Origin of the sequence: Novosphingobium sp. fls2-241-R2A-195 (genome assembly GCF_030209485.1) — a bacterium.
In the GTDB taxonomy this organism is placed as follows: Bacteria; Pseudomonadota; Alphaproteobacteria; order Sphingomonadales; family Sphingomonadaceae; genus Novosphingobium; species Novosphingobium resinovorum.
Genome location: NZ_JARVRY010000015.1, coordinates 1 through 57671, shown reverse-complemented (window position 1 = coordinate 57671; position 57671 = coordinate 1). Strand labels below are relative to the sequence as shown.

At 66.2% G+C, this 57671-nt stretch carries 46 protein-coding genes and 2 pseudogenes; 25 read left to right on the top strand and 23 right to left on the bottom strand.

The annotated features are described in order from the left end of the window. Nucleotides 1–218: 218 nt before the first annotated feature. A complete protein-coding gene (locus QRN25_RS12685; RefSeq protein WP_271182524.1) occupies nt 219–2483 on the bottom strand; it encodes an NADP-dependent malic enzyme in 2265 nt (754 codons plus the stop codon). A 116-nt stretch (nt 2484–2599) separates the two neighbouring features. On the opposite strand from QRN25_RS12685, the gene mutS reads away from it, so the two are divergent. Both mutS and QRN25_RS12675 read left to right on the top strand, forming a co-directional pair. Continuing rightward, nucleotides 2600–5218 carry a DNA mismatch repair protein MutS gene (gene mutS, locus QRN25_RS12680; protein ID WP_271182523.1) on the top strand — a complete coding sequence of 873 codons (2619 nt, stop codon included), beginning with the start codon at nt 2600–2602 and terminating at the stop codon, nt 5216–5218. A gap of 127 nt (nt 5219–5345) precedes the next feature. Further along, entirely contained in the window at nt 5346–5561 is a 216-nt protein-coding gene (locus QRN25_RS12675) for a hypothetical protein (RefSeq protein WP_271182522.1), read from the top strand. 6 nt (nt 5562–5567) lie between these two features. Here QRN25_RS12675 and QRN25_RS12670 read toward each other — a convergent pair whose 3' ends face one another. From QRN25_RS12670 to gluQRS, 5 genes are all read right to left on the bottom strand, one after another. Beyond that, nucleotides 5568–5882, bottom strand: coding sequence for a hypothetical protein (locus tag QRN25_RS12670; RefSeq protein WP_008832465.1), 315 nt, complete (start codon nt 5880–5882; stop codon nt 5568–5570). Nucleotides 5883–6081: 199 nt separating this feature from the next. Beyond that, on the bottom strand, nt 6082–6951 hold the full coding sequence (locus QRN25_RS12665) for a 3-hydroxyacyl-CoA dehydrogenase family protein (RefSeq protein WP_271182521.1): 870 nt from the start codon (nt 6949–6951) through the stop codon (nt 6082–6084). A gap of 58 nt (nt 6952–7009) precedes the next feature. Continuing rightward, nucleotides 7010–7579 (bottom strand): cob(I)yrinic acid a,c-diamide adenosyltransferase, encoded by a 570-nt coding sequence (locus QRN25_RS12660; protein ID WP_271182520.1) that lies wholly within the window; start codon nt 7577–7579, stop codon nt 7010–7012. A 3-nt stretch (nt 7580–7582) separates the two neighbouring features. Further along, nucleotides 7583–7816, bottom strand: a complete 234-nt coding sequence (locus tag QRN25_RS12655; protein ID WP_271182519.1) for an HIG1 domain-containing protein — start codon at nt 7814–7816, stop codon at nt 7583–7585. Then, nucleotides 7813–8655, bottom strand: coding sequence for a tRNA glutamyl-Q(34) synthetase GluQRS (gene gluQRS / locus QRN25_RS12650; RefSeq protein WP_271182518.1), 843 nt, complete (start codon nt 8653–8655; stop codon nt 7813–7815). The genes QRN25_RS12655 and gluQRS overlap by 4 nt, the downstream gene beginning before the upstream one ends. A 155-nt stretch (nt 8656–8810) precedes the next feature. On the opposite strand from gluQRS, the gene QRN25_RS12645 reads away from it, so the two are divergent. After that, a complete protein-coding gene (locus QRN25_RS12645; protein ID WP_008832460.1) occupies nt 8811–9419 on the top strand; it encodes an HNH endonuclease in 609 nt (202 codons plus the stop codon). A 4-nt stretch (nt 9420–9423) separates the two neighbouring features. On the opposite strand, the gene QRN25_RS12640 is transcribed toward QRN25_RS12645, so the two are convergent. Further along, nucleotides 9424–9921 (bottom strand): flavin reductase family protein, encoded by a 498-nt coding sequence (locus tag QRN25_RS12640; RefSeq protein ID WP_271182517.1) that lies wholly within the window; start codon nt 9919–9921, stop codon nt 9424–9426. 165 nt (nt 9922–10086) lie between these two features. Next, nucleotides 10087–11367 carry a dicarboxylate/amino acid:cation symporter gene (locus tag QRN25_RS12635; RefSeq protein WP_271182516.1) on the bottom strand — a complete coding sequence of 427 codons (1281 nt, stop codon included), beginning with the start codon at nt 11365–11367 and terminating at the stop codon, nt 10087–10089. Between the two features lie 187 nt (nt 11368–11554). On the opposite strand from QRN25_RS12635, the gene glmM reads away from it, so the two are divergent. Genes glmM through thiD form a run of 3 tightly spaced genes read left to right on the top strand, consistent with a single transcriptional unit; the run spans nt 11555 to nt 13916 of the window. Beyond that, nucleotides 11555–12898 carry a phosphoglucosamine mutase gene (glmM, locus tag QRN25_RS12630; protein ID WP_271182515.1) on the top strand — a complete coding sequence of 448 codons (1344 nt, stop codon included), beginning with the start codon at nt 11555–11557 and terminating at the stop codon, nt 12896–12898. Continuing rightward, a complete protein-coding gene (locus QRN25_RS12625) occupies nt 12898–13125 on the top strand; it encodes a DUF1272 domain-containing protein (protein WP_271182514.1) in 228 nt (75 codons plus the stop codon). The genes glmM and QRN25_RS12625 overlap by 1 nt, the downstream gene beginning before the upstream one ends. Before the next feature lie 41 nt (nt 13126–13166). Next, on the top strand, nt 13167–13916 hold the full coding sequence (thiD, locus tag QRN25_RS12620; protein WP_271182513.1) for a bifunctional hydroxymethylpyrimidine kinase/phosphomethylpyrimidine kinase: 750 nt from the start codon (nt 13167–13169) through the stop codon (nt 13914–13916). A gap of 145 nt (nt 13917–14061) precedes the next feature. Here the strand turns inward: thiD and QRN25_RS12615 are convergent, their stop codons facing one another. Then, nucleotides 14062–14226, bottom strand: coding sequence for a hypothetical protein (locus tag QRN25_RS12615; protein ID WP_155986253.1), 165 nt, complete (start codon nt 14224–14226; stop codon nt 14062–14064). Nucleotides 14227–14334: 108 nt separating this feature from the next. Next, nucleotides 14335–15210: an LOG family protein gene (locus QRN25_RS12610; protein ID WP_271182512.1), complete on the bottom strand. Its 876-nt coding sequence runs from the start codon at nt 15208–15210 to the stop codon at nt 14335–14337. A gap of 92 nt (nt 15211–15302) precedes the next feature. On the opposite strand from QRN25_RS12610, the gene QRN25_RS12605 reads away from it, so the two are divergent. Continuing rightward, nucleotides 15303–16361, top strand: a complete 1059-nt coding sequence (locus QRN25_RS12605; protein ID WP_271182511.1) for a S66 peptidase family protein — start codon at nt 15303–15305, stop codon at nt 16359–16361. Here the strand turns inward: QRN25_RS12605 and QRN25_RS12600 are convergent, their stop codons facing one another. Then, the gene (locus QRN25_RS12600) at nt 16362–16751 is read right to left on the bottom strand and encodes a hypothetical protein (protein WP_271182510.1); all 390 of its coding nucleotides are present in this window, start codon (nt 16749–16751) and stop codon (nt 16362–16364) included. It lies immediately after the preceding gene. A 336-nt stretch (nt 16752–17087) separates the two neighbouring features. Between QRN25_RS12600 and QRN25_RS12595 the strand changes: the two genes are divergently transcribed. From QRN25_RS12595 to QRN25_RS12570, 6 genes are read left to right on the top strand one after another with little or no spacing between them, the layout of a single operon-like run. Next, nucleotides 17088–17444, top strand: coding sequence for a hypothetical protein (locus QRN25_RS12595; protein ID WP_008831194.1), 357 nt, complete (start codon nt 17088–17090; stop codon nt 17442–17444). Beyond that, a complete protein-coding gene (locus tag QRN25_RS12590) occupies nt 17444–18214 on the top strand; it encodes a cellulose synthase operon protein YhjQ/BcsQ (protein ID WP_271182509.1) in 771 nt (256 codons plus the stop codon). The genes QRN25_RS12595 and QRN25_RS12590 overlap by 1 nt, the downstream gene beginning before the upstream one ends. Then, the gene (bcsA, locus tag QRN25_RS12585; protein WP_271182508.1) at nt 18211–22680 is read left to right on the top strand and encodes a UDP-forming cellulose synthase catalytic subunit; all 4470 of its coding nucleotides are present in this window, start codon (nt 18211–18213) and stop codon (nt 22678–22680) included. Before QRN25_RS12590 ends, bcsA begins: the two co-directional genes overlap by 4 nt. Next, nucleotides 22677–26201 (top strand): cellulose biosynthesis protein BcsC, encoded by a 3525-nt coding sequence (locus tag QRN25_RS12580; protein WP_271182507.1) that lies wholly within the window; start codon nt 22677–22679, stop codon nt 26199–26201. The genes bcsA and QRN25_RS12580 overlap by 4 nt, the downstream gene beginning before the upstream one ends. Next, nucleotides 26198–26659 carry a cellulose biosynthesis protein BcsD gene (gene bcsD, locus QRN25_RS12575; protein ID WP_271182506.1) on the top strand — a complete coding sequence of 154 codons (462 nt, stop codon included), beginning with the start codon at nt 26198–26200 and terminating at the stop codon, nt 26657–26659. The genes QRN25_RS12580 and bcsD overlap by 4 nt, the downstream gene beginning before the upstream one ends. Then, the gene (locus tag QRN25_RS12570; protein ID WP_271182505.1) at nt 26649–27680 is read left to right on the top strand and encodes a family 8 glycosyl hydrolase; all 1032 of its coding nucleotides are present in this window, start codon (nt 26649–26651) and stop codon (nt 27678–27680) included. The genes bcsD and QRN25_RS12570 overlap by 11 nt, the downstream gene beginning before the upstream one ends. Before the next feature lie 94 nt (nt 27681–27774). On the opposite strand, the gene QRN25_RS12565 is transcribed toward QRN25_RS12570, so the two are convergent. The 4 genes and pseudogenes from QRN25_RS12565 to QRN25_RS12550 form a co-directional block, all read right to left on the bottom strand. Further along, entirely contained in the window at nt 27775–29028 is a 1254-nt protein-coding gene (locus QRN25_RS12565; protein WP_271182504.1) for an MFS transporter, read from the bottom strand. A gap of 119 nt (nt 29029–29147) precedes the next feature. Next, nucleotides 29148–30980: pseudogene (locus tag QRN25_RS12560) on the bottom strand (TonB-dependent receptor domain-containing protein). A gap of 243 nt (nt 30981–31223) precedes the next feature. Then, nucleotides 31224–32129, bottom strand: a complete 906-nt coding sequence (locus QRN25_RS12555) for a LysR family transcriptional regulator (RefSeq protein WP_271182502.1) — start codon at nt 32127–32129, stop codon at nt 31224–31226. Nucleotides 32130–32199: 70 nt separating this feature from the next. Next, entirely contained in the window at nt 32200–33312 is a 1113-nt protein-coding gene (locus QRN25_RS12550; protein WP_271182501.1) for an ROK family transcriptional regulator, read from the bottom strand. 119 nt (nt 33313–33431) lie between these two features. Between QRN25_RS12550 and QRN25_RS12545 the strand changes: the two genes are divergently transcribed. Genes QRN25_RS12545 through QRN25_RS12535 form a run of 3 tightly spaced genes read left to right on the top strand, consistent with a single transcriptional unit; the run spans nt 33432 to nt 38100 of the window. Continuing rightward, complete coding sequence (locus QRN25_RS12545) at nt 33432–35912, top strand: TonB-dependent receptor (RefSeq protein ID WP_271182500.1); 2481 nt, start codon at nt 33432–33434, stop codon at nt 35910–35912. Nucleotides 35913–35943: 31 nt separating this feature from the next. After that, nucleotides 35944–37101 (top strand): YdcF family protein, encoded by a 1158-nt coding sequence (locus tag QRN25_RS12540; RefSeq protein ID WP_285019777.1) that lies wholly within the window; start codon nt 35944–35946, stop codon nt 37099–37101. Between the two features lie 15 nt (nt 37102–37116). Further along, nucleotides 37117–38100: a phospholipase C/P1 nuclease family protein gene (locus QRN25_RS12535; RefSeq protein WP_285019776.1), complete on the top strand. Its 984-nt coding sequence runs from the start codon at nt 37117–37119 to the stop codon at nt 38098–38100. A 56-nt stretch (nt 38101–38156) separates the two neighbouring features. Here QRN25_RS12535 and QRN25_RS12530 read toward each other — a convergent pair. Together QRN25_RS12530 and QRN25_RS12525 are read right to left on the bottom strand one after the other, a co-directional pair. Next, nucleotides 38157–39440: pseudogene (locus tag QRN25_RS12530) on the bottom strand (MFS transporter); the annotation flags it as partial. Nucleotides 39441–40095: 655 nt separating this feature from the next. Beyond that, nucleotides 40096–40698, bottom strand: a complete 603-nt coding sequence (locus QRN25_RS12525) for a TetR/AcrR family transcriptional regulator (RefSeq protein WP_285019775.1) — start codon at nt 40696–40698, stop codon at nt 40096–40098. A gap of 105 nt (nt 40699–40803) precedes the next feature. Between QRN25_RS12525 and QRN25_RS12520 the strand changes: the two genes are divergently transcribed. The 3 genes from QRN25_RS12520 to QRN25_RS12510 all read left to right on the top strand — a co-directional run bounded on the left by QRN25_RS12520 (nt 40804) and on the right by QRN25_RS12510 (nt 44042). After that, complete coding sequence (locus tag QRN25_RS12520) at nt 40804–42369, top strand: ABC-F family ATP-binding cassette domain-containing protein (RefSeq protein WP_285019774.1); 1566 nt, start codon at nt 40804–40806, stop codon at nt 42367–42369. A gap of 108 nt (nt 42370–42477) precedes the next feature. After that, nucleotides 42478–43521 (top strand): alpha/beta fold hydrolase, encoded by a 1044-nt coding sequence (locus QRN25_RS12515; RefSeq protein WP_285019773.1) that lies wholly within the window; start codon nt 42478–42480, stop codon nt 43519–43521. Further along, nucleotides 43518–44042 (top strand): cytochrome P460 family protein, encoded by a 525-nt coding sequence (locus QRN25_RS12510; RefSeq protein ID WP_285019772.1) that lies wholly within the window; start codon nt 43518–43520, stop codon nt 44040–44042. Before QRN25_RS12515 ends, QRN25_RS12510 begins: the two co-directional genes overlap by 4 nt. 115 nt (nt 44043–44157) lie before the next feature. Here the strand turns inward: QRN25_RS12510 and QRN25_RS12505 are convergent, their stop codons facing one another. From QRN25_RS12505 to QRN25_RS12495, 3 genes are read right to left on the bottom strand one after another with little or no spacing between them, the layout of a single operon-like run. Beyond that, nucleotides 44158–44952, bottom strand: a complete 795-nt coding sequence (locus QRN25_RS12505) for an alpha/beta fold hydrolase (RefSeq protein ID WP_285019771.1) — start codon at nt 44950–44952, stop codon at nt 44158–44160. Nucleotides 44953–44969: 17 nt separating this feature from the next. Further along, nucleotides 44970–45383 carry an organic hydroperoxide resistance protein gene (locus QRN25_RS12500; protein WP_285019770.1) on the bottom strand — a complete coding sequence of 138 codons (414 nt, stop codon included), beginning with the start codon at nt 45381–45383 and terminating at the stop codon, nt 44970–44972. 25 nt (nt 45384–45408) lie between these two features. Continuing rightward, nucleotides 45409–46680 (bottom strand): epoxide hydrolase family protein, encoded by a 1272-nt coding sequence (locus QRN25_RS12495; RefSeq protein ID WP_285019769.1) that lies wholly within the window; start codon nt 46678–46680, stop codon nt 45409–45411. A gap of 215 nt (nt 46681–46895) precedes the next feature. On the opposite strand from QRN25_RS12495, the gene QRN25_RS12490 reads away from it, so the two are divergent. Together QRN25_RS12490 and QRN25_RS12485 are read left to right on the top strand one after the other, a co-directional pair. Continuing rightward, a complete protein-coding gene (locus QRN25_RS12490; RefSeq protein ID WP_285019768.1) occupies nt 46896–47987 on the top strand; it encodes a redoxin family protein in 1092 nt (363 codons plus the stop codon). A gap of 93 nt (nt 47988–48080) precedes the next feature. Next, the gene (locus QRN25_RS12485) at nt 48081–50909 is read left to right on the top strand and encodes an ATP-binding protein (RefSeq protein WP_285019767.1); all 2829 of its coding nucleotides are present in this window, start codon (nt 48081–48083) and stop codon (nt 50907–50909) included. Here QRN25_RS12485 and QRN25_RS12480 read toward each other — a convergent pair. Then, nucleotides 50878–51759 (bottom strand): SDR family NAD(P)-dependent oxidoreductase, encoded by an 882-nt coding sequence (locus tag QRN25_RS12480; protein ID WP_285019766.1) that lies wholly within the window; start codon nt 51757–51759, stop codon nt 50878–50880. The genes QRN25_RS12485 and QRN25_RS12480 overlap by 32 nt on opposite strands. A gap of 32 nt (nt 51760–51791) precedes the next feature. Then, nucleotides 51792–53216 carry an aldehyde dehydrogenase family protein gene (locus tag QRN25_RS12475; protein WP_285019765.1) on the bottom strand — a complete coding sequence of 475 codons (1425 nt, stop codon included), beginning with the start codon at nt 53214–53216 and terminating at the stop codon, nt 51792–51794. Between the two features lie 92 nt (nt 53217–53308). On the opposite strand from QRN25_RS12475, the gene QRN25_RS12470 reads away from it, so the two are divergent. The 4 genes from QRN25_RS12470 (at nt 53309) to QRN25_RS12455 (ending at nt 56132) form a co-directional block, all read left to right on the top strand. Then, nucleotides 53309–54217, top strand: a complete 909-nt coding sequence (locus QRN25_RS12470) for a LysR family transcriptional regulator (protein ID WP_285019764.1) — start codon at nt 53309–53311, stop codon at nt 54215–54217. A 115-nt stretch (nt 54218–54332) separates the two neighbouring features. Next, the gene (locus QRN25_RS12465) at nt 54333–54851 is read left to right on the top strand and encodes a TetR/AcrR family transcriptional regulator (protein WP_285019763.1); all 519 of its coding nucleotides are present in this window, start codon (nt 54333–54335) and stop codon (nt 54849–54851) included. Then, a complete protein-coding gene (locus tag QRN25_RS12460) occupies nt 54820–55884 on the top strand; it encodes a quinone oxidoreductase family protein (protein ID WP_350224252.1) in 1065 nt (354 codons plus the stop codon). Before QRN25_RS12465 ends, QRN25_RS12460 begins: the two co-directional genes overlap by 32 nt. 35 nt (nt 55885–55919) lie before the next feature. Next, on the top strand, nt 55920–56132 hold the full coding sequence (locus QRN25_RS12455; protein WP_285019762.1) for an SDR family NAD(P)-dependent oxidoreductase: 213 nt from the start codon (nt 55920–55922) through the stop codon (nt 56130–56132). A 226-nt stretch (nt 56133–56358) separates the two neighbouring features. Here QRN25_RS12455 and QRN25_RS12450 read toward each other — a convergent pair whose 3' ends face one another. After that, nucleotides 56359–57093, bottom strand: coding sequence for a GGDEF domain-containing protein (locus QRN25_RS12450; protein ID WP_285019761.1), 735 nt, complete (start codon nt 57091–57093; stop codon nt 56359–56361). Between the last annotated feature and the right edge of the window lie 578 nt (nt 57094–57671).

Here is a 57671-nt window from a genome sequence, read left to right as displayed (position 1 = left end):
CATTGCGAGCGCAGCGAAGCAACCCAGGGCAGTGTTACTCCGCGCTGGATTGCTTCGCTGCGCTCGCAATGACGAGGGTGGGGATATGCCAGCGGAATTGCGCCGCAGGCTTTATAAGTCTCCCGACGAAGCCTTGGTGGAACGACATCGCTTCGCGCACGGCCTCGACGGTATACGGGGTGCAGGGGTGGTAAACCCCTGCATTTCCCCCTTCAAACTCAGCCCGTAATCCCCGCAGCCGCCAATGCCGCCAACGTCAGCACATCCGGCGCGATCGCGGTCATCGGCACGATCTGCACCGGTTTTTCCATGCCCAGCAGCATCGGCCCGATCGAGGTCGTTCCGCCGATCTCCTTGAGCAGCTTGGCTGAGATGTTGGCCGACTGCAGGCCCGGCATGACCAGCACGTTCGCCGGAGCGGACAGGCGGCAGAACGGGTAGAGTTCCATGATCTTGGGGTTAAGCGCCGCGTCGGGGGCCATCTCGCCCTCGTACTCGAAGTCGACCTGCTGCTCGTCGAGCATGCGGATCGCCTCGCGGGTGGCGTCGAGCCACTTGCCCGCCGGATTGCCGAAGGTCGAGTAGCTGAGGAAGGCGACGCGCGGTTCGTGGCCCAGTTTGCGGGCGACGGCGGCGGTTTCCTTGGCGATGACCACCAGTTCCTCGGCGGTGGGGCGCTCGTTGATGGTGGTGTCGGCCATGAACACGGTGTGGTTCTTGCCGACCATCATGTGGATGCCGCAGGGCAGTTCGCCCTCGGCCGGGTCGAGCACGCGGCGCACTTCCTTCATCGACTGCGCGAAGGGCCGGGTCATGCCCGTCACCATCGCATCGCCGACGCCCAGCTTAAGCAGGCCGGAGGCGAAGATGTTGCGGTCGGTGTTGCACATGCGCTGCACGTCGCGCTTCAGGAAGCCGCGGCGCTGCAGGCGGTCGTAGAGCATCTCCACCATCGGCTGGACGTGCTCGGACACCATCGAGTTCTCGATGTGGAAGCTCTCGGGGTTGGGCACGCCGAGGTCCGCCATCCGGTCGAGGATGGTCTGGGTGCGGCCGACGAGGATCGGTTCGCCATAGCCGAAGTCGCGGTACTGGATCGCGGCGCGCAGGACGACTTCGTTGTCGGCCTCGGCGAAGATCACGCGCTTGGGGTTGGCCTTCAGCTGCTCGTAGACGCGGGTGAGCACCGAGGTGGTCGGGTTGAGGCGGGCTTTCAGCTGGTCGCGGTAGGCCTCGAAGTCCTCGATCGGCTTCTGGGCGACGCCCGAATCCATCGCCGCCTTGGCCACGGCCATCGGCACCACTTCCATCAGGCGCGGGTCGAAAGGCGCAGGGATGATGTAGTCGCGGCCGAACTGCTGCGTCTCGCCGCCGTAGGCCGCCGCGACGTCCTCGTGGACCTGCTCGCGCGCCAGTTCGGCGATGGCAGTGGCGGCGGCGATCTTCATCTCCTCGTTGATCGCGGTCGCCCGCACGTCGAGCGCGCCGCGGAAGATGAAGGGGAAGCCGAGCACGTTGTTGACCTGGTTCGGATAGTCCGAACGGCCGGTGGCGACGATCGCGTCGGGGCGCACTGCCTTGGCGTCGGGCGGGGTGATCTCCGGGTCCGGGTTGGCCATCGCGAAGATGATCGGCTCGGGCGCCATCGACTTGACCATCTCGGGCGTGATCGCGCCCTTGGCCGAGAGGCCGAGGACGACGTCGGCGCCTTCGAGCGCTTCGGTCAGGGTGCGCTTGTCGGTCATCACCGCGTGGGTGGACTTGAACTGGTCCACGCGCTCGCGGCCCGGATAGATGACGCCGCGCGTGTCGCACACCAGCACGTTCTCATGCTTCACGCCCATCGACTTGATGAGCGAGGTGCAGGCCAGCGCCGAGGCGCCCGCGCCGTTCACCACGACCTTGATCTCGTCCAGCTTGCGGCCGGTGATGAGGCAGGCGTTGATGAGGCCGGCCGCCGCGATGATCGCGGTGCCGTGCTGGTCGTCGTGCATGACCGGGATGTTCATGCGTTCGCGCAAGGTCTGCTCAATGATGAAGCATTCCGGCGCCTTGATGTCTTCAAGGTTGATGCCGCCGAAGCTGGGTTCCATCATCGCGATGGCCTCGATCAGCGCGTCGGTGTCCTCGCTGGCGAGCTCGATGTCGATCGAATCGACGTCGGCGAAGCGCTTGAACAGCACCGCCTTGCCTTCCATCACCGGCTTCGATGCCAGCGCGCCGAGGTTGCCCATGCCCAGGATCGCGGTGCCGTTCGAGATCACGGCCACGAGGTTGCCCTTGGCGGTGTAGTCGTAGGCGGTGGCGGGATCGTCGGCTATGGCCTGCACCGGCACGGCGACGCCCGGCGAATACGCGAGGCTGAGGTCGCGCTGGGTGGCCATCGGCTTGGAGGCGATGATCTCGATCTTACCCGGGCGCTGGGTCTGGTGGTAGAACAGCGCCTCGCGATCGGTGAACTGGACCTTGGACTTATCGGACAAAGCTTGATCTCCCCAGATTTGCCAGAGGCCCTAACGGATGAAATCGCGACGCGATAGGGGAAAGGATGTCCCACCCCGCTTCCCAAAATGACAGGTGCGCCGCTAACGCTGCTGGCATGACTTCCGGCGCGACTCCGATGATGGCGCAGTACCTTGCGCTGCGCGAAGAGGCAGGTGACTGCCTGCTGTTCTATCGCATGGGCGACTTCTTCGAACTGTTCTTCGAGGACGCGAAGACGGCGAGCCAGGTGCTCGACATCGCACTGACCACGCGCGGCGAGCATCTGGGCCAGCCGATTCCGATGTGCGGGGTGCCGGTGCACGCGGCCGAGGGCTACCTCGCGCGGCTCATCAAGGCAGGCTGCCGCGTCGCCATCGCCGAGCAGACCGAGACCCCCGCCGAAGCCAAGGAACGCGCCCGCAGGGAAGGTCGCGCCTCCAAGTCGCTGGTCGCGCGCGGCATCGTGCGCTTCGTCACGGCGGGCACGCTGACCGAGGAATCGCTGCTCGAGCCGCGCCGCGCCAATGTGCTGGCGGCCGCGTGCGAGGTTCGCGGGATCGTCGGCATCGCGGCCTGCGACATCTCCACCGGCCGCATGGAACTGGAAGAGTGCGCGCCCGAGCGGCTGGCGGCGGCGATGGCCCGGCTGGGCGCGAGCGAGCTGGTGGTGCCTGAGGGCTGGGATCAGGCTCCCGATGGTGCCATCGGGCGCGGCGGCCACGAATTCTCCTCCGACGGCGGCGAGGAGCGGCTGAAGCTGGTTCACGGCGTAGCCACGCTCGACGGCTTCGGGGCCTTCACGCGGGCGATGCTCGCGGCTGCGGGGGGGCTCATCGCCTATCTCGACCATGTCGGGCGGGGCAAGCTGCCGCTGCTGCTCCCGCCCGAGGCGCGCGCGAGTGACGCCGCGCTGGCGATGGACGAAGCCACGCGCGCCAGCCTCGAAATCCTCGAAGCCTCAAGCGGCGGACGCAAGGGCAGCCTGATCGACGCGATCGACCGCTGCGTCACCGGCGCGGGCGCGCGCCAGCTGGCCGACGACCTCTCGGCCCCGCTGACCGACCGCATGGCGATCGCCGAGCGGCTGGAACTGGTCGAATGGCTCCACGGCGATGCGCTGCTGCGCGAGGACATGCGCGCCGCGCTGCGGGCACTGCCCGACGTGGGCCGCGCGCTGGGCCGCGTGGTGGCGGGGCGCGGTTCTCCGCGCGATCTCGGCCAGCTGCGGGATGGCCTGAGCGGCGCGCGTCGGATCGCCGACCGGCTGGGGCAGATGGATGACGTGCCGGTGCTGCTGGACCGGGTGCTGCCCGATCTTGGCGGGCATGGCGCACTGGTCGATCACTTCTCGCGCGCGCTGGTGGAGACGCCTCCGACCGAACGCGGGCAGGGCGGCTACATCGCCAGCGGCTACGACGCCTCGCTCGATGAACTGCGCTTGATGTCGGGCAATGCCCGCCGTGCCATCGCTGCGCTGGAGGCGAAGTACCGCGAGGAAACCGGCGTCGCCTCGCTCAAGATCAAGCACAATAACGTGCTCGGCTACTTCATCGAGGTTGCACAGCGCCACGCCGACAAGCTGATGGAGCCGGACAGCGGCTTCTCGCACCGCCAGACGATGGCGGGCGCGATGCGCTTCAACGCGCTGGCGCTGCATGAGGAAGCCGCGCGCATCACCGAGGCAGGCGGCCATGCCCTCGTGGCGGAGGACGCACATTTCGAGACGCTGGTGGCCGAGGCCGTCGCCGCGCGGCGGGAGATCGCCCGCACCGCCGCCGCGCTGGCCCGCATCGATGTTGCCGCCGGTCAGGCCGAACGCGCCGCCGAGGGCAACTGGACGCGCCCGCAAGTGGTCGATGGCCTTGCGCTGGAGATCGAGGGCGGGCGGCATCCGGTGGTCGAGGCAGCTCTTAAGGCGCAGGGCGAGCGCTTCGTGGCGAACGACTGCCGCCTCGCCAGCCATGACCGGCTGTGGCTGATCGGCGGCCCGAACATGGGCGGTAAATCCACCTTCCTGCGCCAGAACGCGCTGATCGTGCTGCTCGCGCAGGCAGGCGGCTTCGTGCCCGCCAAGGCGGCGCGGATCGGCATGGTCGACCGCCTGTTCAGCCGCGTCGGCGCTTCGGACAACCTCGCGCGGGGGCGTTCGACCTTCATGGTCGAGATGGTGGAGACCGCCGCCATCCTCGCGCAGGCAAGCGAGCGCAGCTTCGTGATCCTCGACGAAGTCGGGCGCGGCACGTCAACCTATGACGGCCTCGCGCTGGCGTGGGCGGTCGCCGAGGCGGTGCACGAAACCAACCGCTGTCGCTGCCTATTCGCCACGCACTATCACGAGATGGCGCGGCTGGCGGAGACCTGCGAGGCGCTCTCACTCCACCACGTCCGCGCGCGCGAGTGGAAGGGCGATCTCGTCCTCCTCCACGAACTGGCCGAGGGTCCGGCGGACCGCAGCTACGGTCTTGCCGTAGCACGGCTGGCGGGCGTTCCGCCCAAGGTGATCAGCCGGGCGAAGTCGGTGCTGGAGAAGCTGGAAAAGGGCCGAGCCGAAACCGGCGGCCTTGCCGCGGGCCTCGGCGACCTGCCGCTGTTCGCTGCCGCCGAGGCGACCCGCGAGGAAGAGTGCGACACCTTGCGCGACAAGCTGCGTGACATGGACGTGGATGCGCTGTCTCCGCGCGATGCGCTAGAAATCCTCTACGACCTCAAGCGCGAGGCAGGCACCGAGGGCTGAGGCTCTCATTCGTCATTGCGAGCGCAGCGAAGCAATCCAGGGCGGTTCAAGACTGCCCTGGATTGCTTCGCTGCGCTCGCAATGACGGAGGTAGGGTATCTTAACCTGTAGACGCTAATGCAGGCTCATGTTCGGCACCAAGATCACGCATGTTTTCCGGAGTCGCTGGCACGCGTTGATGTGGTCGGCCGGGGTGCTGGCGACGGCCTATTGCTCGATCCCGACGCCTGACAATGGCAATACGAACACCGACCAGGCCCAGCAGGCGAAAGCCGATGCCGAGCAGGCGGCTCAGGCACACCAGATTGTCGCGGCGTGGTCGAACGCTACGGGCGGGAAATAGCCGCGCTCACGAATCGTCGTCGCTGAATTCCGGATCGGCCGCATTGTCCTTGCCGTAGCGGCTTTCGAGATCGTCCATCGTTTCCTCGCCGTCATAGGCGGACATGTCGATGGTGCCGCTGGTGTCCATCTGGTTCATGTGATCGACGATGTCTTGAACGTCGTCCTCACCCTGAATACCGCCCTTGGCCTTGTCGCTGTAGCCGAGGCCCTTGGCACCGCGCGCCTGCGCCTGTTCGGCGATGGTCTGTGCCTGCGCGGCTTCGTCTTCCTGCTCGTCGTTCACCGTTTCCGGGGCGAGGTCGTCGGGGCGGTCGGTCATTTTGGGATTCTCCTTCGTCTGGTGAAACGGGTAGGAGAACGGGGAGGTTCCAAAGAGGAATCTGGGGTCATCGCCCCAGACCCCCGAACTGTCGTCGTTGCGCGCGCGGCCGCGTCAGTGAGTGACGCAGCTACGCGCGTGATCTCGACAGTTTACGGGGTGCAGGGGTGGTAAACCCCTGCGTTATCCCTTTTGCAGATTACCGCGAAGGAACCGGCGTCTCACCGGAATAATCGTAGAACCCCTTACCCGACTTGCGGCCGTACCAGCCTGCTTCGACGTACTTCTGCAGCAGCGGCGCGGGGCGGTATTTCGGGTCGCCGGTGGTCGAGTGGAAGACCTTCATGATCTCGAGCAGGGTGTCGAGGCCGACGAAGTCCGCCAGCGTCAGCGGTCCCATCGGGTGATTGAGGCCGATCTTGCAGCCTGCGTCGATATCCTCGACCGAGCCGATGCCGGCGCCGAGCACGAAGATCGCTTCGTTCAGCATTGGGCACAGGATGCGGTTGACAACGAAGCCGGGTTCGTCGCCCGCGAGCACCACGGTCTTGCCGAGTTTTTCGCCGAACGCCTTCATGCGGTCGATGGTGTCCTGCGAGGTGGCGAGGCCGGGGATCACTTCGACCAGGCCCATCAGCGGGACCGGGTTGAAGAAGTGCAGGCCGCAGAAGCGCGCGGCGTCGGGCGAGCTGGCGGCCATGCGGGTGATCGGGATCGAGCTGGTGTTGGACGCCATGATGGCGCCCGCGCCGAGCACCTTGCCGGCGGCTTCGAAGATCTTGTGCTTGATGTCCTCGCGCTCGGTGGCGGCTTCGATGATGAGGTCGCAGCCCGACATTGCGGAGTAGTCGGCAGCGGGGGTGATGCGGGCGAGCAGCGCGTCGGCGTCAGCCTGGCTGATCTTTTCCTTGGCGACCAGCTTGGCCAGGCCCTTGGCGATGCCGGCCTTGCCCTTTTCGGCGTTCTCGAGGCTGACGTCCGTGAGGATCACGTCCATGCCCTTGCTCGCCACGGTCTGGGCGATGCCCGACCCCATGATGCCTGCGCCGATGATGCCGACTGACTGCACTGCCAAACTCCTCTGTCGTTTAACCGGGCGCTTAACACCTCGGGATCGCGGAGGGAACCTAGCGGTTTTGTCCCGGCACCCAAAGCACGTCATCGGCGCCGTCGCGATTGACCGCACGGGCGAGGACGAAGAGGTAGTCGCTCAGCCGGTTGAGATAGCCGAGCGCGGCGGGGTTGACGGCATCGGTCGCGGCGAGCGCGGTGGCGCGGCGTTCGGCGGCGCGGGCGGAGGCGCGGGCGACGTGCACGCGCGCGGCGGCCTCGCTCCCGCCGGGCAGGATGAAGCTGCGCAAGGGGGAAAGGTTTTCGTTGATCGCGTCGATGGCATTTTCGAGCCAGACGACTTGTGCGGGGACGATGCGCAGGGTCATCTCGCCGGGGGTGAAGTCCTCCCCCGGTGTGGCGAGGTCGGCGCCCAGATCGAACATGTCGTTCTGGATGTGCGTGAGCGTGTGGGCATGTTGAGTGCCGCTGAGTGCCGCTATGGCCACCCCTATCGCGCAGTTCGTCTCATCCACGGCACCGATCGCCTCCATGCGCGCGGCGTGCTTGGGCAGGCGCGAGCCATCGACGAGGCCGGTGGTGCCGTCGTCGCCGGTGCGGGTGTAGATCTTGTTGAGCCGGACCATGGATCAGCGCGCCATCGCCAAGAGCAGCGCACAGACCACCACGGCGGCGGCCTGATACTTGATGCGGTTGAACATCATCTTGTTCTGCAGCAACTGGTTAGCCGTCGGTCCGGTGCCGTTAGGGTCGCTGTTCAGATCATCGCGGGTGCTGTTCATGAAGGCCACGATGCCGCGCACGAGGCTGACGACGACCATGATCACCAGCACGATGATGACGGGGACGAGAATGTAGCTCATGGCGCCTGATGTACGCCCTGTGACAGCGAAAGGCCAGCGGGGAAGCGCCCTTCGCGCAGTGCCATGGCGATGGCGCGGCCGTCCTCTCCGGCGCGGCGGCGGTCGCCGAGCGAGGGGGAGCCGCGCCGTTTGGCGAGCTTGCGGCCATCGGGCTCGATCAGCAGCGGATGGTGGAGCCAGGTCGGCACGGGAAGGCCAAGCAGGGCCTGCAGCAGCCGGTGGACGTGGCTGGCCGGGAACAGGTCCATGCCGCGGGTAACGAGGGTTACGCCATCCGTCGCATCATCCAGCGTGGCGGCGAGATGGTAGCTGGCGGGAAGGTCCTTGCGCAGCAGTACGACATCGCCGAAAATCTGCGGGGTGGCGGCCTGCGATCCGGCGCCTTCGTCCCGCCATTCGAGCGGGCCGGTGAGTGTCATCGCCTTGGTTACGTCGAGGCGCCATGCGGCATTCTCGGGATCGACTTCCCGGCGTCGGCAGGTTCCCGGATACACCGGGCCGTCTGGTCCGACCTGCGTGGCGGCGGCGGCGATTTCGGCGCGGGTGCAGGTGCAGCGGTAGAGCAGGTCCATCGCCTTCAACTGCTCTCCGGCGGAGGCATGACTGGCCAGCCGGTGGGACTGGAACACCGCCTCGCCGTCCCATTCGAGGCCCAGCCATGCGAGATCGCGGAAGAATTCCTCCACGAACTCCGGGCGACTGCGTTCGCCATCGATGTCCTCGATGCGCAGGATGAATTCGCCGCCGCGCGCCTTTGCCGTGTCGTGCGCGACGATCGCGGCATAGGCATGGCCGAGGTGCAGCGGGCCGTTGGGGCTGGGGGCGAAGCGGGTGCGCATCGGCTTTGTCCTAGCGTTCGCCGTGCCATCCGCAAACATCCCTGTGATTGCGGAAGGCCCTCGCGAATCCGCCATCTTGACGCGGACTCCGTCAAGTGCTGGAACTAACGCATGGACTGCCATCAAACCGCAATCCCGGCCTGCGACAGGAGGCCATGCTCAAGTCGGAGCTGATCGAGCGCGCGGCCCGGTTCCGCAGCGCGGAGGGTGATCCCTCCCGAAGTCTTTCCGACTGTCCTGCTCTCGTGCTGAATGCGGATTACACGCCGCTTTCCTACTATCCGCTCAGCCTCTGGCCCTGGCAGACCGCGATCAAGGCGGTGGTGCTGGAGCGGGTCGATATCGTCTCCAGCTACGAACGCGCGGTGCATTCGCCCAACTGGACGATGCAGATTCCCTCGGTCATCGCGCTGCGCCAGTATGTGAAACCGAGCGAATTTCCCGCTTTCACCCGCTTCAACCTGTTCCTGCGTGACCGGTTCTCCTGTCAGTACTGCGGCAGCCCGCATAATCTCACTTTCGACCATGTCGTTCCGCGTCGTCTGGGCGGGCGGACGAGCTGGGAGAACATCCTGACCGCTTGTGCCCCCTGCAATCTCAAGAAGGGTGGGCGCACGCCCAAGCAGGCGAACATGCCGCCGCTGGTGCCACCGATCCGCCCGACCAGCTGGCAGTTGCAGGAGCGCGGGCGCGGGTTCCCTCCCAACTATCTGCACGAAACCTGGCGCGACTGGCTCTACTGGGATATCGAACTGGAAGAATAAGGCTTCAGAAGCCGAGCATTTCCGGTCGGAACAGCCGCCGCCGCGATACGCGTTTGCCTGAAAGCATGAACACTCCGTCGCCGACGTAGTGCAGGTATTCCGGCTGTTTTGGCGCAGGACGCGCGCTGATGTGCGTTACTTCCAGAATGAACAGGTTGTAGCGCTCTATCGCGCGGTCGTCCCGCAACCGACATTCCAGCTGCGCGTGGCATTGCGGCAGTACCGGGGCATTGACGTCCTGCGCTTCAGCCTTTTCGAGGCCGAATGCGGCGAATTTGTCGATTTCCTCGCCGGAGGAATTGCCGACGCGCACTACGGCATCGAGCATGTCGCCGGTGGGAACGTTGAGAACGCACTGGCCTGAGGCGCAAAGCATGTCGAAGCTTCGGCATCCGCGTGAAACGATGCAGCTGATCATCGACGGCGTGCGTTCGAGGACCTGGTGCCAACCCACCGTCATGACATTGTCGTTCCCCGCGTGGCGGGTGGTCAGCAGGACCACCGGCCCGGGTTCGAGGAACTGGCGGGCACGAGAGGCGGGGATGCTTTCGAAGCGCTCTGCTGCAAGCAAGGGCGATGTGGCCAAGATCGGGGGCTCCTGTCGCTGGAGTGGCCCTTGCTCAGCGAATTACATCCATTTCGGTTTCTTTTTACTGCGATGAACCGTTCAGTGGATGGTTTCAGCTGTTGCAGGCTGCTCGTCGATCCCGGCATCGACGGCCGCGGCGACCGCCACGTCCATGGTGACATTGCCGATCGTCCGCATCAGGTCGGGCAGGACTTCCACTGCGACCAGGACGCCCAGCGGCCAGAGCGGCACGCCCATGGCTGCCGCGATCGGTCCGATCGATGACACGAAGCTGATCGTGCCAGGCAGCGAGACGGCGCCGAAGGTGGTCGCGAAGGCCACGAAGGCGCCGGCAGCGAGTGCTCCGGTCGTGAGTTCCAGTCCTGCTAGCTTTGCCGCATAGACCGCCACGGCCATATTCATCGCCGGGCCGGTGGCGCGAAAAAGCGTGACGGCGAGCGGCAGCACGAACTCCGCAGTCGTCGACGAGACACCCAGCTTACGGCTCGACGCCAGCATGGCTGGCACGGTCGCGATCGAGGACTGGGTGGAAATGGCGACGACCTGTGCAGGCAGCATCGCGGCCGCGAAGGCGGGCAGGCTGCGCTTGCCGCCGATCACCGCGATCACGTAGCCCGCGATCATCACGACCGTTCCCACCGCGACGACAAGCAGGATGTAGTGCGCCAGTGCGCCCAAGGCCGCGCCGCCGCTGCGTACGCCCAGTGTCAGGCCAAGCGCGAAGACGCCGATCGGGGCAAGCATCAGCACCCACCCGATCACGACCATCATCGCACCCGCCAGCGCCTCGAACAGCACGGCAAGCGCGCGTCGGGGCTCGTCGGCGAGGCGCGTGGAGGCCAGTGCGAAGAGGCCGACGAAGACGATTACCGGCAGCATGGCGCTTGCCGCTGCCGCCGAGATCACGTTGTCGGGCAGCAGGGATGCGAGGAATTCCGAGATTCCCGGCACTTTGCCCGGATCTGCGCCGTGCGGGAAGCTGACCCCGGCGGGCACCGGAAACAGTTCGAGCAGCAGCGGCATCGCCACCGCGCCCAGGATCGCGCTGAACGCCAGGAAGCCGACGATGATACCCAGCGTGCGGCGCGCCATGGCGCCTGCGCGGGCGGCGGCGACGGTCTCGACGATGCCGGAGAACAACAGCCCGGCGACCAGCGGCAGGATCGTCATCTGCAGGCCCTGCAGCCACAGTGAGCCGATCGGACCTGTCACTTTCAGCGCGGTATCCGCAATCGGCTTTCCTGCGATCAACAGCCCGATGACCAGTCCGGCCACGAGGCCGATCAGGGTCAGCGCGCCGGGCACGCGGATTTCGGGGATGCGCGAGGCGCCGGAGGGAGCGGGATCGGGGGACGTCATGCGGCTCGACAAATAGGCGGGGGCGATGCGGTTGGCAATTTGGCGTTGCTCAACTCCGCAGTGAGGGCAAGAATCGCCATTCGACGGAATTCTAAACTGGCTGTAAGGCAGCGTTCAGAGGGCGGTAACGCCTCCGGTTGCACAGCGCAGGCGAGAGATTCGAATCTTGCGCGCAAGAGGACAGGTAATGGGTAAGCAGTTCTTCGGCACCGACGGCATCCGCGGCCGCACTAATCAGGGGGCGATGACCGCTGCCATGGCCATGAAGGTCGGGCAGGCCGCCGGCGCGCGCTTCCTGCGCGGCACGCACCGCCACCGGGTGGTGATCGGCAAGGATACCCGTCTGTCGGGCTACATGCTGGAGAACGCGATGGTCGCGGGCTTCACCAGCGTCGGCATGGACGTCGTGCTGCTCGGCCCGATGCCGACCCCTGCCGTCGCCCTGCTGACTCGTGAACTGCGCGCGGACGTGGGCGTGATGATCTCGGCCAGCCATAATCCCTACGAGGACAACGGTATCAAGCTGTTCGGTCCCGACGGCTTCAAGCTCTCCGACGAGGACGAGCTGGCGATCGAGGCGATGCTGGTGGGCGAGGACCTTGCCCTTGCCGCCTCGCCCGAGATCGGCCGTGCCCGCCGCGTGGAGGACGCGCGTGGGCGTTATATCCACGCGGTGAAGGCCTCGCTGCCGAGCACTGTTCGGCTCGACGGGCTCAAGATCGCGGTCGATTGCGCCAATGGCGCGGCCTATCAGGTCGCTCCATCCGCCTTCTGGGAACTGGGCGCCGAGATCGTCGCGGTTGGCGTCACGCCCAACGGCAAGAACATCAACGAGCGCTGCGGCTCCACGCATGTGGAGCTGCTGCAGGAAACCGTGGTGTCTTCCGGCGCCGACATCGGCATTGCGCTGGACGGGGATGCGGATCGGTTGATCGTCGTGGACGAGAAGGGCCAGACGGTCGACGGCGACCAGATAATGGCGCTGATCGGCAGTCAGCTGGCCGCGCGCGGGGAACTGCGCGGCGGCGGCGTGGTGGCGACGGTCATGTCCAACCTCGGCCTCGAGCGTTACCTGAGCGGTCAGGGCCTTTCGCTGGAGCGTACCGCCGTCGGCGATCGCCATGTGCTGGAGCGTATGCGCTCGGGTGGTTTCAACGTGGGCGGTGAACAATCCGGCCACATGATCCTGCTCGACCATGCCACTACCGGCGATGGCACCGTCGCGGCGCTGCAGGTCCTTTCCGCGCTCGTCCAGTCGGGCAAGCGGGCGAGCGAACTGCTGCACCTCTTCGACCCTGTGCCCCAACTGTTGCGCAACGTGCGCTTCGGAGGCGGCAAGCCTCTGGAGGCCGCCAGCGTCAAGGCGGCGATCGCCGATGCCGAGGCCTCGCTCGATGGGCGCGGCCGCCTCGTGATCCGTCCGTCCGGCACCGAGCCGGTGATCCGCGTCATGGCCGAGGGCGATGATGCGGGCGAAGTGGAGGCCGCAGTCGCTTCGATCTGCCACGCCGTAGAGAAGGCTGCCGCCTGATGCCCCTGGAAATGCGCCCCGACTGCGAACGCTGCGGCACCGACCTCCCGGCCGAGGCGCCCGGCGCGTTCATCTGCTCGTTCGAGTGCACCTATTGCGCCGAATGTGCCGATGCGCTGGACGACATGTGCCCCAACTGCGGCGGGGAACTCGTGGACCGTCCGACGCGGGCGAAGCGACACCACGATTCCGCCCCGCCGTCGAAAGTGCGGCACTATCAGGGCTGATACTCGACTCGGGGTGCGTTGAGCGGGTAAGGAGCGCGGTCATGAACCAGGCTCCTCGCATTCTTTCCATCGCCGGGTCGGACAGTTCCGGCGGTGCCGGCATCCAGGCCGACATCAAGACGATCACCCTGCTCGGCGGTTATGCCATGACCGCGATCACCGCGATCACCGCGCAGAACACCAAGGGCGTCACCGATGTTACGACTCTGTCGGCGCAGATGGTCGCCGCGCAGATCGATGCCTGCGTCAGTGATATCGGCGTCGATGCGGTGAAGATCGGCATGCTTGGCAGCGCCGAGATCGCCGGTGTCGTCGCCGATCGGCTGGACGGGCTGGGCGTGCCGGTGATCTTCGATCCGGTCATGGTCTCGACCGCCGGTTCGGTGCTGGCGGATGCGGCGACGATCGCGGCGTTCGAGCGGCTCATGGGCCTAGCCTGCCTCACCACGCCCAACTTCGACGAACTCGCCGCGCTGGGCGGGGACGCGGCTCTGGCGGCCAAGGGCATCGCCTATATTGCCAAGGGCGGCGACGCGCCGGGCGAGGTGGTGGAGGATCGGCTGGTCCTGCCGGGCCAAAAGCCGGTGGTCTGGACGGCATCGCGTGTCGATACCCGCCATACCCACGGCACCGGCTGCACCCTGTCGAGCGCCATCGCGACGTTCCTGGGGCAGGGCGCTCCGCTGGTCGAGGCGATCGAGGATGCACGGGACTTCGTGCGCGCGGCGCTGCTGGCGGCGCCGGGCTTCGGCGAAGGGCATGGGCCGATGGGGCACCACGCGGTTCGGTGATCTTGGCTTGGGGGGGCAAGGCCCACCCCGTCCGGCTAGTTCGCTGCGCTCTCAAGCCTTCCGGCCCTCCCGCAAGCGGGAGGGCGATGGCATCTCCTTCTCCCCTCCCGCTTGCGCGGAGGGGGCGGGGGTGGGCTCTTCTTCTTCAATTCAGCCGCGAACGACGGCGCAGCGCGGTATCCGCCAGCAGGCCAACCGCCGCCATCGCACCGCCGGTAAGACCGGCGGTGCTGAGCGCCACGATCACGGGCTGGGCATAGTCCGCGAAAGCACGGGCGCGGTCGTTCAGGGGTTCGATGATCTGGCTCATGGCGGGTGTCCTGCGGGGGGCTCGGTGTGAACACGCAGATGCACCGAATCGCCCGTTCAAGGCACTCGGATAAGTTCGCTTATTGTGTTCGGATTTTTCGAACGACCATCATCCGCAGTCGAGATCGTAGAACTGCTGGACGTGGCCCCAGCCTTCCTCGGCGGTCTCGCACCAGCGGAACAGCGAGAGATCCTTGGCGTTGATGACGCCCTCCTCGGCCAGCGCCTCGAAGTTGACGACCCGTTCCCAGAACTCGCGGCCGTAGAGCAGGATCGGGATCGGCTTCATCTTGCCGGTCTGGATCAGCGTCAGCAGTTCGAAGAATTCGTCGAAAGTGCCGAAACCGCCGGGGAACACGGCCACCGCGCGGGCGCGCAGCAGGAAGTGCATCTTGCGCAGCGCGAAGTAGTGGAACTGGAACGAGAGGCGCGGCGTCACGTAGCGGTTGGGCGCCTGCTCGTGCGGCAGGACGATGTTGAGGCCCAGCGATTCCGCGCCGACTTCCGCGGCGCCGCGGTTGGCCGCTTCCATGATCGACGGACCGCCGCCCGAGCAGACCACGAACTGGCGCATGCCCTTCTCGACGATGGCGCACTGGCTGGCGAGGCGGGCGAGCTTGCGGGCTTCCTCGTAATACTTGGCCTTGTCGGCAAGGCGGTCGGCGACCTTCTTCTGCTCGTCGGTGACGGCAGCGGCGCGCACCGCATCGGCCTTGTCAGGCGAGGGGATGCGGGCGGAGCCGTACATCACCAGCGTCGAGCCGATGTTGGCTTCCTCAAGCAGCATCTCGGGCTTGAGCAGTTCGAGCTGGAAGCGCACCGGGCGCAGTTCGTCGCGCAAAAGGAAGTCGGTGTCGCGGAAGGCCAGCCGATATGCGGGGTGGCCGGTCTGGATGGTGTCGGCCTGCTGCTCAGCGAAACCGGCTTCCTGCTCGGCCTTGTAGAAACGGCGTTCGGTGAGGTCTTTGTCTTCTTTTTCAGTCATTGGCTCATCTTAGGCATGACGCGGGGCGCGCGTCGAGAACGGATATGTGTGCGCACTGTTGCACGCATTCGTACAGGAACTAGGCTGCGGGCATGATGAACGGATCGGCCTTCACGCGGCGCGCAGCCCTCATGGGAATCGGAGGCGGGGCTCTCGCTCTTCCTGCATTACGGGCGCTGGCGGCTCCCCCTGCTCAGGCCAGGGATATGGTGCGCCCGCCGTGCCTGCGCAACGGCGACGTGCTCGGGCTGGTCGCTCCGGCAGGGTTCGTGGCCGACCGCTTCGGCCTCGACGAGATCGGCGCGACTGTCCGGGCCATGGGGCTGGAGCCGCGCTTCGCCCCGCACCTGACCGCGCGCGAGGGCTATCTGGCGGGCTCCGACGCGGCGCGCGCGGGCGATCTCAAGGTGATGTTCGCGGACGAGGGTGTGCGCGCGATCATGGCGGTGCGGGGCGGTTGGGGCTCGGCGCGGCTGCTGCCGCTGCTGGACTTCGCGGCGATCCGCAAGAGCCCCAAGCTGTTCACCGGTTTCAGCGACAATACCGCGCTGTGCCTCGCTCTGGCGCGGGCCGGAGTGGTCTCGATCCATGGCCCCACCGCCGCGACTTCGTGGTCGCCCGCGTCGTGGGAGTCGTTCCGCCAGTTGGCTTTCGAGGGGGCGATGCCGACTTATGCGGTGCCAAGCTACGCCGGGCCGAACCTCGGCGGACGGGGACCGGCAGTGAGGACCTTCCGGGGCGGCAAGGCGCGGGGGAGGCTGATCGGCGGCAATCTCGCGGTACTCAGCGCTCTGGTGGGGACGCCCTACCTGCCCGACTTCGACGGCGCGATCCTGTTTCTGGAAGAGACCAACGAGGCAGAATATCGCATCGACCGGATGCTCACCCAACTCGCGCTGGCCGGGCTGCTGGAGCGGCTGGCGGGCGTGGTCTTCGGACAATGCACCCATTGCGAGAACCCTGACGGCGGGTTCTCCAACTTCACCGTATATGAGGTGCTCGACCAGCGATTCGCGTCGCTCGGCGTGCCCGCGTTCCAGGGGCTGATGATCGGTCACGTCGGCGGCCAGATCAGCGTGCCCGAAGGCGCCATGGCCGAGATCGACGCCGATGCGGGAACCCTGCGGCTGCTGGAGCCGGCGGTCAGCTGATCAGGCCCGCGCGGGGTCTTCGCTGGTGAGACCGTATTGCGAGACTAGTTCAGCGAAAAGATCGTCCGGCAGTGGGTGGACGAATTCCAGCCCTGCGCCATTGCCGTTGGCCCAGGCGACGAAGGCGATCATCGGCCGGCATTCGGGCAGGGTGAGGGTGATCACCTCGTCCATCTCCAGTGGCCCGACGCTCTCGATTCGCGCGCCGAGCGGGGTCAGGTCCTTGAGGACGATGGTATGGCTGGCAAGGTCGCGGCGGAAACGGGCAAGCATTTCGACCCGTTCGCGGGCGAAGCGCCGGTCGCCATCAGGCGAATCGGGAACGGGCAGGGCATCGACGCCCATGATCGCGGGCGCCGGGGCTTCGGTCGCGGGACTTGGCTCCGGCATCGTCGAGTGGTCCTTCCGGGATAGTTAACCGGAGCAATCGTCCGGCCGTGACGCTGCTGCTATAACCCTGAAATCCTTGCGGCAGTGCCCTCCAGAGCAATGCGTATTTTCCCCGAATCATGTGTTGGCGCGGGCAATTCAGCGGTTATAAGACATGGTTAATCTGCAAAGGATTGCACCACCTGAACCCCTCTCTCGCCTGTTTTGCGCAACACTGTTGCCGGAATGGCACCTTTCCCCGCCTTAGAGCCGGGGGAATCGATGATCCGTTAGCTGCGACATACGGTTTCTTAACCATTCTTTGTGCAGAATTTACGTGTTCATACAGGGGTTCTTATGCGCATCGATGCCAGAAATCTGCTCGACCGGCTTGGCAAGAACGACTTCGCCTACAAGGAATTCGAAGATCGTTTCAGCGAACTGGAACTGTGGCCGATCCTCGAAGCACTGCTGCGCGATCCGCGCCTGCAGGCGATCGATCAGTCCGAGGCGACGGTGGCGGCAAAGCCCGAACCCGCTCCCGCCGAAGTGGTCGAGACTTATTCCGGCGAAAGTCTGAGTTCCCTGTTCAGCCGCTATGGCAACGGCCCCGCCGCGAGCATCCCCGCCGATCGGCGCGGGGGTGCGCAGCAGCAGGACGTACGCGCCATGCTCCGCCACTTGTCCGATCTCGGCTCGCAGGGGAAGATCTGATGCCCGTCATCGTAACCCACGGCCTCAAGGGCGGTGCTGGAACCACCTTCATCGCCGCGCATATCGCGATGGCGCTGTCCGAGGCGGGCGCCGACGTCACCGTGCTGACGACCACCCAGCGTGACACCATGCCGCTGCACTTCGGCCTCCAGCCCGCGATGTCGTTGCCCTCGCTGTTCGCGCCGGCAGAGGATGCCGTGCTCGCCGCAGGTATCGACCTGCGCAGCCTGACCACCGCGCCCGAGGACAACGACTTTGTCCCCGCCCTGCGCGACCTCGGCTTCCTCGAAACCGGGCAGGACAAGGTGATGGTCATCGACGTGCCCGCCAGCGAGTTCGCTTTCGCGCGCCGCGTCGTGCCGCACGCCAGCGCCAACGTTTGCGTGATCAACGCCGCGCCCGATACCCTCGCGCTGATGCCGCAGGTGCTGGACGAGGCGAGCCCCGAGAACATCGCTTCGACCAGCTTCGTGATCAACGCTCTGGACGAGACGCGCCGCCTTTCGCGCCACTCTTCGGCGTTCATCCGCGAACTGGTGGGCGCGCGCCTGCTCGGCCGCGTCCGCCTCGACGAATCGGTGCCCGAGGCGATCGCGATGCTCCAGCCGCTCGGCAAGTATGCGCCCTCCAGCGCGGCGCTGGCCGACGTGAAGATGATCGGCACTGCGCTGGTTCCGGCGCTCGAGACTCCCGGGCGCCCGTGGGTGGCGCGTGGTTCCAATCCCGCCGCTTCGTCCCATTCCTCGTCATCTCCGAGCCGCGCCGCATGATCGAGAAACTGGCCGCCCGCGTGCTGGACAACCGGCTCGCCCGCTATGCCTCCGTCGCCGTGATCATCGGGATCGCCGCAGTCGTTATCGGCGTGCCGCTGGACGGCACTGCCCAGTGGGTCTGCGCCGGTGTCACGATGGCGGGCGCTCTGGTGATGCGCCGGATCAAGGGCCGCATGGGCGCGGTCGCGCTCGGCATCCTGGCGGTGCTGGTCTCGACCCGCTACCTGTTCTGGCGCACGACGCAGACGATCGCGTTCAACACCCCGCTCGAATTCCTGTTTGGCGGCGTGCTCTACCTCGCCGAGCTGTATGCCTGGGTCATCCTGCTGCTGGGCTTCCTGCAGACTACCTGGCCGCTCGACCGCCCGGTTATCGAACCCGAGGGCGAGCCCGACACCTGGCCGACCGTCGACATCTACATCCCGACCTATAACGAGAGCCTGGAGATCGTGCGCAATACGGTCTTCGCGGCAATGGACCTCGACTATCCGGTCGACCGCTACCGCGTCTTCATCCTCGACGACGGCAAGCGTCCCGAATTCCGCGCCTTCGCCAAGGAAGCGGGCTGCGGCTACATCACCCGCGACAACAACCTGCACGCCAAGGCGGGCAACCTGAACGCGGCGATGAAGAAGACCGACGGCGAACTGATCGCGATCTTCGACTGCGACCACGTCCCCACTCGCGCCTTCCTGCAGCTGACCGTGGGCTGGTTCCAGCAGGACCCGCGCCTGGCGCTGATCCAGACCCCGCACCACATGTATTCGCCCGATCCGGTCCAGCGCAACCTCGCGCAGACGATGGGCGACATGCCGGGCGAGGGCGACCTCTTCTACGGCCCGGTGCAGGGCGGCAACGACTTGTGGAACGCCACCTTCTTCTGCGGTTCGTGCGCGATCATCCGCCGCGAGGCGCTGATGGAGACCAACGGTTTCGCGGGCGAGACCGTGACCGAGGACGCGCACACCGCGCTCAAGCTGCAGCGCACCGGCTGGAACACCGCGTACATCTCGGCGCGTCTCTCGGCCGGTCTCGCCACCGAGCGCCTCGTCCTCCACGTCGGCCAGCGCATCCGCTGGGCGCGCGGCATGACGCAGATACTGCGCATCGACAATCCGCTGCTCGGCCGCGGCCTCACCTGGCAGCAGCGCCTCTGCTACCTCAACGCGATGATGCACTTCCAGTATCCGGTACCGCGCATCGTGTTCCTGACCAGCCCGCTTGCCTACCTGATCTTCGGCCAGAACATCATCCAGGCGTCCGCCGGGCTGATCTTCGCCTATGCGCTGCCGCACCTGTTCTGCTCGTCGGTTGCCAACGAGAAGACGCAGGGCGGCTGGCGCCGTCCGTACTGGGGCGAAGTCTACGAGACGATCCTGGCCTTCCATCTCGTCAAGCCCACGGTCATGACCTGGTTCCAGCCGCGCAAGGGCAAGTTCAACGTGACCGACAAGGGCTCGCTGCTCGACCAGACGTACTTCGACTGGGCGATCGTCAAGCCGCACCTCATCTGCATCGGCTTCGTGATCCTGGGGATCACCATGGCTGTCGTGAAATGGGCGTTCTTCCCGTACATGTTCAACATCCAGACCGATACGCTGGTGCTGAACGTGGCCTGGGCGCTGTTCTCCCTCGCGATCTTGCTCGCTGCCGTCTCGGTGGCGCGCGAGACCCGGCAGGAGCGCGTGGACATCCGCATCCCGGTGCAGTTGCCGGTCACCGCCTACCTCGCCTCGGGTCACACGGTTCCGGCCGAAACCATCGACATCTCGATGGGCGGCGCGGCGCTGTGTCTGCCGGAAGAGCTGCCGACCAAGGATCGCACCGTCAGCCACATCACCATGGCCATGGGCGACGAGGTGCTCTCGATCCCGGTCACGACGATGCGTACGAACCAGCGCAATTCCTACGTGCGCTTCGAAAAGCTCGACATTCTCGCCGGCCGCCATCTGGTGCGCGCGGTGATGGGCCGCGCCGATGCGTGGCAGCCGTGGGGACCGCCGGCCATGGTCGGCACGGCCCGTTCGTTCGGCGACATTCTCAGGGTGGATATGGTAACGTTGAAGCGCATGCTGCGTCTGAATTTCGCCGAACGCCGCCAGATGAAGGCCGCCAACGGCGCCAAGCGCGCAGCGATGGCCAAGGCGGCGAAGGAAGCCGAGAAGAACGACCCCAAGAATAAGGGCCTGCCGCTCGCCAAGGCGGCGATGCTGGCCGGTGCCGTCGCCCTGGGGGCTGCCGGGCTGCTGTTCGGCACTTCCGAAGTCCACGCCCAGCCGACGGCCAAGGCGCCCGAGACGGCGGCTTCCGCCGCCACTCCGGCTGCCGCCACCAACACCGGCGGCATGAGCGAGCGCCTGACCCTCAAGGACCTGCGCGTCTCCCAGCCGATCCGCCTGCGCGGGACGCAGGGCGAAATGGGCATCCCCTTCGGCATGCGCCAGGACCGCATCGCCACCGGCGCCGTGCTGCGCCTGCAGATGGCCTGGTCGCCCTCGATGCTCGACGACCTCAGCCAGCTGGTGGTCATCGTCAACGGCGAAGTCGCGCAGACGGTGCCGCTGACCCGCGCCAATGCCGCCGGGCAGGTGCTGGAGGTCCCGGTAAACCCTGCGCTGCTGCTGCCGGGTGACAACCAGCTCAACCTGCGCCTGATCGGCCACTATGCGCGCGACTGCGAGGACCCGTTCCATTCCTCGCTGTGGGCGAACATCTCGAACACCCGTTCGTGGTTCGATTTCAGCTACCAGCCGCTGACCTTCGGCCCGGACCTGTCGCGCCTGCCGCTGCCGTTCTTCGACAAGGGCCAGAACGTGCCGCTGCGCATGCCCTTCGTCTTCGCCACGCAGCCGCGCGCCGGTGAACTGCAGGCCGCCGCTGCGACCGCCAGCTGGCTCGGCTCGCTCGCCAGCTATCGCGGCTTCAGCTTCCAGCCGGTCGTCGGCTCGATCCCGCGCGGCAATGCCATCGTGTTCCTCAAGGGCACGCAGGGCATCCCCGGCCTCGACATCGCGCCCGCAGGTGGCCCCGTCGCCGCCGCGTTACGCAACCCCAACGATCCCAACGGCACGCTGCTGGTCATCATGGGCCGCAACGACGAGGACCTGCGCCTCGCCGCCGCTGCCGTCGCGCTCGGTCGCGGCGTGTTCGGCGGCCAGCGCATGAGCTTCGACGGCGTGCGCATCCCGGCATGGCCGCGTTACGGCGCGGTGCGCTGGCTGACCACCGACAAGCCGGTCGAACTCGGCTCGATCATGGAGCCTTACGCGCTGCAGGGTATGGGCATCCCGCCCGGCCCGCTGACCACCCGCTTCCGCGTCGCGCCCGACCTGTTCTTCTGGCCGCGCGAAGGCGGCAAGCTGAACCTCGGCTACCGCTATCCGGTTGCGCAGTGGCTGGACAAGCGTGCCTCGCGCCTCGACGTCTCGATCAACGGCCAGTACCTCAAGACGCTGCCGCTCGGCGCCGCCTGGTGGAGCCAGCTGTTCGGCCCGGCCGGCGCCAAGAGCGCGGATTCCAACGCCACCGTCACGCTGCCGCGCTACAACCTGTTCGGCCAGAACGAGCTGACTTACGACTACAACCTGCTCATCGCCGACAAGAAGAAGTGCACCGGCACCCTGCCGGACAACGTGCGCGTCTCGGTCGACCCGAAGAGCACCATCGACCTCACCAGCGCCTATCACGCGATCATGATGCCTGACCTCGCGACGTTCGCGGGCGCCGGCTTCCCCTTCACCGCCAGCCCCGACCTGGCGCAGACCACCGTGGTCGTCGCGCCGAACCCGTCGATGGCCTCGGTGCAGGCGTTCCTTACCTTGATGGGCCGCTTCGGCGATTCGACGGGCGTTCCGGTGACGGCGGTGACGGTGACCTCCTCGATCGACGGTGACGCGCTGGCCAGCCAGGACGTGCTGGTCATCGGCGGCACCGCTCTGGCCGAGGCGGACATGTTCGCCGATGCGCCGGTGCGCTACGAGAACGGCCGCCTGCGCGTGTCCGAACGCTCCCCGCTGCAGTACGTGACGGCGCTGTTCGGCGGTTCGCAGGAGAACGACCCGATGGCCGCCGCCCCGGTGGTCTACAACGCGCAAGGGTTCTCCGGCATCGTCAGCTTCCAGTCGCCCTACGCCTCGGACCGCACCGTCGTCGCGCTGCTGTCGGACGATGGCGCCGCGCTGCCCGCACTGGTGGACGGCATGGCCGACGTGAAGATCAACGCCGCGATCCAGGGTGACCTTGCCGTCACGCGCGGTGACGGCATGACCAGCTTTGCGCTCTCGAACCGCTACTGGGTCGGCTCGCTGCCGATCTGGATGAAGCTTGCCTACTACGTCAGCCAACGCCCGATGATGCTGGGTGTGTTCACGCTGCTGCTGGCGCTGGCCCTTGCCGGACCTGCCTACATCTTCTTCCGCCGACAGGCCCAGAAGCGCCTCGCGCGCCAGGACGATCACGCATGACGATTTCGCGTACCTCCAAGTTCGGTGTCGCCCTGCTGCTCTCGACCGCGCCTTTGACTCTTGGGGCGCTGCCCGCAGTGGCCGAGGCGCAGAGCGCGGGCGTCGAGGCGCTGGTGAAGCAGGCCCAGTACTGGCGCTCGAAGGGGCGCGAGGATCTCGCCCAGCAGGCGCTGAAGCGCGCCCGCGCGCTTGATCCGAACAACCCGGCGCTCAAGGCTCCAGCACAGGCGCCCAAGCCGGCCGCTCCCAAGCCCGCGCCGAAACCTGTGGCCAAACCCGCTGCGGCGAAGCCTGCACCCGCGCCCAAGGCCGCCCCGGCTCCTGCGCGCGCCGCTGCGCCCAAGCCGACGCCTGCGCCGACCCCGACGCCCGCTCCCGTCTCGGCCGCCGACCGCGCCGGTCGTGCACGTGTCTCGGGCTTCGATGCGCTGAACGACGGCAACCTCGGCTCGGCGGCCTCGCAGTTCCAGCGCGCGCTTGGCGTCAACCGCCGCGATCCCGATGCGCTCGGCGGTCTCGGCCTCGTGCGGCTGCGTGAAGGGCAGTTCGCCGAAGCGGCCAGCCTGCTCGAACAGGCCTCCGCCAACGGCAAGGCCAGCCAGTGGGCTGAGGGCCTGTCCGCTGCGCGCTTCTTCGCCGGGGTGGACGAGACCAAGGGCCTCATCGCCCAGAACCGCCTCGCCGAAGCGCAGAGCCGCGCCGAACAGCTGGCGCGCTCGGGCTACAAGGAACCCGGCCCGGCGCTCGAACTGCTGGCCGACATCTACGAGCGTCAGGGCCGCTATGCCGACGCTGCCGACCTCTACCGTCAGGCCGCGCAGGGCGGCACCGCTGCCGACGACAAGCGCCTGCAATTGCGCGCCGCGCGTGGCCGTGCGCTCGCCGCTGCCGAGCGCGGTGACGACTTCGGCGCCGTGCGCGAATTCCAGCAGGGCCTCGTCATCGACCCCAGCGATCCGTGGATTCGCTACGAATTCGCCCAGTTCCAGATCGAGCGCGGCCGCGTGCCCGAAGCGGAATCGCTGATCCGTTCACTGGCGACCAGCGGCAATGCCGACTCGCTCTATGCCGCCGCGCTGCTCAACAACGACCTCGGCCGGGCGAGCGAGGCCGACCGCCTCATCACCATGATCCCCGAAACGCAGCGCACCGCGCCGATGCGCAACCTTGCGCTGAGCGTGAAGACCGACGCCGCCATCGCCCGCGCCAAGGCCATGGCGGCCAGCGGGCAGGGCGCGCAGGCGGTGGGCGGGCTGCGCCAGCTCGGCGCGATGGCCTCGATCCCCGCGGGCAAGCAGGCCGCCGTCGCCAACGCGCTGTTCGACCTCGGTGATACGCAGGGTGCGGCCGAAGTCGCCGCCAATGCCGCGACGGGACGCATCGACAACATCGCCGATTACGAGGGCCTGATCGGCGTCCTCACCCGCACCGGCCGCAGCGACCTTGCCCAGCAGGCGCTCCAGCGCGCCTCGCAGCTGGCGGGCTCCAGTGCCGAGGGGCAGAAGGCGTACGCTCGCATCAGTGCAGGCATGATGGTCGGGCAGGCCGACGAGGCCCGCATGGGCGGTCGCTATGCCGAGAGCTTCGACATTCTCCAGCAGGCCTATGCCGCCGCGCCGGACAATACCGAGATCATGTCCGGCCTCGCCCGGCTCTACCAGACCGGCGGGATGCCCGCGAAGGCGGCGCAGACCTACCAGCTGGTGCTGGCGCGCAAGCCCAACGACAAGGACGCGCTGCTCGGCCTTGCCGACACCGCACAGGGCGCGGGTGACCGCGACTTGTCGGAACAGGCCCAGAAGCAGGTGCTGCGGCTCTACGGGCAGGACTATCAGGTGCGCATGGGCCTTGCCAACGTCGAGCGCGCACGCGGCAATGATCGTGCTGCCGTGGCGCTGCTCAAGGACGCGCGTGCCCTCTACGCGCGCCAGAGCGGCGGCGTGGCGATGGGCGGCAATCCCTTCGCGGGCATAAGCACCGCAGGCGGCGCGAACCCGTTCCGGAACCAGATGCAGGCCGCACCGCAGCAGGTGAACCCGTTCGCGCTCGGCAGTGGCACGCGCCTTCCGGCCGCTTATCCGCAGCAGGCCCCGCAGAGCGGGTTCGGCTACGCGGCACCCCAGCAGGCAAGCGCTTTCGGCGCCGCGCCGGTCGGGCTTGGAACGGGGCAGAGCGGCTTCGGCGGGTTCGCCGGAGCACAAGCGCCGCAGGCCTACGCGGCGCCGCAGGCAAGCTACTCCGCCCCGGATCGCTACGCCTCGCCCAGCGGCAGCACCGCTCCGGCAGCGGCATGGGCCGCCCCGGCCAGCGCACCGGGCTATGACGGCCCGCAAGTCCCGGTCGCCTACGCCGGCGATCCGGTGATGACGCAGATCCAGTCGCAGATCGACCAGCTGGCGCAGGACACCGGCCCGCGCGTCGACGTCCAGACCGGCTATCGCGGCCGCTCGGGCGAGACGGGCCTCTCCAAGCTCGACGAGATCAAGGGCTCGGCCAAGTTCTCGACCGGCGCCGCCGGTGGCCGCGTCTTCGCCAAGGCCGAGGCCGTGGTGATCGACGCGGGCCGCCCGACCGGCTCGGGCCTCGCGCGTTTCGGTCGCAACGCCACGCCGGAGGCGCAGGGCATCGTTGCGGCGGAGCCGTCCGCACTCGTCAACGCGGATACCCAGAACGGTTCGGGCGTCGCGCTGTCGGCGGGCTATGAGAACGACTGGGTCCAGCTGGAGGGCGGCACCACGCCCATCGGCATGGGCAAGACCAAGTTCGCGGGCCGCGCCGCCGTCACTCCCAAGCTGGGCCAGAACGTGCGCGCCACCGCCTTTGTCGAGCAGAAGCCGGTCACCGACTCCATCGTCTCCTACGCGGGCACTCGTGATCCCGTCACCGGCGAGCGCTGGGGGCAGGTGATGCGCACGGCGGGCGGCCTAGGTTTGAGCTACGACGAGAACGGCTCGGGCGTCTATGCCGAGGCACGCTACTACCGCCTGCGCGGCGAGAACGTGGCGAACAACGATGGTATCGAGGCCAACGTCGGCGGCTATCTGGAAGCCTACAAGGGCCGCAATTCACGCGTCACCGTGGGCCTCAACGTGAACTATCAGGCCTACGACAAGAGCCAGAACTATTTCACGTTCGGCAACGGCGGCTACTTCAGCCCGCAGAACTTCATCTCGGTCGGCTTCCCGGTGAACTACACCATGCAGGACGCGCGCTGGGATGTGGCCGCCTCGTTTACCCCGGGCTTCCAGAGCTACAAGGAAGACCAGACGGCGATCTACCCGACTGACGATACCGCGCAGGCCGAACTCAACGCGCTCAAGGCCGAGAATTCGGACGTGCGTTCCTACTTCGACAGCCTGAGCAAGACCGGCTTCGCGCTTTCGGCGCAAGGGTCGCTCTATTACAAGATCACGCCCAATACCCGCATCGGCGGCGAACTGGGGTACAACACGTTCGGCAGTTATGACGAGTTCCGCTCCATCCTCGGGGTGCGGCAGAGCTTCGGGAGCACTGGTAAATGAAGATGCAGGCCTTTCCCCAGCCCCGCAGCGGGCCTTCGGACAATGCCGTCGGCGGCCTCGCGCTGCTGGCGATCGCCACCGCCTCGGAAGTGTCCGAGGGTATCCCCGAGGAACAGGCGCACGGCTTCTTCCTCGCCATCGGCCGCCGCATGGCCGCGCTGGAACCGCTTGACGGCGTGAACGACGCATCGGTGCTCTGCGCGCGGATCAACGCGTTCTGGCAGGCGCTGGACTGGGGCGAGATCGAACTGGCGGTCGGCCGCGAGGCCATCATCGTGCGCCACCGCGACCTGCCGACCGAGATCTCGCCCGACCGTGCGGGCCACTGGGCACGCATGCTGCTCGGCGTTCTGGAAGGGGCCTACGACAGCTGGTTCCGCGTCCTCGGCAGCGGACCGGCGCTGCGCACCACTGCGGAATGGAAGGGGGAGACGCTCGAGCTTCGTCATGGCCGCTGACTCCATTTTCCGGCCGAAGGTCGATCGTCGCACGTTTTCGCTGGGGGCGCTGATGGCCTTCACTGCCGCCTGCAATACCGCGCCCAGCCAGGGCCGGGCCCAGCAGGTCAACGACCCGCTATGGACCCAGTGGCGCGACCGCTTCGTCGCGCCCGAGGGCCGCGTGGTGGACACCGGAAACGGCCGCATCAGCCACTCCGAGGGCCAGAGCTACGGCATGATCCTGGCCCTGCGCGCCGGGGACCGCGAGGCTTTCGAACGCATCGCCAAGTGGACGCAGGACACCCTGGGGCGCGAGGACATGGCGCTCCATTCGTGGAAGTACGATCCCACGGCGGCGGTGCCCGTCTCCGATCCCAACAATGCGACGGATGGTGATCTCGTCATCGCCTGGGCTCTGGCGCTTGCCGGTCAGCGGTGGAAGCGCTCCGAGTGGAGCGACCGCGCGCGCGAGGTCCGCAAGGCGATCCGCGAGCACTGCGTGATCTCGCGTTTCGGGCGCGAACTGCTGCTGCCCGGCGTCGTCGGGTTCGCGGAAGGGGCGCAAGTCATGCTCAACCCCTCCTACTTCGTGTGGCCCGCGCTCGACCAGTTCGCCAAGGTGGACGGCGCTGCGACCTGGGGCGGTGTGGTCCGCGACTCCGAGGCGATCACGACGCTGGCGCGCTTCGGCATGCATTCCCTGCCGAGCGACTGGGTGGCGGTGAGCGGTTATAATGCCGTCGCCCCTGCGGTCGGCAAGCCGCCGCGCTTCGGCTACGACGCGATCCGTATTCCGCTTTACGCTGCGGTCGGGGGGCGTTCCACTCTGGTGCAGCCGGTGGCGGACTGGTGGCGCTCGCGGATCGCGCAGCACCGCTCGATCCCGGCGTGGGTCGATGTGGTGACCGGCGAGGAGGCGAACTATGCGCTCTCCAGCGGCGGCGCGGCAATCGCGGCGCGGCTGATCGGATCCACTCCACCGGTGGCGCTGGACAGCGATTACTTCAGCGCATCGCTGCAGATGCTGGCGCGGCTGTAATCCGAACGGTCGTCATTGCGAGCGAAGCGAAGCAATCCAGGGCAGCATAAACCGCCCTGGATTGCTTCGCTTCGCTCGCAATGACGAGGTGGGCTCAAACCCGCTCGGCCCGGACCGCCATCAGCCCGAACAGGCTCAGCAACGCTGCGCCGGAAATGTAGAGGCCCACGAACAGCACGCCGCCGCTGTCGGCCAGCCCCTGCGCCACGGCGGGCGCGAAGCCGCCGCCGACGATGCCGCCCACGTTGAACGCGATCGAGGCTCCGGTGTAGCGCACCCGCGCCTTGAACAGCCGGGGTAGCAGCTCGGCGATCGGGCCGTAGACGAGGCCCATGGTGAACAGCGCGACGCACAGGAACAGACCGATCACGAACAGCGATCCGGTCGAGAACATCAGGCCCATCACCGTGCCCAGCAGCACCGCGCAGAAGCACCCGAACATCAGCACCGACCGCGAGGAGCGCCTGTCGGCCGCATAGCCCGCAACGACGATACCGACCGCCATGAACAGGATCGCGAACAACTGTACGCCAAGGAATTGCTGACGGCCGAAGCCCAGCGTCGCAGTGCCGTAGCCCAGTGCGAAGGTGGTCGCGAGATAGTAGAGCGCGAAGCAGGCGATCACCGCGAAAGTGCCCGCCACTGTCTCGCGCATGTGGGTGCGGAACAGCTCGACCACGGGGATGGCGCGGTGGTGGTCGTCTTCCTTTGCGAAGACCGGGCTTTCGGAAAGGCGGAAGCGGATCCACAGGCCGAGGCCGACGAGGACCGCGCTCAGCAGAAAGGGGATGCGCCAGCCCCAGGCGGCGAACTCCGCATCGCTCAGCACCGAACTGATCACGAGGAACAGCCCGTTGGCCGCGAAGAAGCCGACCGGCGCGCCCAGCTGCGGGAACATGCCGAAGCGCGCTTCGTAGCCCTTGGGCGCGCTCTCCACCGCCAGCAGCGCCGCGCCGCCCCACTCGCCGCCAAGGCCCAGGCCCTGGCAGAAGCGCATCAGGCACAGCAGGGCAGGGGCGATCCAGCCCGCGCTTTCATACGTCGGCAGCACGCCGATCAGTACCGTCGCCCCGCCCATCAGCAGCAACGAGGCGACGAGCGTGGACTTGCGTCCCACGCGGTCGCCGAAATGGCCGAACAGCGTCGCCCCCACCGGCCGCGCGATGAAGGCGATGGCGAAGCTGGCATAAGCGGCAAGGTGCTGGACGGTCGCGGACTCGGCCGGGAAGAACAGCGGCCCGAAGACGAGCGCGGCGGCGGTCGCATAGATGTAGAAGTCGTAGAACTCGACGGCGGTGCCCACGAGGCTCGCGGTCAGGACGCGGGCGTTCTGGCGGTAGACGTTCATGCTTCGTGGTGCTCCCCTCGCTCGGCGGTCTCCTCTAGCGGGAGTGAGCGCCGATGACGAGAGGCTTGAACCGATGCCCGCGTGGGATGCGCTGGCGGGCGCAACCCACGCGAACAAGCTCAGAACCGGGCAGTCACGCCCATCCAGATGCGTGCCGGGTCGATCATGTAGCCGGCCTCGTCGTAGTTCAGGCGCTTGTCGAACAGGTTCTGCACGCCGGCATTGAAGATAAACCCGTACGAGAGCTTGTACGACCCGCCCAGATCGACCGTGGTGTAGGATTCGACCACGAGGTTGTTGCCGCTGATCTGCGCCTCGGTCACCGCTTCCTCGCCGCGATAGACGGCGCGGGCATAGAGCGAGAGGCGATTGTCGGGCTTCCAGTTGAGCGACGCGCTCGCCTGCTGCTTGGGTGTGTCGTTCAGGGCCATGCCCGCGCTGGTGCCGGTCAGCTGCTCGGAATCCGTGAGCGTGCCGGTCGCATTGAAACGCAGCGTGCGGGTGAGGTTAAGGTCGATGGTCGCCTCGACGCCGCGCACTTTCGCCTTGTCGATGTTCACGTATGTCGTCGGCGGGCGGCCGATCGAGCTGAGCGGCTCGTCGATGCACCATGCGCCTGCGGATTCGCAGGTGACGCGGGTGATCTTGTCGTTGAAGCGCGTGTCGTAGGCGGTCAGGCTGGCCTGGAAGCCCTTGCCTTCGTACATCGCCACCGCCTCGATCGTGCGTGAGGTTTCGGCTTCGAGGTCCGGGTTGCCGTAGATCGTGCCGCCACGGCTGGACTGGCCCCAGTCAGGCAGGGTCTGGCGCAGGTTCGGAGCGCGGAAGCCCTTGGAATAGCCGCCCTTGAGGGTCAGGCGATCGGTCGAGTTTCACACCAGGTAGGCGCGGGGCGTCCAGTGGACACCGTACTGCTCGTCGTTGTCCATGCGGATGCCGCCGGTCAGGCGCAGGGTGTCCAGGATCGACAGTTCGTTCTCGGCGAACAGCGCCCAGTTGGTGCGGCTGGCGCCGGTGCGGGTCGATCCGTTCAACAGGTTGCCGACCGTGTCGATGAGATCCTCGTTGCGGAAGAAGCCGCCGATGCTGAGCATGTTCGAGGGAAGCGGCACCGACCAGATCGACTGCGCGACGGTGTTCTTGATCCGCTTGGTCGTCTCGAGGTTCTTGGCGTCCTCGTACTGCACGTAGCTTTCCGAGTTCGCGAAGCCCCAGCGGCCGGAGTGCGTCAGGGCGACGACATAGCGCTCCTGGGTCTGCGTATCGAGGGTGCCTTCGGGGACGGTGGCGGTCACTTCCACGGTCTTGCCTGCGGTTGCGGTGACCTTCTGGCTGTAGAAGCCGCCCTCGACGATGAAGTCGTGGTCCGGTCCGGCGGAGAAGCCGATCTTGCCGGCCAGGCTCTCGTCCTTGCGCTCGGGGGTGCCGCCGACGACATGGTCCTCGTTGCGGCGGTTCAGCGATCCCTGAACCTGCAGGCCGATGCCCTTGGTGATCGGGCCGGAGAGGTAGAAGTTGGCGTCGTAGAAATTGCCGTAGTCGTCGCCCAGCTGCATCGTGCCGTTCATACGCACGCTGCCGCGCCAGCTGGTGGCGATGCGGCGGGTGATGACGTTGACGACGCCGCCCATCGCGTCAGAGCCGTAGAGCGAGGACATCGGGCCGCGCACCACCTCGATCCGCTCGATCGATTCCAGCGGAGGCAGCATGCCGCCTTCGGAGGTGTTGCCGCCGTTGGTGCGCGTCTCGCGGCTGCTCAGGCGTTTGCCGTCGACGAGGATCAGCGTGTATTGCGGCGACATGCCGCGGATCGAGATGTCGCGGCTGTTGCCCTCGCCGGGGGTCACGGTGACGCCGGGGATTTCCATCAGCGCGTCGGTGACTTCGCGGTAGGGCAGGCGCTCCAGGTCTTCGCGGGTGATGACGCTGATCGATGCGGGCGCGTCCTTCACTTCCTGCTCGCGGCTGGTCGCGGTAACGACGATGGTGGAGGCGGCAGTGGCGCCTTCCGCATCGTCGGCAGCGAGCGCCGGAACGGTGTAAAGTGCGGTGGCGAGCGTCAGCGCCGCCGCGCTGCCGCGCAGCCTGGATTTGTAGATCACGATACCCCCTAGATGTATGCTAATGCGAATTTATTGCATTAGTGCCATTGGCGGGGAGCACTCCTCGGGCCAACACTCAATATCGGATAGCGATTATTCCGCCGGGGCTGCCTCGCCCTCGCGGCATGCCTCGAGCAGCCGGTCGCGCAGCCATGCGGCGGCAGGGTCGCGGTGGCTGCGCTCGTGCCAGAGCAGCCAGTAGTTCAGGTCCCCGATTACAGCGGGAGCCGGTCTAGTGGCGAGATCGCGCGGGCAACTGCGCATCAGCCGCGAAGGCACGGCCATGACCAAGTCTCCGGCTGCGAGAAGATCGGGCGCGAGGCTGAAGTAGGGGACGCTTGCGACGACCTTGCGCGATCCGGTGCCCAGCAGTGTCGTTACCCGATCCAGCTCCGCATCGCTGACGGTCAGGCCGAGGTGGTCGTGATCGAGGAAATCGTTGATCGGCACCTCGCCTTCGCCTGCCAGCGGATGGTCGGGACGGGTCACGCAAAGGAAATGGTCGCTGAACAGGTGCAGGCGGTGGAGCTGGGAGGGATCGTGCTCCAGCCCGGAAATGGCAAGGTCGATGTCGCCCTGGGCCAGAGAACGGTGCGTGGCATGACCCAGCGGCAGCACGTCGATGGCGATGCCGGGCGCGATTTCGCGAAGCCGGGGTAGGGCTGGCAGAACGACCGCGAGTACGCCGAAATCGGTAGATGCGATACGGAAGCGGCGCTTCACTTGCGCCGGGTCGAAGCGCTTCTCTACCAGCAGGCTGGACGTTTCGGCTACCCAGTCTGCCAGCCTTCCGACGAGTTCGTCGCCGCGCCGGGTCCTGATCATCCCGGCGCCGGAGCGGACCAGCAGCGGATCGTTGAGCGCCCCGCGCAACTTGGACAGCGAACGGCTCACGCTCGGCTGGCTGATGCCGAGCATCAACGCCGTGCCGCTGACGCTCTTGGTCTTGAGCAGCATCGCCAGGACGAGCAGGAGGTTGGGTGACAGGGATGGGATCATATGCGAGGGCTTCGCATTAGCGAAAACCCCGCAATTGCGCCACGATCCTATTCTTACAAAACGTTGCCGCTCAGCTCTGCGCGGAGATCGCGTGGATCGGCAGCAGCGCCGCGCCCAGCGTGACCGGAGACCCGCGCAGCCCGGACACGCGCACGGGCGGGCCGCGCCCGTCCACCGTCGTTACCAGCGAGGCCGCGCGCAGGCGCGAGGCAAGACCCTCCAGCACGTCGCCGGGCACCGCACCCGCCAGCACGATGGCGCCGGGATCGAGCCAGGCGAAGGCGGTGTCGGCGACGACCTCCAACTGCCGCGCGGCGCGGTCCATCCATTGTTCTATCGCGGGGCGCTGGGCTTCGGAGGCAAGGTCGATCTCGCTCACCGAGGTGAGGTCGCAGCCGCTGGCGCGCAAGGTGGAGAGCAGGTCGAGCGGGCTCGGGCGCGGGCGGTCGCCGGGAAACAGGCAGCCGACTTCCCCGGCCACGCCGAACTGGCCGCGCACCAGCCGCCCATCGACGATGACCCCGGCGCCGATCCCGTAGCCGAGCAGCAACACCACCACGGTCGAGAATTCGCGCAGCAGGCCGCCCATGTAGAACTCGGCGATGGCGGCGACGTTGGCGTCGTTCTCCAGCCAGAGCGGCCAGCCCAGTTCGGCGCTCAGGATCTCGCGCAAGGGCGTGCCGCGCCAGCCGGGCATGTCCTCGACCACGCTCCACCGCTCGCCCTCCAGCGAGAGCGCCGGGCCGGGCACCGCCACGCCGATGCCGAGCATGCGCTGGCCGAGCAGGCCGTGCCGGTCGACAAGGTCGTGCGTCACGCGGCGGACGCGCTGCGCGAACTGGCGAGGGTCGATGGGATCGCTGTCTTCGCGGTGGGTGGCGATGGTCTGGCCCGCGAAGTCGACGATGGCGATGTCGAGCAGGCCCTTGTGCGCCGTCGCACCCACCGCATAGCCGCCCGTCGACGCCAGCCGCAGCGGGATCGCCGGGCGTCCGCGCCCCTGTGCGCCGCCCTCCGTCACTTCCTCGACGAGGCCGAGCGTCAGCAGTTCGCGCGAGATGCGGGTGAGGGCGGTGTGGCTGATCTCCAGCCGCTCCGCCAGCGCCGAGCGCGACAGCGCGCCCGCCTTGCGCAGTTCATGAATGATGCGCCGCTGGTCCTTGTCGAATGCGGGAGTGGCCATGGCCGGGCGCCGTATGGTGTTTTATTTATTTTCACAACAATAATTAAAAACGTCACACACCGCGTCCAGAGCGCCCCCGTCGCCGCCTCCCCGGCGACCCAGATTCATGAGGGGCCGTCATGCTCAAGTCCGTTCTCGCCACTGGCGCGGCGTTTGCCGCGCTCGCCACCGCCTTCACGCCCGCCTACGCCGACGAGGCGCCCGCTGGCGCGCCCACCGCTTCGAACGAATCGACCGGCGATGACATCATCGTCACCGGCTCGACCCGCGCCGAGCGCCGCTTCGACGTGTCCTATGCGGTCAACACGATCTCGCAGGAAGATTTCGAGAAGATCGCCCCGGTCAACTTCGCGGACCTGATCGGCCAGCTTCCCGGCTTCCAGACCGAGATCACCGGCGGCGAAGTGCAGAACATCTACCGCATCCGCGGCCTCCCCAACGACGGCGGCTTCGTGAGCTTCCAGCAGGACGGCCTGCCGCTGTTCCATGAGAACGACGGCGTGTTCTTCCGCGGCGACGCCATCCTCAAGCAGGACCTGATGACCGACCACGTCGAAGTCGTGCGCGGCGGTCCGGCCCCGGTCTACGCCAGCTACTCGGGCGCGATCATCAATGCGATTACCGTGACCGGCGGCGAGGAAGCGCGCGGCAAGGCGCAAGTGACGCTGGGCGATACCGGCCTCTACCGCCTTGATGCCTATCAGGCGGGCAAGCTGGCAAAGGACACCTACTACGCGGTCGGTGGCTTCATGCGCTACCACGACGGCTACCGCGACAACGGCTTCCCCAATGACAAGGGCGGCCAGATCCGCGCCAACATCAAGCATGTGACCGACAACGGGTTCATCAAGCTGAACTTCAACTACGTCAACGATCACAACACGTTCTATCTGCCGATCCCGACCAACAATCCGCTGACCGGCGCGTCGCTGAACCAGTACATCGACTACTTCGACGGCACGATGAACTCGCCCGCCTTCCGCAACGTCAACCTCAAGTACCGTGACGGCAACGGCGTGGTGCAGAGCCGCAATTCCGATCTTTCGGACGGTCGCCACATGCAGATGGTGAACTTCGGCGCGCATTACGAAGGCGACTTCGACGGGTGGCTTGTGACCGCCGCTGCCGGTTACACGCAGGGCAAGAACGACTTCACCGCATTTTACTCGACCACCAACCCGGCCGACGGCAACGCCTTCGCGGCAGGCTACCTCGCCCGCGCCACCACGGCTTTCGGTGCGATCGACCACTTCGGCTACACGCTGGCGGGGACCAACACCGTCTATGATCCCTATGCCGCGTCGGGCCTCGTCATGCAGGGCCAGTACCGCGACATCCACTCGAAGTTCTATTCGGGTCAGGCCAACCTCTCGGTCGCACGCAAGTTCGACACCGGCTTCGGCACCCACGACATCAAGCTGGGCGTCTACGGCAGCCTCTATGGCGAGGACAGCCGCACGCTCTACCAGAACTACCTGATCGAAGTGTCCGGCAAGCCGCGCACCCTCGACCTCGTCGCGTACAACGCCGCCGGCACCGAACTGGGCCGCGTCACCGACAACGGCGTGCTGAACTACGCCGCCACGCTCAACCAGGGCGACAGCGACGCCAAGATGTTCGCGCTCTACGCCAACGACACCTGGGAAATCGTGCCTGGCCTGCGCATCGACGGCGGCATCCGCCACGAACGCTACAGCTACAAGGGCTGGGCCGCGCTGACCGAAGCCGCTAACCTTGGCGACATGACCACGCTGGCCGACGACAGCACCCGCGCCTTCACCGGCGTGATCCTGAACCAGAAGCTCAAGCCCAACGTCACCAACTGGACGATCGGGGCGAACTACGACTTCTCCAGCCACATCGGCGTCTACGGCCGCGCCTCGCACCTCGAGACGCCGCCTAACGTCCAGACCGTGATGAGCATCAACCCGACGATCATCACCACCGTCGCCGACCAGTTCGAGGCGGGCCTCAAGCTGTCGATGGGCCGCTCGTACCTCTATGTGACGGGCTTCTACACCAACTTCGACCCGCTCAACGCCTCGTTCCTGGCCTACGATCCGACCACCGGCCGCAACGACGTGAACGTGCCCTTCATCGGCGAGGCGCAGGTCAAGGGCGTCGAGTTCGACGGCGCCTGGAGCGTGACCCCGTGGTTCACCCTCAACGGCGCGCTGACGGTCAGCGATCCCAAGTACAAGAACTTCCAGAGCAGCACCGGCGCCGACCCGGAGCAGGCCGAGGGCAACCAGATCGTCCGCCAGCCGAAGGTCTACGGCAACATCCGCCCCAGCTTCGACTTCACCACCGGCGATACCGACGTGTCGATCTATGGCCGCTACACCTACATGGGCAAGCGCTTCGTCGACCTCTACAACAACACCGCGCTGCCCGCTTACGGCACCGTGGGCGCGGGCGTGACGGTGAAGCACGGCACGTGGCAGCTGCAGGTCGTCGGCGACAACCTGTTCAACGCCCACGGCCTGACCGAAGGCAACACCCGCACCGACTCGCTGGCAGGGCAAGGCAGCGCCGAGGCGATCTACGGGCGTCCGATCTTCGGCCGCAACTTCCGCCTCGTCATCGGCAAGTCCTGGTAAGGGCGGGGTAATGCGGAAAGGTCCGGCGCGCATGGCAGCGGTTGCCGTTGCTGCGGCACTCTCGCTCACGACGGTCTGCGCATCTGCACAAGGTGCTAGGGCGCAGGCCGTCAGGGACACGGTGACGGAGAGCCTGTCGCAGCGGTTGTTCCCGTTGTTCGACGCGCTGGGCCGCGATCCTGCGGCGCTCAATGCGCTGCAGGCTCGCCCCGAAGTAGCCGCGATGCTGCGCGCCCGGTTCGACCGGCGGGCGGCCTGCGGCACCGACCTCGGCTGCGTGGCGCAGGCGATGGTCTGGACTGACGGAGAGGCGCAAGTGCTCGCCGCTGCTGCCTCGGGGAAGGCCGCAGACGACGGCCCTGCCGCGCAGGCCGGGCGCGAGATCGCGGGCATCAACACGATCGTGCGCACGTATGGGCTGGGGCAGGTTCCGTCCTATCCCGGCATCGACGGTGCCGGCATGGTCGACCCGCAGGAGGCCCGCTCGCGCCTGCAGGCGGCGACATGGCTGTCGCAGACGGTGCGTGCGAATTCGGTGCAGGCGCTCGATCCCAGCCTGGACTATGCGCTGGCGCTGCTCGATGCCGCCGACCGCCGCGATGCCATCAGTTACGAGCCGCTCACCGGCGGCCTCAACACCCCGGCCTTCAGGCGTGCCAAGGGCCTCGACTGGAAGCGCTACCGCTACAGCGCACTGATCGTCACCGGCGTCGGGCCTGAGGTCGCGGGCATGCCGCTCAGCCCTTACGGCAAGTACCACGTGCGCCTTGCCGCGCAGCGCTTCGCGGCAGGCGACGCGCCGTTCCTGATCCTCACCGGTGGCCATGCCCACCCGCGCGCCACCGCCTTCGCCGAAGCCGAGGAAATGCGCCGCGCCCTGATCGAGCGCTACGGCGTCCCCGCCGAGGCCATCGTCATCGAGCCGCATGCGCGCCACACCACCACCAACTTGCGCAATGCCTCGCGCCTGCTGATGGCCATGGGCACCCCGCTGGACAAAGACACGCTGATCGTCTGCAACCCGGACCAGAGCGCGATGATCGAGAACCCCGAATTCGCGGCGCGCAATAACCGCGAACTGGGCTATCAGCCCGGCACCATCGGTGCGCGCGTCTCACCGACCGAGCTGGAATTTCGCCCATCCGCCCTTTCTGCGCGCGTGGACCCGCGCGATCCGCTGGATCCCTGATCGGAGCCGTTCCCCATGCGTAACATCCTCCTTGCCACCATCGCCGCACTCGGCCTCAGTCCCACTGCCGCGCTGGCCTGGGGCGGCACTGCCCACACCGTCATCGACCGCGCCGCGATCGAGGCCATCCCCGAGGACGGCCCGGTGTTCCTGCGCAAGTACGAGGACTATATCGGCGCCTCCTCGCTGCTCCCCGACAGCTGGCGCGGCAACTCCGAGAACTTCTCCAAGATCGAGGAAGACCCCAACCACGGCTGGTTTCGGGAGCAGTTCACGTTCCTCAAGCCCATCCCCCGCTCGCGCTACGAGTTCGTGATCGCGCTCTACAAGCAGTACGAGAAGATCAAGGACAGCGATCCCGAAACCGCCGCGCGCACCAATGTGCGCTGGACCGGCACGCTGCCTTATGCCGCGATCGAGGCCTATGACCGCATCGTCGTGTGCATGCGCCGCATCCGCGCGGCGAATGCGGAAGGCAAGGACGCCTCCGTGGCCGAGCAGAACTGCGCTTTCGACGTCATCCGCCTCGGCCATTACATCGGCGACGGGGCCAACCCGATGCACGATTCGGTCAGCAGCGATGGCTGGCGTGGGCCGAACCCGCATGGCTACACCACCGACCGCACCGTCCACGGCCGCTTCGAGAGCCAGTTCGTCGACGGCATGAAGCTGACGGTGGCCGACATCGCCCCGCGTATCGGCAAGCCCGGCCGGACCTCGGGCGACATGTTCGACGCGGTGCTGGCCTATCTCGACCACTCGGGCGACAAGGTGGGCGAGGTCTTCGCGCTGGAAAAGCGCGCTCAGTTCGCCGACTTCACCGACCAGCGCGTGCGCGAGATGGTCTATGAACGCACGGCGGCGGGGGCGACGATGCTGCGCGACATGCTCTGCCGCGCCTGGGCCGAGAGCGCCGCGCCTCCGGCCAAAGTCGAGCCCTCGCCGATCGACTTCGCCAACCCAAAGTTCAACCCGGAGACCGGTTCGGCGCCCGATTGAGCTTTCCGGTCGAGCGCGGCGCGTACCCGGGCGTGCCGCGCGTGGCCGATGTCGAAGCGGCGTAGCAAGACGATGGCGGACAAGGCTCCCACCAGCGGCAGGCCCAGTCCCAGCGCCAGCATGCCGGTTTCGACCGAAGTGCCTTGGTGCTGTCCGGGCACGTAGCCCAGCCAACCCAGCGACCACCCGATCAACGCCGTCGCCGCCGCGCCGCTGGCCTTCACCGCGACGAGGTAGAAGGCGAAGAGACCCGTCTCCAGTCGCCGGCCATGGCGCAGCGCCACGAAGTCCACCGCGTTGGCCAGCAGCCCCCAGGGCAGCATGAACACAGAGGCGAGGCCGAAGCCGATCACCGCCACACAGGCCAGCAGGGCGTCGGGACGATACAGGCACAGGGCGAACAGCACGAAGCCCACCGCGCTGACGCCGTGGCCCATGGCCAGCACCCGCGCCTGATCCATCCGCGCCGTCAAGGCGGTCCAGAACAGCACCCCGGCGAATTGCCCGCAGGTCATCGCCAGCAGCAGCGTGGCGACCAGATCGGGCCGCTCGACCACGTATGTGCCGATGAACAGGATCATCCGCCCGAAAGTCGGCATCGCGAAGCCGGTGACGAGCGCCAGAAGGCCCATGCCCAGCACCAGCGGATCGCGCAGCGGCACGCGGATGGCGTCCTGTCCGGCGGCATCCGCTGGCGTCCCGGCCTGACGTCCCGAGGTCGCGACGCACAGGATCATGGTCAGCGCGAAAAGCCCTGCAGCGAATGCTCCGGTCACCGCCAGCGCATCGAAGGCGCGGCTGCGCGCGGCATGCTGGACGAGCGGGGTCAGTACCATCGCCACGCAAAGCGAACTGGCGGTGCTGAACAACAGCCGATAGCCGGATACGCGCCCGCGCGCCCGGCTATCGCTGGTCATCTGCGCCATAAGCGCGTTGTGCGGCACGTCGATCACAGCGTAGGCGCCGCGAAACACCAGCATCGCCGCTGCCAGCAGCCAGCCCTGATGGAGACCGGAAGCAGGCATGGCGTAGAGCATTGCGAAGGCCATGCCGCAGGGCACCGTGCCGGTCGCGACCAGCCAGCGATAGCCGCGCCCCTTGCGCCGCAGCCGGATCACCAGCGCGGCCGCGACCAGATCGAACACGAGGTCGCCCGCCAGCGCGACCAGCATCAGCGACCCGGCCGCCGTCGCGGTCAGGCCGAGCAGGTCGGTCAGCAGGAACAGGATCGTCATGTCCGCCCCGGCAAAGACCAGCGCCTTGCCGAAATTCCCCGAGGAATAGGCGAACAGCCGGGCCTCGCGCGCGAATATGGCCAGAGTGCGGCCTTGATGGAGCATGGCCGGCCGCTAGCGACGGATCATGACGTCTGTGCGACAAAGGCGCAGCTCACCCGCATGAAAGCGAAGAGGAACCATCAATGTAAGAGAGATTGGATGCCCCGCGAGGAGGGAGACCAGCCTGATCGCAGGGGTCTTCGGTAGGACGGCTGGAGCGTTTAGCGGGAGACTGCCGCACCTCTGAACCGGGACTCGGGCTAAGTGGCTGATTTAGCGCGATTTCTTCTGTGGCCGGGTCCGGTTCCGGTAGCGGGAATATAAATTGGCCAACTTTTCGATTATAAACCAGCATCTTACCGATAATGCATGAAAAAAGCCCCCCCACGCGGTCCCGGGAATCTTTTGGCTGCAATTGGATTGCCATGGATTAGGATGGCTGCGATTCGCTTCGGCCGAGCTGTTTCCGGCTTATAATTGCGGTTCGCCCCAACCGACAAGCAGGCGCTGGGCTGGTAGGCTATAATCCTATTGTAAGCTCGCCAGCACTGATCGTCTGACCTGATCCTGATCTCGCGAAAGATCGAAGTTTTAGATCATGTGTGACATGGACCTGAGTGTCTGATTGGGAATCCAGCTGTTTCCGGATTTCCAATCAGACATCAAAGACTAGCCAAGTGGATCAACGGGAATTGCCGCTCTGACTTTTACTGCATGTTCAACGAAGGTCCATGCTCTCCGAAGCGCACATCCGTAGAAATTTATTCCACCGAATCGAGAATACGATCTCGACGTCGTTCTCGAAATCGTCTCTCAATCTGAGCCGGTTGGCTGCACCGTCGAGAAGATCGATCAGGATCTCGCACTGTTCGTTCGCATCGCCCCACGGCATGGCTGCGGCGATAGCGCTTCGAAGCGGAACCAGCGCTTCGCTTGCCCATTGCGAAGCGCGGAGGCGTATTTCCGCAGATGTGGTCGCTTCGAGGGACATGGCGGCATAGAGCGCAGCATGGTCCCGAGATGCGCCAAACCCGAAGTAGGCCCGGGCCACGGCGCGCAGCCTTCCGAGCGGATCTGAAATTGCGGCGCAGGAGCTGTCGAGGCCGGCCACGAAGCGGATGACGTCGCGATCGACGACGGCGACGAACAGGGTCTGCTTGTCTGCGAAGCGGCGATAGATCGAGTGCTTCGAGCAGCGCAGTCGTACCGCCAGTTCATCGAGCGTCGCGCTCGCGTAACCCCGCTCGCAGAACAGGGCGCGCGCTTCGTCCAGCAGGCTTTGCGTCCAGCCTTGCGCCTGCGCCTTGGTGGGTCTTCCCATCGCTTGCCAGCACTCCACAGTTTCCCGCCGTTGACCGGACGGGGATAAAACGACACGATATAGTGCTGTTTATTGCAAAGCGAGTCGCACTTGTCTTCCATTTCCTTGACCGGCATCGGCTGGAGCACGCCGTCGGGCCATTCCGTTCTGCAAGGCATAGACCTTACCCTCGGACGGCGGCGCACCGGGCTGGTCGGACGCAACGGCGTGGGCAAGAGCACCCTGCTGCAGCTCATGGCTGGCGATCTGACGCCTTCCTCGGGGACTATATCTAAAGTCGGGGCACTCCACCTGATGCGCCAGATCGTCCAGCCTGCCCCTACGGATACGATTGCGGACCTGTTCGGCATTCGTGAAGCGCTGGACCTTTTGGCGCGTGCAGCGAGCGGGGAAGCGACGCTGGAGGATCTCGCCGATGCGGACTGGATGCTGGAGGAGCGGATTGCCCTCGCCCTGGCTCGCCTTAATCTGGAGGCCTGCGCCGCAACGCCGCTGGCAAGCCTGTCAGGCGGCCAACGCACGCGCGCGGCGCTGGCGGCGGCGATCTTCGCCGAACCGGATTTCCTGTTGCTGGACGAGCCGACCAACAATCTCGATTGGGCCGGCCGCGACGCGGTGTTGCGGCTCGTCGACGGGTGGCAGGCAGGCCTGGTGGTGGTCAGCCATGATCGCGAACTGCTCGAGCGCATGGACGCCATCGTGGACCTAACCAACCTGGGCGCCACGCAGTACGGCGGCAACTGGAGCCACTATCGTGCAAGCAAGGCGGTGGAACTGGAGGCTGCGGAACAGGATCTGCTTCACGCCCGGAAGCAGCAGGCCGAAATAGCGCGTCGCAGCCGCGTTGCCGACGAGCGCCGGCAGCGCCGCGACGCGGCGGGTGCGCGCAAGGGCGCGCGCGGGGACATGCCGAAGATCCTTGCAGGCGCGCGGCGCAACGCAGCCGAGGCCAGCGGTGGCGGCGACCAGCGGCTGAAGATGCGATTGGCTGATGACGCCGCCCGGCATGTCGCGGCGGCGCAGGCGAGGATCGAGGTGTTGCAATCGCTGTCGATCGTGCTGCCTGCAACGGGGGTGCATTCGGGGCGCGCGTTGGTGGCGATGCACGGGGTGGCGATCGGCCACGATCCTGCCAGTCCGGTCCGGCGAGGCATCGACTTGACGATCACTGGCCCCGAACGCATCGCGGTAATCGGACCGAACGGCTGCGGCAAAAGCACCCTGCTCAGGACCGTGGCGGGCGAGCTTCGCCCTCTTGGCGGTATCGTCGCCATCAACGCGCGCGTGGCCTATCTGGATCAGAGCGCCTCGCTGCTCGACCAGGGGGCGACCATCCTCGACAACTTTCGGCGCCTCAACCCGGGCAAGGACGAGAATGCCTGCCGTGCCATGCTGGCAGGATTCCTGTTTCGGGCCGACAGCGCGTTGCAGATGGTCGGGACGCTAAGCGGAGGGCAGGTGCTGCGCGCGGCGCTGGCCTGCCGTCTCGGTGGCGACACTCCGCCCGAAATCCTGATCCTGGACGAGCCGACCAACCATCTCGACCTCGATTCCGTCCATGCCGTCGAGGCGGCGCTGGCGGCCTTCGACGGCGCGCTGCTGATCGTCAGCCACGACGAGGCATTCCTGCACGAGATCGGCATAGAGCGGCGCATCGTGCTGGCATCCTGATGCGCTATGCCTCCGGCTTCGGACCGGCTCTGACAAGAGCTAACGCGCGATAACGGGCGGACGCGGCAAGACGGGGCTATCGTGGGGTTCACAACAAGGAGACCCGCCATGTTCGATCAATCGCCCCTGCCATGCCCCACGCCACGCCGCCGCGAATTCATCGCCGGAGCCGCCACGCTCGCCTCCGCCATGATGGCGGGCCTCGCGCCGACCCGCGCTGCGGCCGCAACGCGCACTCCGGCGGCTTTGCCGTTCGGGACGGTGCAGCAGATCGCCGCAGGACCTCTCGATATCGGCTATGTCGAAGTTGGACCGTCGACCGGTCCCGCTGTGCTGCTGTTTCACGGATGGCCCTACGACATCCACAGTTTCGCCCAAGTCGCTCCCCTGCTTGCGGGGCAAGGCTATCGCGTCATCGTCCCGCACTTGCGCGGCTATGGCACCACGACATTCCTGTCGGCGTCGGCGCCGCGCAACGGACAGCAGGCCGCGCTGGCGGCGGACGGGATCGCACTGATGGACGCGCTCGGCATCCGGCAGGCGATCGTCGCCGGGTTCGACTGGGGCGCACGCACGGCGGACATCATGGCGGTGCTCTGGCCCGAGCGGTGCAAGGCGCTGGTTTCGGTCAGCGGATACCTGATCGGCAGCCAGGCCGGCAACGCCAAGCCGCTGCCGCCCAAGGTCGAACTGCAGTGGTGGTATCAGTTCTACTTCGCCACCGAACGCGGGCGCGAAGGCTATGCGGCCAATACCAAGGCGTTCAACCGCCTGATCTGGGAACAGGCATCGCCCCGCTGGTCGTTCGATGATGCGACATACGAGCGGTCTGCCGCGTCCTTCGTCAACCCGGACCATGTCGCCATTGTGATCCATAACTACCGCTGGCGCCTAGGTCTTGTCGAAGGCGAGCATAAGTACGACGCCGCCGAGGCGAAGCTGGCATCCGCGCCCTTGGTGTCCGTGCCTGCTATCACCATGGAAGGCGATGCCAACGGCGCTCCGCACCCCGATCCCGCAGTCTATCGGGCAAAGTTCACCGGGCCTTACGAGCACCGGCTGCTCAGCGGCGGCATCGGTCATAACCTTCCGCAGGAAGCGCCGGTCGCCTTCGCCAAGGCCGTGCTGGACGCAGGAAGGATGAGCGCATGATCCGCCTTTCCACCTGCTGCCTGGCACTGGCCACTGCATTGCTCGCGGCTTCCACCATGGTAGCGGCCCGGGGCGGGGCTTTGGTTCCCGCCCCGGATCGGGACCTGGCGCTGCCTGCCGGATACCGCGACTGGAAACTCGTCAGCGTCGCCCATGAGGCGGGCAAGAACAACGACATCCGCGCCATCCTCGGCAACGATATCGCCGTGCGGGCCTTTCGCGACGGCAGGCGGCCGTTTCCCGATGGCGCGGTGATCGTCAGGCTGGCGTGGCGTTATCAATCCTCGCCCCGCAACGATGCCGTGTTTCCCGCACCGCAGTCCTTCGTGGCGGGCGATCCCACCAATTTGCAGGTCAGCGTCAAGGATTCGCGGCGTTATGCCGCCAGCGGTGGGTGGGGTTATCGCCAATTCGACGCGGGCAAACCGAACACCGACGAAGCCCTGACCCGAGCTTGCTTTGCCTGCCATTCCAAGCTGGAGAAGGACGACGACCAGGTTTTCACGGCCTATTCGCACTGAGATGAGGTGTCGCCCAGGAAAAACCCGCAACCGGCATCGCCCAAGGTGATGCCGGTTGCGGGCAGTTGCGCGCCGAGCCTGAGGTAGGGCGGGGCGAGGCCCGGCGCGCGACCAGTCACTTCACCGCGGCGGCGCGCTCGATCAGTTCGGCGACTCGCGCCGGATGCGAAACCATGACGACGTGCGAGGCGCCCTTGATCACCACGGTTTCACGCGCTCCCGCACGCTGCGCCATGAAGCCCAGGGCTGCCGGGGGAATATTGCGGTCCGCGTCGCCATAGACGAACCATGAAGGGACGTGCTTCCACGCCGGAGCGGTAGACGCTTCCGACAGTGCCGCCTCGGCGATCGGGCGCTGCCCGGCGCCCATCAGCAGGGCGTCGGCCTCCGGCACGTCGGCGGCGAACTGGTCGTGGAAGCGTGCCTGCTGGATGTACAGGTCGTTCCCGCCAGCAGCCAGCGGCACCGGCGGCGCCAGCGTTGGGCCGAGGGTGCTGCCTGGAAACTTGCCGGTCAGCCCCAGCGCGGTCTCGCCTGCATCGGGCGCGAAGGCAGCGACATAGACCAGCGCCTTGACGTTGGGGGCGCCCTCGGCGGCTTCGCTGATAACCGATCCGCCGTAGGAATGGCCGACCAGCACGACAGGCCCGGCGATGCTCCTGATCACACTTGCCACCACCTCGGCATCGACCCGGACGCCGCGCAGATTGTCCGGCGCGGCGACGACCGTGTAGCCGTCATGCCGGAGCGCGGTGATCACCCCGTTCCAGCTGGAGGAGTCTGCAAAGGCACCATGGACAAGCACCACGGTGGGTTTCTCCGGCTCCGGTGAAGTCTGGGCCTGAGCCTGCCCACCCGGCGCAAGCAGCCCCGCGGCCAGCGCCAGCGCGCTTGCTACGATGGTTCTCATGGACGTTTCCTTTCTCTTCAGGCCAGGGCCACGACGGTTTCGATGTTGCCCTTCACCGCCTTGGAATAGGGGCAGGTGCGATGCGCCGCCTCGATGATCTGGCGCGCGAGTTCGGGAGCGAGGCCCGGCACATGAATGTCGAGGCGCGCCGCCAGCGCATAGCCGTCCGCGCCGTGACGTAGTTCCACACGTGCGTCGATCGCCAGCGCTTCGGGAAGATCAACGCCCTTCGCCTGGGCAGCGATCGCCATCGCCCCCTCGAAACAGGCCGACCAGCCCGCGGCGAACAGCTGTTCGGGATTGGTGCCCGCGCCCGAAGTGCCGGGGGTGGACAGCGTGAGGTCGAGGCGTCCATCGGAACTGCGCGCGGCCCCTTCGCGCCCTCCGGTGACATGGACATGGGCGGTGTAGAGGGTCTTGGTGTCGGTCATGGGTCTTCTCCTTGGAACAGAGGGGTCAGCGCAGGGAACGGAAGGCGGCGCGCACTTCGCGGGAGAACAGCTCTGGCTGTTCCCAGGCGGCGAAATGGCCGCCGTCGCTCGCTTCGTTGAAATAGAACAGGTTGGTGTAGCAGCGCTCCGCCCAGCTTCTGGGCGCGCGGAAAATCTCGCCGGGAAACACGCTCACCGCGACCGGCAGGTCGATCACCCCGCGCGCGTTGAAGTTGTTGGAGTGGTCCTCCCAGTAGATCCGCGCCGCCGATGCGCCCGTCGCCGTCAGCCAGTAGAGCGACATGTCGTCGAGGATCGCGTCACGGCCCAGCACGCGTTCAGGCTGTCCGTCGCTGTACGTCCATTGCGCGATTTTCTCGTACATCCACGCGGCCATGCCGACAGGCGAATCCACCAGCGAATAGCCGATGGTCTGCGGGCGCGTGGTCATCATCGCCGCATAGGCGGCATTATCGCGATAGAACGCTTCCAGCTGGTCGAAGGCCCCGCGCTCCTTCGCGGAAAGGCCGACGGGGGCCGGATCACCTGCGGCAAGGGTACGAGCGATGTCGGCGGGCACCACGGCAGGCATGTTGAGATGTATGCCCAACAGCCCCGGCACTTTCTGCAAGGCCATGCGCTGCGAGATCACCGAGCCGCAATCGCCGCCCTGGCTGACATACCTTTCGTAGCCCAGCCGCAGCATCAGCGACGACCACGCCCGCCCGATGCGGTCCGATCCCCAGCCGGGCACCGTCGGCTTCGCGGAAAAGCCGAAGCCCGGGATGGAGGGAATGACGAGGTGGAATGCATCGTCCGCGCTGCCGCCATGTGCGGTGGGGTCGGTGAGCGGAGCGATGGCGTTCAGGAACTCCAGGATCGACCCCGGCCAGCCATGGGTGAGGATCATCGGCAAGGCATTCTCGTGGCGCGAGCGCACGTGAATGAAGTGAATGTCCTGACCGTCGATCTCGGTCATGAACATCGGCAGGGCGTTGAGCCGAGCCTCAACCTTTCGCCAGTCGTAGGCACCGGCCCAGTAGCTCATGAGCGGCTGCAGGGTCTGGCGGCGCACGCCCTGCCCGTCGTCGCTCACTGGCTGGGGATCGGCCCAACGCATCTCTGCGATGCGGCGCTTCATCGCGGCTATGTCAGAGCCGGGAATGGCGATGCGGAACGGGCGCACGCTGCCTCCTGCCGTCGCCGCGCGGCTAATGCCGGGCACAGCGGCCATCGCTCCGGCCAGGGCGGTTGCAGCAACGAAGCTGCGCCGGGATGTGGCATTTCCTGCAAACATAAATCTATCCTCCACCGATCATCCGATCCGATGGCGGCAGGATATGAGCGATGCCGGCAAGACGCCCGTTAGCTTGCGTAATGCGGTGTTAGCGCCTGATGATGCCCGCAGCTGTCAGGTGCTAACGCCACCCGTCAGCATCTGGCGTGAAGCTTCGCCCATGGCGCCGTAGATCTCCTGCAATCGAAAGATGCAGAACCGAAAGGGCTCCCGCCATGACTACGAACCGCTCCATAGGCTTCATCGCTGCCGCCCTGCTGACGGCCGCTGGCACGACCGCAGCGTGCTGCCGCGAAGCCATTGCCACGACACTGGCCGATAAGGACGCCATCGCTTCCGCCCCCGCCGATGCCACGCCCCGCCCGCTGCAGGTTTTTCAAGGCGCCAGACCCTGGCTGGAAGGAACCGCGCCATCGCTGCGAGGCAAGGTGGTTCTCGTCAACTTCTGGACTTATTCCTGCATCAACTCCTTGCGGGCGCTGCCCTATCTGCGCGCATGGAACGAACGGTACGGGGACAAGGGGCTCCAGATCGTCGGCGTCCATGCGCCCGAGTTCGCCTTTGAACACGACCCGGCCAAAGTGCGCACGGCCACACAGGACCTGGGCGTGGATTACCCTAATCTTCAAGACAACGACTATGCCGTCTGGCAGGCTTTCGGAAACGAAGGCTGGCCCGGTTTCTACTTCATCGACGCCCAGGGACGGGTGCGGGGCTATCGTGTCGGTGAAGGCAATTATGCCGAGGCGGAAGGCCTGATACGCAAACTGCTTGCCGAAGCCGGTCATGACCTGTCGGCCGTTCCCCTTGCTCCGATCGCTTCGACGGGGGTGGAAGCACAGGCGGACTGGTCACAGCTACGCTCTCCCGAGGTCTACATCGGCTATGCCAAGGCGGAAGGGTTCGCGGCTTCCAACAGCCCCGCGCACGATTCCCCGCGCGTCTATGAGCCCGCGTCCTCGCTTTCCCTCAACCATTGGGACCTTACCGGAAGCTGGACCGTGAAGCGTGAATTCGCCCTGCTGGACAAAGGGGACGGCGCCCTCCGTTTCCGCTTTCACGCTCGCGATGCCCATGCGGTCCTGGGCGTACCTGCCGATGGACAGCCGGTCCGCTTCCGGGTGACGATCGACGGCAAAGCGCCCGGCGCCGATCACGGCACCGACACCGACGCCGAGGGGTGGGGCGTGATACGCCAGGACCGCCTCTACCAGTTGGTGCGCCAGCACGGCCCGATCGTCGATCGCACGGTGCGCGTGGAGTTCGCCCGTCCGGGCATGCGGGCCTATTCGCTCACCTTCGGGTGATCCGGGCCGGTTCTCGATCCGCGATTGCCCCTCCCCTGCCTGGCGACCATCGTATAGGTAGCCGCATCCCGCCTCCTTGCGGCAGGATAGGGCATGGCATCGGGGCAGATCGGCATAGTGACGGAATTCGAAAGTCAGGGCCTTGGCGAACGGATCGCCTTCGGGCGTTTCTGCGTCCATCCCGGCAAACGCCTTCTCACGCGGGACTCACAGCCGCTGGAGATCGGCGGGCGCGCTTTCGATCTTCTCATGGCCCTGATCGAGCAACCGGGGCGCGTCCTGTCCAAGCGCGAACTGCTCAAGCGCGTATGGCCTGACGTCGTCGTGGAGGACGGCAGCCTGCGGTTCCATATGGCGGGCCTGCGCAAGCTGCTGGGCGAAGGTTCGGACGGCGGCGACGCCCGCTTCATCGCCACGCAGGTAGGGGTGGGCTATGCCTTCGTGGCTCCCGTTGAGCGGCTTGGACTGGAACCGCCGCTGCCGGATCGTGCCGCCGCCATACCAGCGCCGCCCGAGGCGCAGATCGGCGGGACAACCAATATCCCTCCGCCGCTGCCGCACCTTATCGGCCGCGAACGAGACCTCGATCTGCTGATCGCCCGCGTGGCCGACATTGCGCTGTTCACCGTCGTCGGCCCGGCCGGCGTCGGCAAGACCTCGCTCATGATCGAGATCGGGCACCGGCTGACCGCGCAGTTCAACGGCCGGGCCACCTTCGTTGATTTCAGTATGTTGGAGAACCCGGCGCTCGTCCCGACGATGATCGCGGGAGCCATGGGCATATCGGTGCAGAGCGGCGATCCGGCCGCGGCGATCATCGGCCATTGCGGCAGCGACCCGTTCCTGCTCCTGCTCGACAACTGCGAACATGTGATCGACGAAGCCGCCCGGATCGCCGAGCGCATCGTCGAACAGGCGCCGCACGTCCGCATCGTCGCGACTTCGCGCGAGCCGCTGCGGGTTCGCGGCGAGCACGTCCATCGGCTCGATGCACTCGATTATCCGCCGGACACGGACGCACTTACGCGCGAACAGCTGCTGGCCTACCCCGCGCTCCAGCTGTTCCACGAACGCGCGCGCGCTGCCGACAGTGCCTGGGAGATCGACGGAAGCGAGGCCCGTCTGATCGCGGACATCTGCCAGCGACTGGACGGCATGGCCTTGCCGATCGAACTGGCCGCCGTGCGCGCCGCCACACACGGCATCGCCGCCACCGCCCGGCAAATCGGTGAGCGGTTCAGCCTTGCATGGTCGGGCCGCCGCACCGCGCAGCCGCGCCAGCAGACCCTGCGCGCGGCGCTGGACTGGAGCTACGATCTGCTCTCCTCGCAGGAGCGGGTCGTGCTCGACAGGCTGGCGGTCTTCGTCGGCCCGTTTTCGGTCGATGCCGCGCTGGACGTGGTGTCCGACGCCGCGATCGGTTCGGACGAGGCTGCCATCGCGCTGGACGAACTTGCCGCCAAATCGCTCATCTCCGCCAATCGCGTTCGCGGCGCGGGCACGTACCGGCTACTGGAAATGACCCGTGCCTACGCGCGAGAGAAGCTGGCTGCACGCGGCGCCGACGATCATCGCACGGCCACTCGCCGCCATGCCCTGTTCTTCCTCTCGGAACTGGAAGCCCTGGCCGCGCAGGACAGCGCCGCATTCCAGGACGCCCGCGCCCTGCGCCCGCAACTCGGCAACATCCGCAGCGCGCTGGACTGGAGTTTCGGGCCGGCTGGCGACATCGGCCTCGCGGTGCGGCTTGCTGCGGCGAGCATGCCGGTGTTCCTCAATCTCTCGCACCTTGCCGAATGTCGCACCTGGGCGACCCGCGCGATCGCCGCGCTGGAACCGGCCCAGCGCGGCACGGTGGTCGAACTGGAATTGCAGGCCTCGCTGGGCATCGCCTTGATGTTCGCGCACAGCAACAGCCCCGAAGTGGGCAAGGCGCTGACCCGTGCGCTCGACGTCGCAGCCCTGATCGAAGACCATCGCAGCAGGCTGGGCATTCTGGCGCGGCTGCACATCTTCCATGAGCACGTCGGCGACTATGCCCGGACGATGGCCTGTGCCGAGCAAGCCATCGCCGTTGCCCAGGCGCTGGCCGACCCGGAGGCGCTCGCGATCGCCTACTCGCTTTCGGGCATCTCGCATTACCAGACAGGCGACCAGATCAGCGCCCGCCGCGATCTGGAACTGGCGCTGGAGAATAGTTCCGCCTCGCAGGGCGGCCGCTCGGTCGTCCACGGTTTCGACCATCGCAACCGCGCGAGCATAGCGCTGGCCCGCGTATTGTGCCTGTCGGGCGAGCCGGAGGCGGCGCGGCGCCTGGCGGAACGGACCGTGGCGGAGGCGGCCGCTCTCGACCATCCGGTCACGCATTGCATCGCACTCATCTGTTCGATGTCGATCGACGTGTGGATGGGCGCGTTCACCCGCGCCCGCGAGACCTTGCCGGTCCTGCGCGATTGCGCAAGGGCCCATGCCCTGGCCCCGTATATCGCGGTGTCACAAGGCTTCGACGGCGAACTGGCACTGGAATTCGGAGGTCACGCCGAGGCGGTGCAACTGCTGGAGGACAGCCTCCGGCAATTGCACGAAGCCCGATATGAACTGCTCACCACGCGCTTCTCGCTGGCGCTGGCGCGGGGCCTGGCCGCTGTGGGCAGGCTCACCGACGCGCGCCGGGTGGTGGACACATCGATCGCACGATGCATCGATAACGGCGAACGTGTCGCCCTGGCCGAACTGCTCAGGATCAAGGCCGCCGTCGCCAGCGCAGCGGGCGCCGTGGATGAGGCGCTTGCGCTGCTGGACGAGGCCGCGGCCATCGCCCGGTCGCAGGGCGCTCGCGCCTGGGAGATGCGCGTGGCCGCCGACCGGGCCGGGATGCCGGCCGGCGCGATCAGTCCGGGCGGTCCGGCAGCAGCGCGCTGAGCGCCTCGCCTTCGGGACCGCCGAAAACGGTCGCGCTGCTGACGTCCAGCCACCGCGCATGCGCAGCGCCGCGCACTCCTTCCGCCTCGTCGAACGAAGCCAGCGCATCCGTGCCCAGCACCAGGTGGGCTGGCACATCCTCGCGCCTGGCCAGTTCGAGGATCACCTGCGCGATGCGGGCCGGGTCTCCCACCTCGTTGCCCGCGTAGGCCCTGATCCGCGAGAGCGTCGGGCCCACGCTGTCGGCGTAGTCGGGCAGCACTGCCTCGGCAGCGCCGTGGCCAGCGGTCTGCGCCCAGTCCGTCCGCATCCCGCCCGGTTCGAGCGCCGTGATCCTGATGCCGAGATGGGCGACTTCGGCCCGCAGCACTTCGGTGAAGCCGCCGACTGCCCATTTCGCCGCCTGATAGGCCGACACGCCGGGCGTGCCCACCCGTCCGCCAACGGACGAGACGTTGAAGATGTGTCCTGCGCGGCTGCGTCGCATGAACGGCAGCACCGCGCGAGTCATGTTGACCACGCCGAACAAGTTGGTCTCCACTTCGGCGCGAAAATCGGCAGAGGACTTCTGCTCGAATGCCTCGAAGTGGCCATAGCCCGCGTTGTTCACCAGTACGTCGATACCGCCGAAGACCGCGACGGCAGCGGCAGCGGCCTCGGCAGTGCCCGTCTCGTCGGTTACATCGAGCGCGAAGGGCTCGAGGCGCTCGCCGTAAGTGATCTTGAGGTCAGCAAAGCTGGCCACATCGCGCGCGGTGGCGAGCACATTGTCGCCGCTTTCCAGCACAGCCGTCAGGACGGCGCGGCCAAGGCCGCGCGCGCTTCCGGTGATGATCCAGGTTTTGGTCACGTCACTTCCTTTCGATAGTAGCGCGGGAGTATTCAAAGGGCAGGCTTCAGGATGGCGCGCGGCTCAAGGAACGCGTCGAGGCCATAGGCCCCGATCTCGCGCCCGAGGCCGGATTGCCTGAAGCCGCCGAACGGTGCGTGGGGATCGTGCGGCGCGCCATTGATGACGACGCGCCCGGCCACCAGCTGCCGCGCGACCCGTATCGCGCGATCCTCGTCCGAGGACAGGATGTAGGCCTGGAGCCCGAAGTCGGAATCGTTTGCAATCGCCACGGCATCGGCCTCGTCGTCATAGGCGATGACGCTCAGGACCGGGCCGAAGATCTCCTCTCGGGCGATGCGCATGGTGTTCGTCACGCCGGTGAAGATCGTCGGCCTGGCGAACCAGCCCCTGTCCAGTCCCTCGGGCCGTCCCTCGCCGCCGGTCAGGAGGCTTGCGCCCTCTTCCTGCCCAAGCCGGATGTAGGACTGCACGCGCTCCCAGTGCGCGGCGTTGGCGAGCGGGCCGATACGCACTTCAGGGTCGCCCGGGGCACCGACCCTGAGCCGTTCCGCCTCCCGCTTCAGCCTTGCGATGATCTCCGCAAAGCGCGAACGGGGCACCAGAATGCGCGAGCCCGCGACGCAGGCCTGGCCACTATTGGCGAAGCCGCTTATCAGCGCGACGGGGACCGCGGCGTCCAGATCGGCGTCGTCGAGGATGATCGTCGGGCTCTTGCCGCCCAGTTCCAGCACCAGCCGCTTCATCGTCTCCAAGGCGCTGCGCTGGATGATCCTGGCCGCTGGGGTCGATCCGGTGAAGGTTATCAGCGCCACGTCCGGGTGCGCGGTCAGCGCTGCGCCGACCTCCGGCCCGGTGCCGTTCACGACATTGAGCACGCCCCTCGGCAACCCCGCTTCATGCAGGCATTCCAGCAGCACCTGAGTCTGGATCGCGCTCTGCTCGGCGGGCTTGATGACGATGGTCGATCCCGAACCGATCGCATGCGCCAGCTTGGTGGCGATGAAGCCGAAATTACTGTTCCACGGCGTGATCGCGCCGACGACGCCCAGCGGCAGCATCGTCACCGCGCTTGAACCCGCCGTCCGTTCGAAGGCATAGTTCTGGACTGAAGCGGCCATCACTTCGAAGATCGAGGCGGTGTTCTGCACCGAGAAGCCGGAAAAATAGGCCGGCGCTCCGTATTCCTCGGTCATCGCGGCGAGAAGATCGGCGCTGCGAGCTTTCACCGCCTCGCGCAGGCGGTGAAGCATGGCGATCCGCTCCGCCTTCGAGGTGCGGGCCATGGCCGGAAAAGCCCGCTTCGCAGCCGCTACCGCGATACGCAGATCCTCCACGTCTCCCAGTCGTACCATGCCTATCCTGGCTTCGGTCGCCGGATTGAAAAGGTCGAGGCATCGGGTGCCGTGCGGCGTCACGAAGGCGCCGTCGATGTAGATCCTGGCGATATTGCGCATTGTCGTCTCCATTCGTCATCGACGATATGGCGCACGCCTCATGATCCGATTAGAAGCGCAATCGTAGACAGGCTGATGAGAGATATTGCGCAATGCCGAAGGCCAGTCTTGCCGAATTGGAAGCCTTCGCCACGGTCGCACGCAGGGGCGGCTTTCGCGCCGCCGCACGCGAGTTGGAGGTTTCCTCCTCCGGCCTGAGCCACGCGATCGCCGCGCTGGAAGAGCGCATGAACGTGCGGCTGTTCAACCGCACCACCCGCAGCGTCGTGCTGACCGCAGCAGGTGCGCAGTTCCTGGAGGAAATCCTCCCAGCCCTTGCTGCGATTGACGGCGCGATCGAAAATGCCGGAGAGCACGTCGGCGAGCCGTCCGGCGTGCTGCGGCTGAACATGGCCGCTGGCGCTGGACATTTCATAATGGAGCCGCTGATCCGGGAGTACCTGAGCCGTTTCGCCCGGGTGCAGGTGGAGATCGTCACCGAAGCCGCTCTGGTCGATGTCATCGGCAAGGGCTTCGATGCAGGTGTCAGGCTGCTGGATGCCATTCCGCCGGACATGATCGCGGTTCCCATCATACCGGACCTTCGCTTGGTCGTGGTCGGCGCGCCGGCCTATTTGCAGAGCCGTGCACCGCCCCTCGTCCCGCGCGACCTGCTGTCGCATGACTGCATCCGCTACCGTCTGGGCAGCGGGCGCATCTACCATTGGGAATTCGTACGAGACGGCGAGCGGATCGAACTGGATGTGCCCGGTCGCCTCATCGTCGATGACAGCGGCCTGATGCTCGACGCAGCCCTGAACGGCATGGGACTGGCCTACCTAGCGGAGCAAACCGTAGCGCCGCACGTCGAGGAAGGACGGCTGACCCGGCTTCTGGCAGACTGGATGCCAGCGGAACCGCCCTTGTGTCTCTACTATTCGGGGCGCCGCCAAGTCCCCGCCAAACTGCGCTTTTTCATCGATCTTGTCCGCAGCCATGCCAAGGAACTGAGACGTGCCTGACAGCGGCCTCGTTGCATCCTTTCGGTGATACTTGACTGATCGTTCCATAACCCCTATCTCGCACAGTATGGCAAGACCAAGGGAATTCGATCAGGACAAAGCGCTGAGCGCGGCCATGGCGGTATTCCGTGAATATGGCTTTGAAGGGACGTCGGCCGGGATGCTGGTCGAAGCGATGGGCATCGGGCGGCAAAGCCTTTACAACACGTTTGGCGACAAATGGCAGCTCTACCAGATGGCCCTGCGCCGTTATGCTGCCGACGAAACGGGCGAGCATATCGCCATGCTGCAAAGCAAGCCAGGTGCTCTCGATGGCATAGTGTCGATGGTAGATCGCGTCGTCGCCAATGCCCGGGATGCCTGCTTGGGGGTCGGCTCGATTTGCGAGTTCGGCCGCAGCCGCCCGGAACTGGTCGCAATCCGCGACACGGCTGACCGTGCCATGCGGACGGTCCTGACCGCTACCATAGCGCGGGCGCAGGCCGAGGGTGACGTGGCGCTGGATTTGGCGGCCGATATCATAGCCTCATTCATCGTCATGAGCTTCTCGGGTTTGCGGATCGCCGCGCGCGCCGGCGCAAGTGACGAAGACTTGCGTACGCTTGGCGATCTGGCCTTGCGCGCCTTGCGATAGACGCGGGCGCGCCTTTTTATTTGCTCTATTTTGGAATGATTGTTCAATAAAGGAAGCTGACATGCAGGCGATTGTGATGACCGGAACGGGAAGCGCGGATGTGCTCGAAATGGTGAATTTACCAGAACCGCATCCGGCGCCCGGTCCGGGCGAGGTTCTGGTTCGGATTGCCGCTGCGGGCGTCAATTTCATGGATATCGGCGTCCGCCAGGGCATGGCCTGGACGGAGATGCCCAACCCCAAGATTCTGGGTGTGGAAGGCGCGGGACGCATCATCGCGGCAGGGCCCGACGTTTCCATGGCGGTGGGCCAGCGTGTCGCTTGGGTCTACGCGCCTGGTAGCTATGCAGAGCATATCATGCTGCCCGAAGCGGCGCTCGTGACAATCCCTGACGGAGTGGACGACAGAACTGCAGCTGCGATAATGATGCAGGGGCTCACGGCGAGCCATTTCGCCACCGATTTCCACCCTGTGCAAGCGGGTGAAATCACCCTCGTCCATGCGGCTGCCGGGGGGCTCGGGCTGCTGCTGACCCAGATCATCAAGATGCGCGGAGGGAAAGTCATCGGCCGCGTCTCGAGCGCCGACAAGGTGGCAATCGCCATGGAAGCGGGCGCGGACCATGTCATCGTTGACGCCGACGGCGATTTCGCTTCGCAGGTTCTGGCACTGACCGGCGGCGAAGGCGTGCATGTGGTCTACGACGGATCAGGGCCGACGACGTTTCAGGGATCGATCGATTCCCTGCGCCGCAGCGGTACGCTCTGCTGGTACGGCCCCGTTCTGGGCGGCCCCGGCCCACTCGACATCATGAGCCTGCCGCGAAGCATCAAGCTCGGCTACGCGACTTTCTTCGACCATATCCATAGCCCCGAATTGCTTTGGAAGCACGCCGCGCGCCTGTTCGATTGGGTCGTGCGCGGGGATCTTAAGGTCCGGATAGGCGGCATCTATCCACTGGCGGATGCCTCCCGCGCGCACCGCGAGATGGAGAGCCGGGCAACCACCGGCAAGCTGCTGCTGATCCCCTGATTTTCCCAAGCATCATTTTCCAGAAAGGAACTGCCATGAATATCGAACCCAATACCAAGACGGCTCTTGTCTTCGGCGGATCACGAGGCATCGGAGCCGCTGCCGTCAAGCGGTTGGCGCAGGACGGCTATGTCGTCGGCTTCACATATGCCAATAGCGAAGAGCAGGCCACGGCACTGGTCGAGGCTATCGCCAAAGCACGTTGTGGAACTGTCCCTCTCGCCCGCGCCACGACGACAGAAAAATGACCGTGAACGTCACCGAGGCCAGTACGCTGCACAGGCGCAAAGTTGGAAGATCGATTGAAGATAGCATGTCCGGCTGCTGGCATACGCTGGATTGGTTAAGAATGGTTCCAACTTTACTCACTCGCCGCCAGACTTGATGGCGCCGCACTTCTGATGCGTTGAATTCTGGTTTGGTGATGAATGAAGCGGCGCCGCCGATCGAAGCCTCTCAGCTGGCAGATATTACCTAGCGGTTATAGCGCCAGCTTCCGGCCGCGAGATCTTTGGCGGAATACAGTGCGCTGTCCGCCACGCAGAACGCGGCGTGCAGATTATGTTGAGCTGATGCGCCAAGACTGCAGGTTGGTGTCCAGGGCAATCGCGTCAGTGCCGCCGTCACAACTTCATGTATTTCGCGCGACTTCTTTTCCGCGGCCGCATTGTTCCGAACCATCAAACAGAAGGCGAATTCACTGCGGCCCAGTCTTGCGGTTGCATCACAAGGGCGGAGCACTCCGCTGAGCGTCTCGGCGACAACAAGCAGGGTTTCGTCCCCGGCCGAATGCCCGTGCCGAACATTGATCATTTTGAAATTATCCAGCTCGATCAGACCACACAGCATCACCCGGTCGCCTCGCCCGCCCATAAGCGACAGCTTGCGGCTTTCGATCAGGAATGATCGGCGATTTCCCAGACCAGTCAATGGATCAACGCGGGCATGCTGCCGCTCCCGATTGAAAACGCGGCGGAATGCTCCTGCCAGGAAGATCATTAAGATGGATGTGCATATGCGCATCCCCACATTCCAGAATGCAATGGCAGTGGGAATTGTCGAAGCTTGTGCTGAAAAGCTATCTCCGAATCCATTGATCAACACAGTGGCTGTTGTTGCGAGGCATGCGGCCAACAGGGCAGGACCACGGCCAACACACCATGTGGTGAAACATAGCATCAGCAGATAGAGACCGGTCAGGGAAACCATCCGCCCGGTGCCTGCATCTGCGACCAAAACTACCCCCCATAAAGCCGCGACCAGAGGCAATGCTTGGCGCCGAGGCAACTCGACGGACCAGTCAAGGACGCGCTCGAGAGGCGTCCCCACAAGCGGGAAGTCTGTTGTGCTCGAACCAAACGGCATGGACACGACTCAAACCCAGAGTTGGGAAATTTTCTGTGGCAATGAGACATTGGTTCAATTGAAAAAAGGTTGCTGGCCAGCTTTCAGAGCAAGAAATAATTGAATGTGCCTGAAACCAGGATCGAGGAGGGAGAGAAATCTGCTTCGATCGAGGGTTGAACGCCCCGGCCAGGCCCCTACTCGCGATTCCCATGCCCAAGGCAGCTCAGATCCGCGTTGTCTAGCGCTAACGCAGGATTCGCGATCCTTACGCGAATAATCAGCCGCTTGATTTATGCCTCATAGAAATCGTTGAGCACTTCTCGGCCGGGAACGAGGCAACACCCACATAGAGACGGCGCACCTGTTCTTGCCAGAATTGGCCTGGATGTCGCGCGGCGATCTGGATGAGAAAGCGCGACAATCAAGATGAGAATCCGGTG

Coding starts and splice junctions, on each gene's coding strand:
- mutS (WP_271182523.1), top strand. CDS start 2,600: ATGACTTCCGGCGCGACTCCGATGATGGCGCAGTACCTTGCGCTGCGC.
- QRN25_RS12675 (WP_271182522.1), top strand. CDS start 5,346: ATGTTCGGCACCAAGATCACGCATGTTTTCCGGAGTCGCTGGCACGCG.
- QRN25_RS12670 (WP_008832465.1), bottom strand. CDS start 5,882: ATGACCGACCGCCCCGACGACCTCGCCCCGGAAACGGTGAACGACGAG.
- QRN25_RS12660 (WP_271182520.1), bottom strand. CDS start 7,579: ATGGTCCGGCTCAACAAGATCTACACCCGCACCGGCGACGACGGCACC.
- QRN25_RS12655 (WP_271182519.1), bottom strand. CDS start 7,816: ATGAGCTACATTCTCGTCCCCGTCATCATCGTGCTGGTGATCATGGTC.
- gluQRS (WP_271182518.1), bottom strand. CDS start 8,655: ATGCGCACCCGCTTCGCCCCCAGCCCCAACGGCCCGCTGCACCTCGGC.
- QRN25_RS12645 (WP_008832460.1), top strand. CDS start 8,811: ATGCTCAAGTCGGAGCTGATCGAGCGCGCGGCCCGGTTCCGCAGCGCG.
- QRN25_RS12635 (WP_271182516.1), bottom strand. CDS start 11,367: ATGACGTCCCCCGATCCCGCTCCCTCCGGCGCCTCGCGCATCCCCGAA.
- glmM (WP_271182515.1), top strand. CDS start 11,555: ATGGGTAAGCAGTTCTTCGGCACCGACGGCATCCGCGGCCGCACTAAT.
- QRN25_RS12625 (WP_271182514.1), top strand. CDS start 12,898: ATGCCCCTGGAAATGCGCCCCGACTGCGAACGCTGCGGCACCGACCTC.
- thiD (WP_271182513.1), top strand. CDS start 13,167: ATGAACCAGGCTCCTCGCATTCTTTCCATCGCCGGGTCGGACAGTTCC.
- QRN25_RS12615 (WP_155986253.1), bottom strand. CDS start 14,226: ATGAGCCAGATCATCGAACCCCTGAACGACCGCGCCCGTGCTTTCGCG.
- QRN25_RS12610 (WP_271182512.1), bottom strand. CDS start 15,210: ATGACTGAAAAAGAAGACAAAGACCTCACCGAACGCCGTTTCTACAAG.
- QRN25_RS12605 (WP_271182511.1), top strand. CDS start 15,303: ATGATGAACGGATCGGCCTTCACGCGGCGCGCAGCCCTCATGGGAATC.
- QRN25_RS12600 (WP_271182510.1), bottom strand. CDS start 16,751: ATGCCGGAGCCAAGTCCCGCGACCGAAGCCCCGGCGCCCGCGATCATG.
- QRN25_RS12595 (WP_008831194.1), top strand. CDS start 17,088: ATGCGCATCGATGCCAGAAATCTGCTCGACCGGCTTGGCAAGAACGAC.
- QRN25_RS12590 (WP_271182509.1), top strand. CDS start 17,444: ATGCCCGTCATCGTAACCCACGGCCTCAAGGGCGGTGCTGGAACCACC.
- bcsA (WP_271182508.1), top strand. CDS start 18,211: ATGATCGAGAAACTGGCCGCCCGCGTGCTGGACAACCGGCTCGCCCGC.
- QRN25_RS12580 (WP_271182507.1), top strand. CDS start 22,677: ATGACGATTTCGCGTACCTCCAAGTTCGGTGTCGCCCTGCTGCTCTCG.
- bcsD (WP_271182506.1), top strand. CDS start 26,198: ATGAAGATGCAGGCCTTTCCCCAGCCCCGCAGCGGGCCTTCGGACAAT.
- QRN25_RS12570 (WP_271182505.1), top strand. CDS start 26,649: ATGGCCGCTGACTCCATTTTCCGGCCGAAGGTCGATCGTCGCACGTTT.
- QRN25_RS12565 (WP_271182504.1), bottom strand. CDS start 29,028: ATGAACGTCTACCGCCAGAACGCCCGCGTCCTGACCGCGAGCCTCGTG.
- QRN25_RS12555 (WP_271182502.1), bottom strand. CDS start 32,129: ATGATCCCATCCCTGTCACCCAACCTCCTGCTCGTCCTGGCGATGCTG.
- QRN25_RS12550 (WP_271182501.1), bottom strand. CDS start 33,312: ATGGCCACTCCCGCATTCGACAAGGACCAGCGGCGCATCATTCATGAA.
- QRN25_RS12545 (WP_271182500.1), top strand. CDS start 33,432: ATGCTCAAGTCCGTTCTCGCCACTGGCGCGGCGTTTGCCGCGCTCGCC.
- QRN25_RS12540 (WP_285019777.1), top strand. CDS start 35,944: ATGGCAGCGGTTGCCGTTGCTGCGGCACTCTCGCTCACGACGGTCTGC.
- QRN25_RS12535 (WP_285019776.1), top strand. CDS start 37,117: ATGCGTAACATCCTCCTTGCCACCATCGCCGCACTCGGCCTCAGTCCC.
- QRN25_RS12525 (WP_285019775.1), bottom strand. CDS start 40,698: ATGGGAAGACCCACCAAGGCGCAGGCGCAAGGCTGGACGCAAAGCCTG.
- QRN25_RS12515 (WP_285019773.1), top strand. CDS start 42,478: ATGTTCGATCAATCGCCCCTGCCATGCCCCACGCCACGCCGCCGCGAA.
- QRN25_RS12510 (WP_285019772.1), top strand. CDS start 43,518: ATGATCCGCCTTTCCACCTGCTGCCTGGCACTGGCCACTGCATTGCTC.
- QRN25_RS12505 (WP_285019771.1), bottom strand. CDS start 44,952: ATGAGAACCATCGTAGCAAGCGCGCTGGCGCTGGCCGCGGGGCTGCTT.
- QRN25_RS12500 (WP_285019770.1), bottom strand. CDS start 45,383: ATGACCGACACCAAGACCCTCTACACCGCCCATGTCCATGTCACCGGA.
- QRN25_RS12495 (WP_285019769.1), bottom strand. CDS start 46,680: ATGTTTGCAGGAAATGCCACATCCCGGCGCAGCTTCGTTGCTGCAACC.
- QRN25_RS12490 (WP_285019768.1), top strand. CDS start 46,896: ATGACTACGAACCGCTCCATAGGCTTCATCGCTGCCGCCCTGCTGACG.
- QRN25_RS12485 (WP_285019767.1), top strand. CDS start 48,081: ATGGCATCGGGGCAGATCGGCATAGTGACGGAATTCGAAAGTCAGGGC.
- QRN25_RS12475 (WP_285019765.1), bottom strand. CDS start 53,216: ATGCGCAATATCGCCAGGATCTACATCGACGGCGCCTTCGTGACGCCG.
- QRN25_RS12470 (WP_285019764.1), top strand. CDS start 53,309: ATGCCGAAGGCCAGTCTTGCCGAATTGGAAGCCTTCGCCACGGTCGCA.
- QRN25_RS12465 (WP_285019763.1), top strand. CDS start 54,333: ATGGCGGTATTCCGTGAATATGGCTTTGAAGGGACGTCGGCCGGGATG.
- QRN25_RS12455 (WP_285019762.1), top strand. CDS start 55,920: ATGAATATCGAACCCAATACCAAGACGGCTCTTGTCTTCGGCGGATCA.
- QRN25_RS12450 (WP_285019761.1), bottom strand. CDS start 57,093: ATGGTTTCCCTGACCGGTCTCTATCTGCTGATGCTATGTTTCACCACA.